The sequence below is a fragment of the Bacillus cereus group sp. BfR-BA-01522 genome (assembly GCF_022662635.1).
GTDB classification, from domain to species: Bacteria; Bacillota; Bacilli; order Bacillales; family Bacillaceae_G; genus Bacillus_A; species Bacillus_A cytotoxicus.
Window position 1 is genome coordinate 57,672 of the sequence record NZ_JAKUDY010000004.1, and the last position, 57,671, is coordinate 115,342.

Here is a 57,671-nt window from a genome sequence, read left to right on the forward strand (position 1 = left end):
TACCTTTTCTAACTCTTTCATTAAGTTGACTTTATTTTGCAAACGTCCTGCTGTATCGCATAATAATACATCTACTTTACGCGCTTTCGCTGCTTGTACAGCATCATACATAACAGCCGCTGGATCTGAACCTGATCCTTGTTTAATGACTTCCACACCAACGCGATTGCCCCATACTTCTAACTGCTCAATCGCTCCAGCACGGAATGTATCCCCCGCCGCTAATAAAACAGACTTTCCTTCTGACTTAAACTTATGGGCCATCTTTCCAATTGTTGTTGTTTTCCCTACTCCATTCACACCTACAAATAAAATAACTGTTAATTGATCTTGCTGCATATTGATTTCATTACTAAATCCTTCTTCACCTTTATAAATATCGATCAATTTTTCAGAAATAACAGCTTGTACTTCTTTCGGATCTTGAATGTTACGACGTTTCACTTCATCTTTCAGCTGATCAATCAATTCCATTACTGTTGTAACTCCAACATCAGCGCTGATTAAAATCTCTTCTAACTCTTCAAAGAAGTCCTCATCCACTTTACGATAGCGGTACACTAAATCATTTACTTTGTCAGCAAATGAATTCCTTGTTTTTTCTAATCCCTGTTTAAACTTCTCTGTCACAGTATCTGTTTGTTTTGAAATCTTCTCTTTTAACTTTTTAAAAAAACTCATTCTTCCCATCCTTTCTATTTACTTGCTGCAAGTTTTTCTCCATCATCTAAACGAACAGAAACAAGCTTCGATACACCTGATTCTTGCATCGTTACACCATATAAAACATCTGACTCTTCCATTGTACCTTTTCGGTGCGTAATGACAATAAACTGCGTTTCATCGCTAAATTTTTTCAAATACTGTGCGAAACGAGCCACATTTGCTTCATCAAGAGCCGCTTCCACCTCATCTAATACGCAGAAAGGAACTGGACGTACCTTTAAAATACCAAAAAGCAAGGCAATAGCAGTTAGCGCACGTTCTCCGCCCGATAACAGCCCTAAATTTTGCAATTTCTTACCTGGAGGCTGCGCAACAATGTCAATCCCTGTATTTAATAAATCTTGTGGATTGGTCATCACTAAATCTGCTCTTCCTCCACCAAACAATTCACGGAATACAGCTTGAAATTCCGTGCGAATAGATTGGAATGTAGTAGAAAAACGTTTTTTCATCTCTTCATCCATCTCTGTAATCACTTGGTGTAATGTCTCTTTCGCTTCTTCTAGGTCATCTCGCTGTTCTAATAAGAATGTATGACGCTCTGCTACACGCTCATATTCATCAATGGCACCTAAGTTTACAGTTCCAAGCTCTTCTATTGATAACTTAATTAATTTGACTTTTTTACGAGCTTCTTCCGCAGGCATTGTCATTGTATATTTTAATTTTGCTGCCTCAAATGAAATCGTATATGTTTCACGCAAATGCTGCAATCTATTCTCTAATTCTACATCGAGTCGGTTAATCTTAACTTCTTGCTCTCTTATCATTTCCAAAATATATTTATGTTTGCCCTGCGCATCTTTCACATCGCGTTCCAATCGCTCTACTCGCGTTTGAAATTCCACTCTTTGTTCACGTCGCGAACGTATTAATTCTGTTGTCTGGTTTCGATCGTATGTTTTCTTTTCAATCATACTTGCAATTTGTTCTTCACCGCTCGAATTTGATGTCATTTCTTGCTTTAAGAACGATAAATCTTCTTTCGTTTTAACAAGGGTACGCTCCGCTTCATCTTTCTCTTTTGTTAAGCGTTCCACTTTTTCCTTTTGGTTAGATAGGCGCTGTTGTTTTTCAGCAGCTTGTACTTTTAACTCAGTGATTTCTCCCTGCACCTTTTCTTTCGAAGAGTGCTGTTCACTTTTCTGTTTTGTTAAAGTTATAATTTCTGTATCTAGTGTGTGAATCTCTTTCTGAAGGTTCGCTAAAATCTCTTCTAGCTCCTCCTTGCGTCCTTGCATTTTCACTTGATCTTGCATAAAGCCTTCAATCTCTAAATCATAGATTGATAAGCGGTCATTAATTCGATGCTCTTCTAACGCAAGTTGATTCGCTTCTTCTTTTAATTTCTGTTCGATGACACGTTCAGCTTCTATGGTTTGACGCAATTCTTTCACTTTTTCTTCTTTCTCTTGAATTTCTTGCTTCAATGCTTTCACAAAGTTTTCTAATTTAATTGTTTTTTCTTCCATGTCAGCAAGTTTCTCATTCCACTCTTCTAATTCACGCTGACGTCCTAATAAAGAGGATTTCGCTTGCTTCACGGCGCCACCAGTCATTGAACCGCCCGGGTTCACAACATCGCCTTCAATCGTTACAATACGGTAGCGGTATTGCAATTGTTTCGCCAATTCGTTTGCTCCCCGTAAGTCTTTTGCAACAACAACTGTACCTAATAAATTTGAAACGATATTTTCGTATTTATGATCGTACTGCACAAGCTCTGCTGCAACACCAACAAAAGCAGGATGTTGATTGATTATACGCAACTGATCAACTGATAAAGCTCTTCTCTTAATGACTGCTTGAGGTAAAAATGTCGCACGCCCGTGTCTATTTTGTTTTAAAAAGGTAATTGCCTTACGAGCATGCTCTTCTGTTTGAACAACAATATGCTGCATTGCGGCACCAAGTGCAATCTCCAGTGCCACTTCATACTCCTTCGGTACTGTAAGAAGCTCTGCTACCGCACCTTCAATCCCTTGAAGTGTATTGTCACGAGCTTTTAATACTTCACGCACACCTTGATAGAAACCAGAATAACCCTCTTGCATTTCTTCTAGCATTTCTTTTCTTGAACGTGCTTGCTGAACAAATTGATAGGCTTGATATAACTTTGATTCATTTTCACTATATTGCAATTTACATTTCCCTAGTGCAGCTTCTGTCTTATGTATATCCTGAACAATTTGAGCGACTTTCGCTTTTACTTGCTCATAATTTTCTACAATTTTCGCCTTTTTTGCTGTAATTTGCATACGCATTTGAACATATTTTTCATTTTCTTCATCAAGGCGCTGATTTTTAGAGATTTGTTGCTTAAATTGCTCTTCGATCATAGCAAGCTCATTACGATAACTTGCTTGCTTATTTAAAAGTTCAATGTAATCACCTTTTAAATTCTCAATCTGTTCCTCTAAATTCTCCTCATATGTTGAAAGAAGTTTTTCGTTTTCTTGTAACTTCTGTTCCAATTCTTTCACTTGTTTGGCAAAATTCATTAATTCTTCAGTACTTGCTTCAATTTCACCTTCATAACCATGCACTTTTTCATTTAATTCAATGATTAACTGTTCTAATTGCACGCAATGTGTTGTTGCATTTTGTTTTCTTTCCTTCAGCAATTCCCGTTGTCCCTCTAGCTTTTCTAATTCTTTACTAGAAAGGAGAAGAACTTCTTGCAAGGAATTGATAGATTCATCAATAGCTTGTAATTGTCCGCGTAACTCTTTAAGTTCCGTCTCATTTTTTTGCAAGTGACTTGCTACCTTCACTTCTTCAGCTTTATTATGTCCAAATTGTTGACGAAGTGCTTCCCATTTTTTATATAATTCTTCAATTTCATACACAATAAGAGCTACTTCAACTTTTTCTAACTCTTCCTTTTTCTCTAAATAATCTTTTGCAACGGAAGCTTGTCTTTCAAGTGGCTCTATTTGATTGCTTAATTCATGAATGATATCTTGAACTCGATTTAAATTATCTTGCGTTTCCGCTAATTTTCCTTCTGCTTTCTTTTTACGTAACTTATACTTTAGTACACCTGCTGCTTCTTCAAAAACACCGCGACGTTCTTCTGATTTACTACTTAAAATTTCTTCTACTTTCCCTTGGCTAATGATTGAAAATGCCTCTCGGCCCATACCAGAGTCCATAAACAAATCAATAATATCTTTCAACCTACAAGGCTGTTTATTAATGAAAAAATCGCTGTCGCCTGAACGGGAAACACGGCGTGTTACACATACTTCATTATACTCAATCGGTAAGCGCTGATCTTCATTATTTAAAGTTAATGTTACTTCTGCTACATTCACTGCTCTTCTCGTATCACTACCAGCAAAAATAATATCCTCCATTTTTGCACCGCGCAATGATTTGGCAGATTGCTCACCAAGTACCCAGCGAATTGCATCCGTAATATTACTTTTTCCGCTTCCATTCGGACCAACAACCGATGTTACACCCGGAACGAAATCTACAGCAACACGTTCCGCGAAGGATTTAAATCCAGCTATTTCTAATCTTTTTAAAAACACGAAAGGCCTTCCTCCTGTTCTCTGTTGTTACACAATATTTAATCAAATAAACTTATTTTATGCACAAACTTTCCTATTCACTTAACATAAAAAAGAAAGTTTCACTCTATGCATAAGGAATCCCCCTTTACATGAGGGGGATTCCTTATGATTGTTCTTTTAATTTTCTCAACGCTTCTGCAGCAGCTTGTTGTTCTGCTTCTTTTTTCGATTTGCCACTTCCAAGACCAAGGGCTACACTATTTAATGTAACGCGAGACACGAACTCTCGATTATGAGCAGGTCCTTTTTCTTGTAAGATTTGGTACTCTATATTGCCGCTACCATCACGTTGAATCAATTCCTGCAATTGACTCTTATAATCCATCACATGAGAAAAAGCACCTTCGTTAATTTTCGGATATACAATTTCTTTTAAAAATCCCCAAACTGTATCTAATCCTTGATCAAGATAAAGGGCACCAATAAACGCTTCAAAGACATCCGCTAATAAAGCTGGTCGTTCACGTCCGCCTGTCATTTCTTCTCCTTTTCCTAATAAGACGAGGCTACCGAATGATAGTTCATTGGCAAAACGCACAAGAGATGGCTCACAAACAATAGCTGCACGCAGCTTTGTTAACTCCCCTTCACTCATTGTCGGATATTTTTGAAACAGATACTGTGATACAGTTAACTCTAATACAGCATCGCCAAGAAACTCAAGGCGTTCATTATCTTCATGTGGCTTTTTTCGATGCTCATTCACATACGATGAATGCGTAAATGCTTGAATTAATAATTTTTCATTTGTAAATGTAATACCTAATTTTTGTTGAAACGCTCTAAAAGCTTCACGATATTTTGCTTCATATTTTTTTTCTCTATATTTACGGTACGGCATAGGTCCCTCCAGATATAAGCCGAGAAAGCCCCGCCAAAAAACGGGACTTCACTCAAACATTATAGATGACTCTCTATGTAAGTCACAGCATCGCCAACAGTAGCAATCTTTTCAGCATCTTCATCAGAAATTTCCATTTCAAACTCATCTTCTAATTGCATTACAAGTTCTACTACATCTAGGGAGTCTGCGCCTAAATCTTCTTTAAAGCTCGCAGCTGGTACTACCTCAGTTTCTTCTACACCTAAACGATCAACGATGATTTTTGTTACACGCTCTAAAACATCTGCCATTCCATTCACCTCCCCTCAAGTATTATATTAAATATTATCAAAAAAAACTAGGTAAAATCGATTCTTTCCTTATTTCTTTTCTTACATTACCATACCGCCATCAACATGTAGGGTTTGTCCTGTAATGTATTTGCTTTGATCAGTGGCGAAAAATGTTACAGCATTCGCAATATCTTGCGCTTCACCAAACTGAGCAGCAGGAATTAATCTTAACATTTCTTCTTTTACCTTTTCATCTAATACATCTGTCATATCAGTCGTAATAAATCCAGGAGCAATTGCATTTACTGTAATATTTCGGCTTGCTAACTCCTTAGCTGATGTCTTCGTCAGACCGATTACTCCAGCCTTTGCAGCTACATAGTTTGCTTGTCCTGGGTTTCCAGTCACGCCTACAACAGATGCAATATTAATAATGCGTCCATAACGTTGGCGCATCATGTAGCGAGATACAGCTTTTGTACATAGGAATACACCTTTTAGGTTTGTATTAATAACTGTATCCCATTCTTCTTCTTTCATACGCATTAACAAATTATCTCTTGTTACTCCAGCATTATTCACAAGAATATCGATTTGTCCAAACGTATCTACTGCCTGTTTTACCATATTTGTAACATCATCTGCAATCGCAACATCTGCTTTTACCGCAATTGCAAATGATCCTATTTTCTTGATTTCATCTACAACTTCATTCGCTTTTTGCTCATTTCCGGCATAGTTTACAATTACCTTCGCCCCTTGTTTTGCTAAATCGATTGCAATTGCACGACCGATTCCACGCGATGCACCTGTAACAAGTGCTACTTTCTCTTTTAACATCCGTTTTCTCCTCTCAAACTTGAAATGGTATCTTTTAATGTTTCTTCATCATAGACTGTATATACTTTCACAGATGAATCAATTGCTTTCATAAGACCAGCAAGTACTTTTCCAGGTCCAATCTCAATAAATGTATCTACACCTTGCTCAATCATGTATTCCATGGATGGGTACCATAACACAGGTGAATAAAGTTGTTCAATCAGCTTTTCTTGAATCTCTTCCCTGTTTGTCATACAGTCTGCTGTAACATTTGCAATAACGGGGATCTTTGTATCTTGAATTGCAATTTCATTTAACACACTTTTAAATTTTTCAGCTGCCGGCTTCATAAGAGAAGAATGAAACGGCCCGCTTACTCGAAGGGGGATCGCTCGCTTCGCTCCTTTTTCTTTTGCCTTTTGAGAAGCAAGCTCTACCCCTTGTTTTGTCCCAGAAATTACAATTTGCTTTACACTGTTCATATTGGCAATTTGCACCGCATGCCCCTCGTTTGTCACTTCTTCTGTAACTTGTTTCAGCATATTCGGATCAGCACCTAATATGGCTGCCATCGCGCCTTCTCCACCCGGAACAGCTTCTTCCATATATTCGCCACGTTTTCTCACAGCATAAACAGCATCTTCAAATGTTAATGCTTCAACTGCAACAAGCGCACTATATTCACCTAAACTATGTCCTGCTACATAATCAGGGGTAATATCGTATTCATTTAAGGCTGTTAAAATTGCAAAACTCGTTGTGAGTAATGCCGGCTGTGCATTTGTCGTTAATGTTAGTTTCTCCTGAGGCCCTTCAAAAATCACTTGTGAAAGAGGCTCATTTAAAACTTGATCCGCTTTTTGAAATACTTCTGCTACTTTTTTGTTATTTTCAGCTAACTGTTTTCCCATTCCTACTGCCTGTGAACCTTGGCCTGGAAAAAGAAATGCTAGTTTTCCCATTTCAAATCCTCCTCTTATCGGAGTGGCTCTTTCTCCATTACACTTGAAATTGTAGGAATAACTTCTTTCGCTACCATCTCTCTCGTTTGACGAATCGCACTAAATATAGATTGGTCATTAGAAGAACCGTGAGCCTTGATGACAGGCGCTTTTAATCCAAATAGCGCTGCTCCACCATACTCCGAATAATCCATTTTATCTTTTAACGTCATCAATTTCGGTTTCAATACTGCTGCTGCTAATTTACTTGTAAATGAACTCATCAATTGCTCTTTTAACATAGAGAATAATGCAAGTGCGGTTCCCTCTAATGACTTTAGTGCCACATTTCCTGTGAAACCGTCACATACAACAACATCCGCTACACCTTGCAATAAATCTCTTGATTCAACGTTCCCAACAAAGTGAATTGGAGCATCTTTTAACATCGAAAATACTTGTTTCGAAAGATCATTCCCTTTCCCATCTTCTGTACCAACATTTAATAGTCCAACACGTGGATTTTTAATTCCTCTTACTTTTTCTGCATATACAGAACCCATTAATGCATATTGATATAAATGAATCGGCTTTGCATCAACATTTGCTCCAACATCTAACATAACAAAGCCTTCTCCACCAACAGTTGGCATAGTAGGTGACAAAGCAGGTCGTTCAATCCCTTCCATTCGGCCGACAACAAACAAGCCAGCTGCCATTAAAGCTCCTGTACTACCAGCTGATATACAAGCATCTGCTTTTCCTTCTTTTACTTGCTGCGCTGCTAGCACCATTGAAGCTTGCTTTTTGCGACGAACTGCTCTTACCGGTTCATCTGTCGCTTCAATTTTTTCATCTGTATGAAGGATAGTAATTCGCTCTTCGTTCGTTAAATATTGACGAATTTCCTCTTCTTTTCCGACTAATGTAATATGTAAATCTGAATATTCTTTAATAGCTTTCATTGCTCCTAATACTACAGCCTTTGGAGCATGATCGCCGCCCATTGCATCTATTGCGATTTTCATAAACTGTTACCTTCCTCACTATAATTACTAGATCGATACATTTCAAAAGTGCCTGTAAAAACTAATTCTTCTCCAACAAAGCTCCGCACTTTGACAATCGTCCGTCCTTTATCATTCTCAACATCCTCAACGCGCGCTTTCGCAACAACACGCTCTCCTAATTTTACAGGACGAATATATCGAATGGTAGACTTTGCAGTTAAAGCGAGATCTTCATCAATAACCGCAACAGCTAGTGAGTTTGCTTGAGCAAACAAATGGTGCCCGCGGGCAATTTGATTTCTTTGAAAAACATGTTCTAGTTTCACTTCAAAAATAGAAATTGCATGTCTATCTAATTCTATATCAATAATTTCTCCAACAATTTCCTCAAGCGGTAATGATTTCACATTCTCTTCATGATTTTTTGTAGCTACATGCTTAATTCTTTCTCTTAACTCTGGAATGGATAACTCCATACGATCAAGACGAACAGTCTGTATACTAACTTGAAATCGTTCCGCTAAATCTTCGTCCGTTATAAACGGATTGGTTTCTATTGTTTGTTGTAATAACGCTTGTCTTTCTTTTTTACTTCTTCTTTTTTTCATACCGCACCATCCATTTTTTATGACTAGGTACTAACAGTAGTATATAATCATTAAAAGTAGAATGCAACAAAAACTTTCACATTCTCTCTTAATCGAGCTTTTCACCTTGAAAAACACCTGTTTCTTCTAAATACATGCGTAATGCTACATACTGCTCGTTATGCCAAAACGCTTCCGATTCTACAAGGAGCGCAGCATCCTGCCTTGCTGTTTCTAACGCCCGATAATCATGTACTATGTCAGCCACCTTAAACTCTGGTAGACCACTTTGCTTACTTCCAAAAAAATCTCCAGGCCCACGTAATTCTAAGTCCTTTTCTGACAATACAAATCCATCATTTGTTTCAGTCATAATGCGCATCCGTTCTTGTCCTGTTTCTGATTTCGGATCTGCAATTAGCAAACAGTAAGATTGTTCACTTCCGCGTCCAACGCGCCCTCGTAACTGATGAAGCTGCGATAACCCGAAACGCTCGGCATCATAAATGACCATAACTGTTGCATTCGGTACGTTCACACCAACTTCAACTACTGTCGTTGAAACAAGGATTTGTACTTTATTTTCACTAAATTGTTCCATCACTTCTTCTTTTTCTTGAGCAGATAAACGTCCATGCATTAACCCAACCTGAAATTCCCCTTGATAATGATGCGTTAACATACTATGCAAATCAATTGCATTTTGCACATCAAGTTTCTCAGACTCTTCAATTAGCGGACAAATCACATATGCTTGTCTTCCTTTTTTTACTTCTTTCGCAACAAAATTTAAGACGCGATCTAACATATCATGCTTTGTCCAATATGTTTCAATCACTTTACGACCAGCTGGCATTTCATCAATAATCGAAACGTCCATCTCTCCAAAAGCAGTTATCGCTAATGTTCGAGGAATAGGAGTCGCCGTCATAAACAAAACATCCGGACTTTCTCCTTTTTCGCGCAATACGCGACGCTGCGCTACTCCAAACCGATGTTGTTCATCCGTAATAACCAATCCGAGTTTATGGAAAATAACCTCATCTTGAATTAAAGCATGTGTCCCAACAAGAATATCAATTTCACCTTGTTCTAATTTTGCTAAAATTTCTCGGCGACGCGCCCCTTTCACTGAACTTGTTAATAATTCCACATTCAAATGAAAATGCGAGAAAATTTCTGTCAATGACTGAAAATGTTGTTCAGCTAAGATTTCAGTAGGAACCATTAAAGCGCCTTGATAATGAGCAAGTTTAGCAGCATATAAAGCAATCGCAGCAACAACTGTCTTCCCTGACCCAACGTCACCTTGTAATAAGCGATTCATACGATACGGAGATCGCATGTCTTTTAAAATTTCAGCAATAACACGCTGCTGCGCCCCTGTAAGAGGAAATGGAAGCGCATCAATAAATTCTTTTAATTCTTCCACTGAAACATCTTTCTTCGTTCCTTGTGAATTTTCTCTTTCTATTTTGCGAAGAGCTTGCATTTTCAACTGAAACAAGAAAAATTCCTCATATACAAACCGCCGACGAGCTTGTTTTAAATCTTCTTGATTAACCGGAAAATGAAGCGCTCGAAGTGCTTCATAACGCGGTAATAACTTATATCGGCCAAGTAAGCCATTTGGTAACAACTCAACTATAGCATTTCCATATTCTTTCAAAGCTTGTGCGATAAAGCGTCTCATTTGCTTCACCGTTAATTTTCCTTTTACCGAATATACCGGCTCTATTTCTTGCTTCCGTACAAATGGCCCGAAGTGTAATTCGGACACAGAAATCGTTTGACGATGCTGATCCCATTTACCAGTAATGGTAACTACTTCATCAAGCTTTAGTTTTTGCTTATAATAAGGCCTATTAAAACATACAGCAGTAATTAAATAACGACCAACGAGCACGCGAACAGTCAGTCGAGATTTTTTCTTCCCATAGTATTGTAGGATAGGAGCACTATGAATTTTCCCTTCAACGGTCACACGTTCTTCATGCTTTACATCCGCTAAATCTTTCATTGCATAATCTTCATAGCGGTATGGAAAATGCTCTAATAGATGCGCGACTGTATAAATTCCCATCTCATGTAATAGCTCAGATGTTTCTGTCCCGATTCCTTTTACATCCGTAACAGGAACTTGCACAACTTCATTCAAAATCTCCACACTCCGTCACATCATTTTCTTCGTTCATTCTGCTTACCCTTGTCAATTTTTCGCATTAAGATTGCAAGTATCCAAATTTATTTTACGTTGCAATCGCTCGCTTCCACACTTTCTATTGTATCATAGGCATTCCAAAAGAAACCACTCTTACAGAATCGAACGAAAAAGAGCCCTACTATACCAGCAAGGCTCTTCTTCATTCATCATATACTAGCCTTTTGAATAAGAACGATAGATACTTTACATATCATTCATTCTTGTTCATTAGCAAATCTTACTCTACAGAAACTATGAAAGAATATACAGGTTGATTTCCTTGATGTACCTCAACCTCTACATCTTCAAATTTCTCTTCTACAAATGCAACGACTTCTGCAACTTCTTCTGCTGTTGTATCTTCACCTTGCAAGATTGTTACGATTTCAGAGTCTTCATCAATCATACTTTCTAACAATTGCTTCGCTGCCCCTACTTTTTGAGGATTAGTAGATACAATTTTCCCATCTGCAATACACATGAAGTCATCTTTTTGAATCGCTACACCGTCAATTTCTGTATCGCGAACTGCATACGTAATTTGACCTGTTTTCACATGAGATAATGCTTCCTTCATGTTCTCTTCATTTTCCTCTAAAGTACAAGCTGGATTAAATGCTAGCATTGCAGCCATTCCTTGAGGAACTGTTTTTGAGCGAACAACAAGAACTTCTTGATCCACAACAGAAGCCGCTTGTTCTGCTGCCATCACAATATTACCATTGTTCGGTAAAATAATGATTTTCTCAGCATTTGCTTCTTCAATTGCCTTTACGATATCCTCTGTGCTAGGATTCATCGTTTGGCCACCTTCGATTACTTGAGTTGCACCAATGCTTTCAAATAATGTTTTAATACCTGATCCCATCGCTACAGTTACAATACCATATGGTTGTTTTTCCTTTGTTGCGCTCACTTTTTCATGTGTCGGTGCCGGTTCATCTAATAACGCAGTATGCTGTTCACGCATATTTTCTACTTTAATATTAATTAAACTACCGTAGCGTTGTCCATAGTTCATTGCATCACCAGGATGTTCTACATGAATATGTACTTTTACGATTTCATCATCTGATACAACTAATAACGAATCTCCATATACACTAATATCTTCACGGAATTTTTGTTCAGAGAAATTATGTTCCTTAGCCTTCTCTGCATCTAATTTCACCATAAACTCCGTACAATAACCATACTTAATATCTTCTGTATTCAATTGGCTTTGTACACTACGGTGATGTTCTGCACGTACCATTTCATTCATAGGTGGCTGCGTTGGCTCATCAGAAGCAATTGTTTCTCCTTTTAATTCTGCCAAAAAGCCTTCATATACAACAACAAGACCTTTACCACCGCTATCTACAACGCCAACTTGTTTTAATACAGGTAATAAATCTGGCGTACGATTTAACGATGCATTCGCTTCTTTTACAACGTCCTCCATAAACAAAACAAAGTCACGCTGTTTTTTCGCAACTGTGACTGCATATTTAGCCGTTTCTCTTGCAACTGTTAAAATCGTTCCTTCAATCGGTTTCATAACTGCTTTATATGCTGTTTCTACACCAGTTTCTAAAGCTGCCGCAAAATCAACTGTTGTTAATGTTTCTTTTTGCTCAATGGATTTAGAAAAACCACGGAATAATTGAGATAAAATAACACCTGAATTACCGCGCGCTCCCATTAATAATCCTTTTGCTAAACTTACACCGACTTTACCTGCATGCTGTGAAGGATTTGCCTTAACTTCACGAGCCCCTGAAGTCATTGATAAATTCATATTTGTACCAGTATCGCCATCTGGAACTGGAAAAACGTTCAATGCGTCAACAAGCTTAACATTGTTAGTTAAATTATTCGCTCCTTGAATAATCATTTGAGATAAACGTTTTCCATCAATTATTTGAATTGACACAGATTTTCCTCCTTAATGCACATTACAAGTTTATTACTTTAACTCCTTGTACGTAGATGTTTACAGAATCTACGGCTAGTCCTACTGTTTGATCTAATGTATATTTTACTTTCGTTTGGACGTTATGTGCTACTTCTGAAATTTTTGTACCATAGCTCACAATAATATACATATCAATATGTACTTCATCATCTTCTTTACGAACAATAACGCCTCGAGTAAAGTTTTCTTTTCGTAAAATATCTGTTAATCCATCTTTCAATTGATTTTTTGAAGCCATACCTACGATGCCGTAGCAATCTACCGCGGCACCCCCAGCAATTGTTGCAATTACATCTGTACTAATATCAATTTGACCGTACTTCGTTTTAATTTCAATTGACATCTCTTTTCCCCCTTCATAAATGGTGAAAGTGAGCTAGACTACTTTAATTACTATCATATAATCTTTTCAAAGAAAATTCCATCGTTCTTTCTGTTCACTCTCATAATTTCAGCATATCGTGCTTTTCTATGATGAGCAAAATAGTCCATTGTTATTATACAACATGTACTACTATAATATGTCAAGAGATTTTTCTTGTTCCCTTCTTTTTCCTACTGGTATTTAGTGTCAAGTAATTTTTCTTGATTTCTTTGTTATACACGGTTGCATTCTGTTTTTAGTTGTGTTAAATTATAGTAGTGTTTTTAGCATCGCATAAAAGACTAACATTGAAAAATTACGTATGGTAAGGTAGTTAAGGAGGGAAATATACATGGCTCGTGTTTGTGCTATCACTGGAAGAAAAGCTCGTTCTGGTAACTCTCGTTCTCACGCAATGAACGCTACAAAACGTAAATGGGGCGCTAACCTTCAAAAAGTTCGCGTACGCATCAACGGTAAAGTTCAACGTGTTTACGTTTCTGCTAGAGCATTAAAATCTGGCAAAATCGAACGTGTTTAATAATAAAAAAAGAGCCACTTGGCTCTTTTTTTTATTATTACCATGAAAAAAGCACCGGTAAAAGGTGCTTTTTTAGTCCTTTTTAAAGGTATTTAACACCGCGCGAACAATTCCACCAAGAAATTTAGGTAACTTAATTGTATAAAATCTCATGGTTTCCCTCCTAATCCCCATTACTCCACTTGTTTACTATATGATGCTAGGAGCAAATTTGTTTCTTTAATCAGTGCTTCTTATCATCATTAATATGCCAGAAGTAAATGAAAAAGTACCTTTTTCATTGGCAAGTTCATTACTAATGCAAAGCGTCGATCCCCATTCAATGGTTCTATTTGTTAAAGGATATTTAAAACCGCGAAGTGTAATCCCTTTTACAATCTTTGTAACTGGTACAAAAGAAACATATGGAAACTGCTTATTTTCTTCAATATCATATGCTCCTACACTCTTTACACATATTTCATTTTTTCGATCCACAATATACATATCTATTTCTTTTTCTAAACCTTTCAAAAGCATTTGTATATTAGCTAAACCATGATCAAGTCTCCCGCCAGTAGCACCAAAAATGCGAATGAACTTCGGATTTTGATTTAAAGCCCACCGAATAGCAATTTCTAAATCCGTTTGATCTTTTTCCTTCGGAACAATATGTAAATCATCTGTCTGTTTTTGCATCCAAGCCAACTCATCATCGGTCACCGAATCATAATCACCAAACGCAACAGCCGGAACAATTCCTCGTTTTAATAAGCGATACACCCCACGGTCAACTGCTGCCCACACTACCTCGTCATTTTCATATAAAGAAAAATCCGCACAATGTTCTTCAGGTCCTCCTGCTAAAATATGAATAATCATTTTTTCGTCCCCTTCTATCAAAAAAAAGCAATCTGCCAGTCGGTAGATTGCTTTTTTGTGTGATCCCGTTCTAACAGGTCTTTATACATTTCTAATACGCATTTCTTATCCGCGAATCACTCGAATTGCTTCGCCGCGGTCTTTTTGATTATATACTGCTGAACCAGCTACAAGCACATTTGCACCCGCTTCGATACAAAGTCTTGCGGTTTCTGCATTTACACCACCATCAACTTCAATTTCTACTTGTAAATTACGCTCCTTTATCATTTCTGATACTTGTTTAATTTTTGGTAAAACAGAATGGATAAACTTCTGTCCACCAAAACCTGGATTTACTGTCATAAGCAATACCATATCAATATCTTCCAATACATGTTCAATGATAGAAACTGGTGTATGTGGATTTAAAACAACCCCAGCTTTAATACCATGCGATTTAATTAACTGAATCGTGCGATGTAGATGTGGACATGCTTCTACGTGAACAGTAATAATATCTGCTCCCGCTTTTGCAAAAGTAGGAATATAATGATCTGGGTTTTCAATCATTAAGTGTACATCTAGCGGTAAAGATGTAATCGGACGAATTGCCTCTACAATTAGCGGACCAATCGTAATATTTGGAACAAAATGTCCATCCATTACATCAACATGAATATAATCCGCTCCCCCTTTTTCTACATCTTTAATTTCTTCCCCTAATTTTGAAAAATCTGCTGATAAAATCGATGGTGCAATTTTAATCATGACTAATACCTCGGCTTTCTTTCTCTAATTTCTTCTACAAATTGTTTATAATGTTCATAACGGTAATCAGCAATCCTTCCTTCCTCAACCGCAGCTTTCACCGCGCATTTCGGTTCTGAAAGATGTGTACACCCTCTAAATTTACAATATTGACTCTCTTCTTTCAACTCTGGAAAACAAAATGTCAAGTCTTCCACTTCAATATCGATAAAATCAAGAGAACTAAATCCCGGTGTATCTGCTACCAGTCCACTTCCAATCGAAATTAATTCTACATGCCTCGTCGTATGTTTCCCCCGACCTAAATGCGAAGAAATATCATTTGTTTTCAGCTCCAAATCTGGTCTCAATACATTTAACATAGATGATTTCCCAACGCCAGATTGTCCCGCAACAACTGAAACACATTCTTCAAGAAATGGTTTTAAGATTTCAATACTCTCTGCTGCATGAACAGAAGTAAATAATACAGCATATCCCATTTCGCGGTAATCATTTGCATAAGATTCAACCATTTTTCTCATTGGCTCATCTACTAAATCCATTTTACTAATACAAATGATCGGCTTAATGTTATGATATTCAATCAATACTAGAAAACGATCAAGCAGACCTGGATTGAAATCTGGTTCAACCGCAGAAAACACAAGAATCGCTTGATCAACATTCGCGATAGGAGGTCTAACAAGTTCATTTTTCCGTTCAAATACTTCCAGAACGTAACCTTCGTTTTGATTCTCTGCTTGAAAAACTACTTGATCTCCTACAAGCGGTGTGATTTTATTCTTTCTGAATACACCACGACCACGGCATTGTGTAATGCCTTCTTCATGTTGCACATAATAAAAACCGCTTAAAGCCTTAATAATTTTTCCCTCTGGCATACAATTCTCCTTTATTTATATAGCATCAAGCTTTTATCACTACTGTCTAGTTCACCATAATGACCCTCTTTTATCATAGTCGATATGTAATGTATATACGAATAACCACTACTCAATTTACTCTCATTTTATTATTTTCCATCTTAAAGGGTAACACCTTTCTCGTTATACTGTCTACCATATAAACAGGCTTAACAGGAAAGTGTAACGAATTCCATCTCCTTCTATACTAGGAGATGGAATTCACAAAAAGAAATTTCGTGTTATTCAGTTGGATACGGCACTTCTTTATCTATAATTGTTGTGCCATCTCGAACAATCTTATAACGTCCTTTCGTTCCTTCTTGAATGACAAATTCTAAAGAAATAGTGGCCGATTCTGTGATCGTTCGCGTTTCAATCGGCTTGTCCATTTTATGTTGCATATCTTCTTTATAAATTTCGATTGTTTGTGGCTTTTTCTCACCTATTACAGGAGCTTCATATGGCAGTGAAATATTATCTACTTTTACAGTCTTCGTTACTTTTGGTTTCGGACCATCTGAAATCGTCACAAATACTTTATCTCCAGCTTTTAACGGTGTTCCTGGTTTTGGTGATTGAGAAATTACGAGACCTTTCTCCACTGTATCCGAATATTCTCTTTTTATATGCGATACAAGTTTATTTTCATTTAAATAACTATTCACATAGTTTTCCGTCCAACCAGAAAAATCCCCAAGCCTAATTTGATAAGGTCCTTTACTCACCCAAACTTTCACTTCTTGTTCCGATTCCACAATCATTTGATTTGGAGCTGGACTTTGGTCGATAATCTGTCCTTTTGGTTTCTCGCTTTCCATATAAGATGGAATAATTATTTTATATTTCCCTTCCCATTCATCCTTCAAACTTTCATAATCTTTTCCAACTAAATTATCCATTTTGCTTTTTTTCTTTCCACCGGATTGATAGATCGTAATCTTAGTGTTTTCCTTTACAACTCTTCCCGCTGCTGGATTTGTTTTAATGACTCTTCCTTCTTCAACATCATCTGTATAAACAATATTCGGTTCAGCCACTTCAAATCCTTTCTCAACAAGAGCCGTAACAGCAGACTCATACTTCATACCAGCCACATCGGGAATTTTCACATCTTTCGGTATAAAAAATCCCGGAATTACCGTAAGTGCTAACGTGATACCAATTGCTAAGAATAAAAACGTTGTAATTAATACCTTTAACCATTTGTTACTTCGTTTTTTTTCTAACTTTGGTTGCACTTCTTCTTTTGTGTGCTCTTCTCCTTTATTTCCATGTAATACAATAGTTTCCTCGCCTGCATTTCCAAATAGTTGTTCTTGTTGAATAATTGGAATTGCTTTTGTTGCTTCTATATCTTCTGGAATATAAAACGGTTGCTCGTTAATGCGTTCTGGATATAAAGCTGTTTCAATGTCTCTTTTCATTGCATTTGCAGACTGATATCGATGAAAAGGATCTTTTGCAGTTGCTTTTAAAATAATATTTTCTACACTTTGCGGAATCTCTGGATTCCAACGTTTTGGAGACGGTGTTTCATTTTGCAAATGTTTTAAAGCTATAGCAACAGCAGATTCTCCTGAAAATGGTTGTCGGCCCGTTAGCAATTCAAACATAACAATCCCAAGTGAATAAATATCCGATTGTTTATTAGCTATTCCTCCGCGTGCCTGTTCTGGAGACAAATAATGTACAGATCCAAGTACAGAGTTCGTATGCGTTATCGTGGTTGCACTTGTAGCTGTCGCAATTCCAAAATCTGTAACTTTCACAATTCCATCATTTCGAATAAGAATATTATGTGGTTTAATATCTCGATGAACAATTTCAAAATGATGCGCATGTGCCATTGCAGCTGTTAATTGCTCCATAATATCAAGTGCTTCAGCTATCGATAACATTCCACGCTGATTTATGTATTGCTTTAATGTTTGTCCAGGTACATATTCCATAACAAGATAATAAATCCCATCTTCTTCCCCAACATCATACATATTCACAATATTTGGATGCGACAACGTTGTAACAGATTGCGCTTCTCTATGGAAACGTTTAATAAACTCTTCATTATTCGCATAATCGAGTCTTAAGATTTTTACCGCTACATCCCGACCTAGTATATCATCATGAGCTAAATATACATTGGCCATTCCTCCGCCACCAATCATTTCCAGTAGCTTATAACGGTCGTTTAGGCGTTTTCCAATCAGCACGTTGTAATTCACCTACTTTCGTTTGCCGAATCCGCATAATCAACAATGACAAGGGTAATGTTATCTTCTCCGCCACGATCATTCGCCAATTGAATCAGATGTTCTCCCTTTGTCTCAAGTTGTTCATTTAATTGCAAAATCCTTTGCATGTCATTTATGGCAACTTTATTTGATAATCCATCAGAGCAAAGAAGCAATTGATCGTTCTCTTCCAGCACCAATGTTTTAACGTCTAATCCGACCTTTTCTTCTGTTCCAAGCGCACGCAAAAGCACATTTTTTTTCGGATGATATTCCGCATCTTCTTTTGAAATTTCACCATGTCTAACCAGTTCATTTACAAGGGAATGATCCTCTGTCACAAGCGACATTTCTCCATCAGATATCATATAACAACGACTATCTCCAATATGTCCAATCGTAACGAAACCTTTTGTACATATCGCTGCAATAATCGTTGTTCCCATACCGCTGCACTCTACATGTTGCTTCGAGTATTCATAAATGCGTTCGTTAATCATTTCAACGTTGTTATGTAACCATTCTTCTATTTTTTTCGGCTCATTCATATTATATGTTTGTTTCCAATAATCGTGGAATAGCTGAATAGCCATCGAGCTAGCGACATCCCCAGCTCGATGACCTCCCATTCCATCAGCTACTACAGCTAAAATATCTCCATCTAAATTGTGAAAAACCCCCGCACTATCTTCATTGTGTTGACGCACCTTCCCTTTATCCGATAGAAACACGGCTTTCATTTTGTCACCTCGTCTCTTCTTTGCGCTCCTTTGCACGCAACTGACCGCAGGCAGCATCAATATCATGACCTTGTTCACGGCGAATCGTTACATTCACACCACGATTTTTTAACGTTTTTTCAAATAAGAAAATTTGTTCTCGTGGTGTTCTGACGTAGTCTCGCTCTGGTACATAGTTTACTGGAATTAAATTCACATGACATTTTACACCTTTTAAAAGTTGTGCCAGCTCTTCAGCGTGCTCCACTTGATCGTTCTCTCCACCAAACAAACCGTACTCGAACGTAACACGGCGCCCTGTTCTATTGATATAGTACTTAATAGCTTCCATTAAATCCGGTAATTTATAAGCGCGGTTAATCGGCATTAATTTTGAACGCAATTCTGTGTTAGGAGCGTGCAATGAAATCGCAAAGTTAATTTGCAAATCTTCTTCGGCAAACTTATAAATTTTCGGGATAATTCCACTCGTTGAAACAGTCATATGACGTGCTCCAATATTGATTCCCTTTTCATGGTTAACAATGCGCAAGAATGACATTAAGTGGTCATAGTTGTCAAACGGTTCACCAATTCCCATTACGACAAGGGAGCTTACGCGTTCATTTGTTTCATCAAGCGCACGCTGTACTTCTACTACTTGTGCAACGATTTCCCCAGCCTCTAGGTTTCGTTTTAGGCCTCCTAATGTTGACGCACAGAACGTACAACCAATGCGGCAACCTACCTGAGTTGTTACACAAATAGAATTTCCATACTCATGTCGCATCAATACTGTTTCAATAGAATATCCATCGTATAATTGGAACAAAAATTTAATCGTACCATCAGAAGAGGTTTGTTTTACTAATGTATTTAAGGTAGTAATATCAAAGGAATTCGACAATTTTTCACGCAATCCTTTAGAAAGATTTGTCATATCCTCATAATTTTTTACACGTTTTTTGTAAAGCCAATCAAAAATTTGTCCAGCGCGAAACTTTGGCTCTCCTTGTTCCTTTAACCACTCTTGCATTTCATGAAGTTGTAAAGAGTAAATAGATGGTTTCTTTGTTTCTAAAGCTTTCTTTTGTTTTCTTGTAGTTGTTTCCATGATGCTACACCTTCTTTCTTAAACAAGCAATATAAAAGCCATCCGTCGCAAAATAATGCGGTAAAATTTGCACTTGTCCTTTATTGATATATGGACGTAATTTTTCTGGCATACGTTCTTGCATCGTAGTATCCCACTCAAATTCTGGATGCTTTTGTAAAAAATTTGCTACCACTTGTTCATTCTCTATTTTTTCAATTGTACATGTACTATAGACAAGGCGGCCGCCTGTCTTTAACAGAGGAGCAACTTTATCTAATATCGTTTGTTGAATTGTCGACAGTCTTTCACTATCTCCTTTTTCTTTCCCTAATTTAATATCCGGTTTACGTCGAATGACACCAAATCCAGAGCATGGTGCATCAACTAATATTTTATCGAAACTTTCATTTTGAAAGTGCTCTTGCACCTTTCTAGCATCCAATGCCTTTGTTTCCACATTCTCCAGACCAAGTCGATTCGCTTGTTGTTTAATTAAGCGCACTTTATGATCATGTAAATCAAGAGACATAACCTTACCAGTTCCTCGTAATCGTTCTGCCATATGCGTTGTTTTTCCGCCAGGAGCAGCACAGCTATCAAGAATCATATCTCCTTTACTTGGTTCTACAGCTCGTGCGACAAGCATGGAACTTTCATCTTGAATAGAAAGAAACCCCTTTTGGAACGCTTCTGTATGAGCTACATTTCCTTTTTCAATTTGAATTGCATCATCAGATAAATCGCCGCGTTTGGCTTCAACACCTTCTTGATTTAATAAATCAATCGCTTCTTCTACTGTTATTTTATCAACATTTACTCGCGCTGTTGGGACGGGTGGTAACATATTTACTTCACACATCTTTTCTGCTGTCTCTAAACCATATGCAGCTACCCATTCTTGTACAAGCCATGTCGGATGACTCATCGCAATTGCAAGACGCTCCACAGGATCTTTCAACTCATCTAAAGAAGGTACACCTTCTCGTTGAATGGAGCGCAATACCCCATTCACCATTCCGGCAATTCCTTTATGTCCGCGACGTTTTGCGATTTCAACTGCTTCATGAATAGCAGCTCGTTCTGGAACTCGGTCTAAATAAAGCATTTGATATAAAGATAAGCGAAGTAATACCCTTACCCATGCATCCACTTTCTTTCTTAAAAACGGCTGTAAATAATAGTCTAATGTGTCACGACGTTGAATCGTTCCATACACAATCTCCGTTAATAAACCGATATCTTTTTTATGAATTGTACTTTTTTCAATCAAATGATTTAATAGCAAGTTACTGTAAGCACCGCTTTTTTCTACTTGCATTAATCCATCAAGAGCTAACTCACGAACGTTTTGTCTCATGCATCTTCTCCTAACTTCATACCAATCTCCAGTTTTGCCCCGCGTAAAAATTGTGAAGAACTCATACGTTTTTTACCAGCTGGCTGTAACTCGGTAATCTTAATACCTGTTTCATTTCCAGTAACTACAATAAAACCATCCTCTTGAATCTCTACAATTGTTCCCGGCTGGGCATCATTCGCTGTAGGAACTTTTTCTCCCCACCATACTTTTACTACTTGTCCAGCTAAAGTTGTATATGCAACCGGCCATGGATTTAATCCACGAATGTGATTGTATACCTCTTCACCTGTTTTCGCCCAATTAATTTTTTCTTGTTCCCGCTTAATATTATAGGCAAATGTAACTTTTTCCTCGTCCTGTTTAATTGGTTCTAATTTACCTTGAACTAAAAGCGGCACTGTTTTAGATAATAAGTGTGCTCCAGCTTCACTCAATTTATCGAACAATGACCCTGTTGTTTCACGTTCTTCAATTTCCACTTCTACTTGCGTTAAAATATCACCAGCATCTAATTTTTCAACCATGTACATAATCGTAATACCTGTTTTTTCTTTTCCCTGCATAATGGCATAATGAATTGGTGCACCACCGCGAAGCTCTGGAAGTAATGATGCATGTACATTAATACAGCCATATTTCGGTGCTTCTAAAATTTCCTTTGGTATAATTTGCCCGAACGCAGCTGTTACGATTAAATCAGGCTCTAGCGCCAATACTTTCTCATATTCATCTTGTTCGCGAATTTTTAAAGGTTGTAACACTGGGATACCGTGCTTTTCCGCTTCAACCTTAACAGGCGTTGGCGTCATTACTTTTTTTCTGCCCACTGGACGATCTGGCTGTGTTACAACACCAACTACATCATATCCATCCTCAATAAGACGACGAAGCACCGGTACAGAAAAGTCCGGTGTCCCCATAAATACTACTTTTATCATGCAAAGACCGCTCCTTTTATTTCTCTTCTAATTCATTTTCCTCATAATATCTCGTTACTTTTGATGTAAATAATACACCATGTAAATGATCGATTTCATGTTGAATTGCACGCGCTAAGAAGCCATTTGCTTCTAATAGAAATATCTTCCCGCGACGATTTTGCGCTCGAACTTTAATATATTCCGCTCGTTCTACTTCACCATAAAGTCCCGGAAAGCTTAGGCAGCCCTCGGGACCTACTTGTTCACCACGTTTTTCTAAAATAACTGGATTGATGAGTTCAATTTTCCCAGTATCATCTCCAATATCAATAACAGCTACTTGCAAGCTTACACCGACTTGTGGAGCAGCTAAGCCGACGCCATCTGCCGCCACCATTGTCTCATACATATCTTTCAATAAAATCACTAACTTTTTATCAAAGTTTATTACCCGTTCACATGGGGTCTCTAGCACCTCATTTGGATGCTTTACAATTTCTAAAACTGCCATAATTCCCTCCGTTACATTAACACCGTTGGATTAAAATCAATTGAGATTTGTAAGTCCTTTTGCATTTCTGCTTGATAATGTTCATTTACCATTTTGAGTACGTACTTTAAGTTTGGTTCCCGTTTGTATTTTATCATGCATTGATAACGATATCTATCTTTTATCCTTGGAATCGGCGACGCAACTGGACCTAAGACCATCGTTTGCCGCGAACAGTTTGCCCGTAAATAGCCGACAATTTTTTCTGTCACCTGCACTGCCTTTAATAACTCCGGATGCGATACAGTGACAAGTGCGACATAATAGTATGGTGGATATTGCCTCATTCTTCTCATTTGCATTTCCTGTTCAAAAAATAAATCATAGTTTTGGCCTTTTGCCAGCTCTATACTATAATGTTCCGGTGTATATGTTTGAATCACCACTTCTCCTGGCAAGTCGTGACGTCCGGCTCTGCCGCTAACTTGTGTTAATAGTTGATACGTTTTTTCGCTCGCCCTAAAATCCGGCAAATGAAGCATTGTATCAGCTGTTAGAACACCAACAAGCGTCACTTTCGGAAAATCTAATCCTTTTGCGATCATTTGTGTACCAAGTAAGATATCGGCTTTTTCTTCTCCAAATGCTTTTAATAGTTTTTCATGCATTCCCTTACGACTTGTTGTATCCACATCCATTCGAATCACTCGTGCCTCTGGGAATAATTTTGTTAATTCTTCTTCCACCTTTTGTGTTCCTGTACCAAAAAAACGAATATGCGAACTATTACATGCCGGACAAGCTGTTGGCATCTGTTCCTCATAACTACAATAGTGGCACTTTAAACGATAATTCATTTTATGATACGTAAGTGATATATCACAGTGAGGACATTGTACTACATAACCACAATCTCGGCACATCACAAATGTAGAATGTCCGCGGCGATTTAAGAAAAGCACCATTTGTTCCTTTTTCTTTAACCGATCAGCAATTTTTTCATGTAATGTTCTAGAGAACATAGAACGATTGCCATCGCGAAGTTCTTCACGCATATCTATAATATTTACCGTAGGCAATGCTTGCTCATTCATTCGCTTCTCCATCGTTAACAGCTCGTAAACACCTTTCTTCGCCCTAGCAAACGATTCAAGTGTCGGTGTGGCACTACCAAGCACGATTGGACAACAATGATATCGTCCTCTCCAAATTGCAACATCTCTAGCATGATATCTCGGATTATCCTCTTGCTTATAACTTGCTTCATGCTCTTCATCAATAATAATAATCCCTAAGTTTTCAAATGGAGCAAAAATCGCAGAACGTGCACCAACTACAACTTTTACTTCTTTTCTTAAAATTTTCCGCCACTCATCATATTTTTCTCCAACAGAAAGTGCGCTATGAAGAACCGCAACTTGCGAACCGAATCGCCCTTTGAAACGCTCTACCATTTGCGGTGTTAGGGCAATTTCCGGAACAAGTACAATCGCTTCTTTTCCTTTTTCTAATACCGCAGCGATTGACTGTAAATACACTTCTGTTTTTCCGCTTCCTGTGACTCCATATAGTAAAAATGATTTGTAAGTTTCATTTGTAATAGCTGACAAAATGGGTGTAATCACTTGCTTTTGTTCATCTGTTAATGGAAATGGTTTGGTCTTCTCAAAATCATCTTCATCATAAGGATTACGATATACCTCTATATATTTTTCAGACAATAAACCTTTTTTTACGAGCGATTTAATGGGAGCATCTGTTATTTGCAATTCTTCTTTCAATACTTTTAATGGTACAGTGTGGTAATTTTCCATAAAATAATATAGTATATCTTGTTGTTTTTTACTTTTCAATTCAAACGCCGCCGCTTCTAGTCCTTCCTCTTGTAATTCAGGCTGAACAACTCTTTGTTTTTTCTTTTGCACTTTATCCTTTACTTTATAAATTACTTCAACTGTACCGTTTGTAATTTCTTTTTGCACCATGCGATATAGCTGTGGCTGCGAAGCAACTTCTTCCCAATCTATTCTATCTTTCCCTTGAAATAAGTGATCTATTTCGGCGGAAACTTCATTCGGATTATGAAGCTGTAACAATTTCTTGTAAGTAGCTTTAATTGCAGTTGGAAGCATCACTTGAAAAGCAGAAATTGTATAGCATAACGTCTCTTCCGTAAGCCAAAAGCCAAGCTTTAGTAGCTCTTCATTTAGAACTGGTGTGACGTCTAATATTTCATGTAATGATTTTAATTTTTTAATTTCTACATCTACAGAGTCTTTTATGTCGATAATAAATCCTTGTAACTTTCGCGGTCCAAACGGAACAACGACTCGCATACCAGTTTGCACAATATCTTCCCACTTGTTAGGAATGATATAGTCAAACGGCCTATCTGTTTGACGGGCCGGCACATCAACAATTACACTCGCAAATTTCATATACAATCATCTTCTAACATCGATTCAATTTGCTTCAATATTTCATAAGCGACTTCCTTTTTCGATAAAAGTGGCAACTCAATCACATTCCCATCTTTTCTATACATGGTTACGATATTTGTATCTGTACCAAATCCTGCCCCTTGTGCTTTTACATCATTTGCAACAATCAGATCAGCATTCTTTTCACGTAATTTTCTCGTTGCATACTCTTCAATATTTTTCGTTTCAGCAGCAAAGCCAACAAGCAATTGATGCTCTTTTCTCTCCCCCAATGTTTTTAAAATATCAGTTGTTCTTTCTAATTCAATGACAGCATCACCATCTTGTTTTTTCATCTTGTGATTATGCACAAATTTAGGGCGATAATCGGCAACAGCAGCTGTTTTTATGACAACATCCATTCCTGAATAATGTTGCAATACGGCCTCCAACATATCTTGTGCCGATTCCACTTGTATCGTTGTAACGTTTATAGGCGGTGTTAATGCTGTTGGTCCCGAAACAAGTATGACATCCGCTCCAAGATTTGCAGCAGCTTCAGCTATAGCATAGCCCATCTTCCCTGAAGAAAAATTTGTCATAAAACGAACTGGGTCTATCTTTTCACGAGTAGGACCAGCTGTTATTAATATTCTTTTTCCACGCAATGTTTTTCCGGCTGAAAACTGTTCTTCCAATCGTGCCATAATGACTTCAGGTTCTTCTAATCGCCCTTTCGCCACATAGCCGCATGCTAAAAAGCCTTCTCCAGGCTCAATAAATGTATATCCTAAATTTCGCAGTGTCCTCATGTTTTTTTGGACAATTGGATTTTCATACATGTGTACATTCATAGCTGGCGCAATCCAAACTGGTGCTGTAGTAGCTAATAATGTAGTAGTAATCATATCGTCTGCAATCCCATTTGCTAATTTTCCGATACAATTCGCTGTAGCTGGCGCAACTAATATCACATCTGCCCAATCAGCTAAATCAATATGAGCGATGACCGCACAATCCTTTTCGTCAAATGTATCTGTATATACATCATGGCGAGAAAGTGCTTGAAATGTAAGAGGTGTAACAAATTTCATCGCCGATTCACTCATTATAACCTTTACAAGCGCTCCTGCTTGTGTCAACTTACTCGTTAATGCTGCCGCTTTAAAAACGGCAATCCCCCCAGTTACACATAGAAGTATTTTTTTCCCTTTTAGCATATAACTCGTCCTCTTTCTTGTTCAAACTTATTCTACTGAAATACAACCATTTCAGTTCATCAAATGATATCATTTCATATTTCTTTCATTTCCTTATAAATTCCTATCGTAAAAAAATAACAACCTACTTGTAAATAGGTTGTTACCGTTACATAGAAAATTATAAAGTCTATGTTTTCATTTGTCGAAAAGAAAGTCTTACTCAGATACTTTCTCTTCGCTTGGCACGTAGTTTAATAATTCCGCATCAATTTCTTCTAATGCTTTCCCTACAAATTTATGAGAAACTGGTTTTTCAACAGCACAATCGTCCGCTAGTTGCATTTCACGAGCGCGCTTCGCTGCTACTGTTACTAATGTATACTTAGAGTCGATTTTTTTTAGTAATGAGTCAATTGATGGATTTAACATATTATATACCCTCCGTCATTTCCTTATAATATTGTGCTACTCTTTCGCGGCGACAATGTTCGCCAACCACAATTGCTTTAATTCGTTCACAAGCTAATTCAACTTTATCGTTTTCTACAACATAATCATAAGCGTCCATCATTTCAATTTCTTCTTTTGCTACAGTTAAACGATTTGCAATTACTTCTTCCGTCTCCGTACCACGCCCTACGATTCTATTTTTCAATTCCGATAGGCTCGGAGGTGCTAAGAAGATAAACACTCCTTCTGGGAATGCTTTCTTTACTTGCATTGCTCCTTGTACTTCAATTTCTAGAAATACATCTTTTCCTTCTGATAAAGTCTTTTCAACATAGTCAATCGGCGTTCCATAGTAATTTCCAACGAACTCTGCCCATTCAAGTAACTGGTCGTTACGAATCATTTCTTCAAATTCTTCTCTTTCTTTAAAGAAATAATCTATACCATCTATTTCACCCTCACGTGGTTTACGAGTCGTTACTGAAATAGAGTAATGAAATTGTGTATCTTTATGACTGAACAATTCTTTACGAACTGTTCCTTTTCCAACGCCCGAAGGTCCTGAAAGAACAATGAGCAACCCTCTTCTACTTCTCATAAATATGTAAAACCTACCCTTCCTCACTTAAATCTTCTTTATTATTTAAACGATGTGCAATCGTTTCTGGTTGAATTGGACTTAGTACAACATGTCCATCATCCATAACAATAACCGCCCTTGTTTTCCTCCCATACGTAGCATCAAGTAGTGCATTATGCTCACGCGCTTCCTGTACCGTTCGTTTAATAGGAGCTGATTCCGGACTTACAATAGCAATAATTCGATGAGCAGATACGATATTTCCATATCCAATATTTAAAAATCGCATGGCCATAATTTGTGCCTCCTCGTAAGTCTATCCGATTTCTCTACCACGTATAACTTTATATCTTTTTTGACAGCTATTCAATATTTTGTACCTGTTCACGAATTTTTTCAAGGTTATTTTTCATTTCCACGACATATTTTGAAATCGTTAAGTCGTTTGCCTTAGAACCAATTGTATTAATTTCCCGGTGCATTTCCTGTACAATGAAGTCCATTTTTCTGCCAACAGGCTCCTGTAGTTCGAGTGCCTCGCGAAATTGGTCTAAGTGACTTTGCAATCTGACTAATTCTTCATGAATATCCGAGCGCTCTGCAAACATTGCCACTTCTGTAAGCACTCGTTGTTCCTCTAAATCTTGGCTATGTATTTCTTTTAAGCGATTTTCTAATCGTTCACGATATCTTTGAACAACAATTGGTGCGTGCGGAATAATTGCATTCACACAATTGTGAATCTCTTGTAAACGATGTGCTATATCTTTATGTAATCGTTCTCCTTCGCCGTCTCTCATTGTTTTTAACATATGCGTAGCTTGGCGAACAGCCTCATATAAACTATGCTCAAATTGTTCATTTACATTTTCCACTTCTTCAATCGCCGTTACTTCTGGCATTGTCATTAATTGTTGTAGGGTAATAGAATCCTGTAATTGAAATTTCATTTTTACATCTTCCATAATGGATTTATATTGATCGAGAAGCGACCAATTCACACTTAATTTTCTTTCTACAAGTCCTTCCCCAGTAATACTAATAGACACTTCAATACGTCCGCGTCGAACTTTCTCCGCAATAATTTTACGAATTTTATCTTCGAAAACCATCATTTGTTTCGGAAGTCGAATGTTCATCTCTAAAAAGCGATGGTTCACTGACTTCATTTCTACTGTAATTTGAAAGGCATCCTTTTCTACTTTCGCCCTTCCAAAACCTGTCATACTAGAAATCATCTTTATCACATCCAAGCCATGAAATAACTCAATGAAAAAGGTAATAGAGATATCACTCTACTACCTTTTGTAAATTATATCACATTTTCATTTCATTGACTATTTCAAGTTTAACCCTTTCTTATATAACAATGACTTTTTCTTTTTCTCGTTATTTCCTGTCAATAACGAGCCTACTAATAAAAATGTTGGAATAGAGGATAACCCTACAATTAATAGCCAATCTCTTGCTTGAATTGGCAATGTACTAAAGATTGGTTGCAATGGCGGATAATAAATGACCACAAGCATCAATAGGATGGAAACAATGACCGCACCAACTAAATATATATTTCCAAACGGATTTCGGTGGAACACAGAGTGTTCACTACGACAGTCAAATACATGAATAAGCTGCGCTAACACAAGCGTCGCAAATGCTACTGTTTGTGCATATTTTAATTCATTCGGATGTTGATTATAAGCAATAATAAATGCTAATAAAGTAACTGCTCCAATTAAAAATCCTCGACTGACAATTTTCCATGCAAGTCCTCTTGCAAATACTCCTTCTTTCGGATGTCTTGGATTTCGTTTCATCACATCCCCTTCAGGAGCATCCAACCCTAATGCCATCGCTGGTAACCCATCCGTTACTAAATTCACCCATAAAATTTGAATCGGAACCATCGGAAGAGGTAGCGCAAGCAACATCGCAAATAACATCACTAAAATTTCTCCAACATTTGATGCTAATAAATATCGAATAAATTTCCGAATGTTTTCGTATATATTTCTTCCCTCTTTAATAGCTGCTTTAATAGTAGCAAAGTTATCATCTAACAATACAAGAGAAGAGGCTTCTTTTGCCACATCCGTTCCCGTCATTCCCATTGAAATTCCAATATCCGCAGCTTTAATAGCTGGTGCATCATTTACTCCATCTCCTGTCATCGCTACAATATGTCCTTTATTTTGAAGTGCTTTCACAATTTTTAATTTATGCTCTGGAGAAACACGGGCAAACACATACGTATCTTCCACAATATCCTCCAGTTCGTCTACTGTCATATTCGCAAGTTCTACCCCTTCTATCACGCGACCGTTCCGTGGTAAAATCCCTAGTTCTTCAGCAATAGCCATTGCTGTTACTTTATGATCCCCTGTAATCATTACGGTTTTAATGCCTGCTTCTTTACATTCCTGTACAGCCTGCTTAACTTCAGGTCTTGGTGGATCGATCATTCCTTGAATTCCAACAAGCATAAAATCTTTCTCTATTTCTTGTTCATCATGAATTGGATCTGTTACTTTTAATGGTTTAAAAGCAACAGCAATGGTTCTAAGTGCTTGACTTCCAAGGCTATGAATTGCTGCTTGCACTTCCTTACGATACAACTCACTGAAAGGCTGTTGTTTATTCCCCCATAAAATCGTTTGACTCTTTTGTAAAAGCACGTCTGGAGCACCTTTTGTCACGACAAACTTCTTGCCATCACGATCGCGAACAATGATACTCATCATCTTACGAGTGGAATCAAAAGGAAACTCGTGAATAATTTCAAAATTCCCTTTTAATGCTTCTCGAGAGATTCCAGCCTTCATAGCTACTGCAACAAGAGCTCCTTCTGTTGGATCTCCATCTAACACATATTCTTTCTTCTTTTTCACAATTCGGGCATGATTGCATAGACAGCCAAATGTTAATAATTGATACAAAGATTTTGTATTTTCTGGATCAATCTTCTCTTCACCTTTCATAAAAGATCCTGTTGGCTCATATCCTTTCCCAGTAACCTTCCATAATTCACCACCTGACCACATATGCGTTACCATCATTTTATTTTGCGTCATCGTCCCTGTTTTGTCGGAACAAATCACCGAAGCACACCCTAGCGTTTCCACCGCTGGCAATTTGCGTACAATAGCCTTTTTCTTAATCATGCGCTGTACGCCAAGCGATAAAGCAACTGTAACAATAGCTGGTAACCCTTCCGGAATTGCTGCAACGGCAAGCGACACTCCCGCTAAAAACATATGATAGACTTCATTTCCTTGATATACACCAGCCAATACAACAAGCGCTGTTAAAATAAGCGCAACAACAATTAAAATCTTTCCAAGTTGTTCTAATCTTCTTTGTAAAGGTGTTTCCATCGGTTCTGCATTTTGCAACATATTTGCAATCTGCCCCATAGCTGTATTCATACCCGTTGCGACTACAACTCCTATTCCAGACCCTCTCGTAATCATCGTTCCCATAAACGCTATATTTTTTTGATCACCAATTGCGACATCTTGCCCACTTAATGCTTCTACTTTCTTTTGAACAGGCACAGATTCCCCTGTTAATGCAGATTCTTCAATATATAAACTCGATGTTTCAACAAGGCGAACGTCTGCACCAATACGATCGCCGCTAGAAAACCTAATAATATCTCCAAGAACAAGTGCCTTAGACGGTGCTTTTATCCATTTTCCATTTCGTAAAACTGTCGCTTGCGGGGCGGCTAACTCTTTTAATGCCTCCAATGATTTTTCAGCTTTTCTCTCTTGAAAAAAGCCGAGAATTCCATTGAGAATAACGATTGCGACAATTGCGATTGAATCGATATATTCTCCCAAAAAGGCAGAAATGATTGTCGCTCCAAACAATACAAGAACCATAAAATCTTTAAACTGAGCTAGAAATACAAGAAATGCAGAAGGCCGCTTTGCTTCCTGTAACTCATTTGGCCCAAACTTCTTTAGACGTCCTTCTGCTTCTTGTTCTGAAAGGCCTGTCTTCACATTCGTATTCGTTCTCTCCTCCACTTCATGCGCACGCATTTCATACCAATTCATTTCGCTATCGACCTCCTGATTGCAGACATGCTCTAATGAAAGCTTATTCAGCCTCGTCCAAAAAAATGCTATAATTAATATTTAGTTAGAAAGGAGTGTTCATCATGGCATTCGATGGATTATTTACAAGAGCGATTACGCATGAGATTTCAAATTCTCTGCAAACGGGGAGAATTTCAAAAATATATCAACCTTCAAAATATGAAATTTTATTACATATTCGCGCGCATGGAAAAAATCAAAAATTAATTCTGTCTGCTCATCCGACATATGCTCGTATGCATATAACAACACAAAATTATGATTCACCAGCATTACCACCCATGTTTTGCATGTTACTTCGCAAACATTTGGAGGGAGGATTTATTGAAAAAATCGAGCAAATCGATTTAGAACGAATTATTCAAATTACTGTCCGTAGCCGTAATGAAATTGGCGATGAATCACTAAAAACATTAATCATTGAAATAATGGGGCGCCATAGTAACATCATTTTGGTAGACGAAAAAACAAATATGATTTTAGATAGTTTGAAACACGTTTCTTTAGCAGTAAATCGTCATCGCACTGTATATGCTGGAGCTGAATACGTTGCACCACCAGCACAACATAAAATCAATCCACTATACATTGAAACAGAAGAAGAATTGATTCGGCCGCTGGACTTCCTATCTGGAAATATGGATCAACAACTTGTCGGAGCTTTCATGGGAATTTCTCCACTATTTGCAAAAGAAGTGGTCAAAAAAGCTGGTATGGTAAATGAAAAAGCAGTATCCGAAGCTTTCTTCAGCTTACAAAAGCCATTAAAAGAACATCAATATATACCAACAATGATTACTGCGAACGGAAAAGAGTTCTTTTATCTATTTCCACTTTCTCATTTGCAAGGAACTGAAAAGACTTTCTTATCCATTAGTGAATTATTAGATCGATTCTTCTTTGGTAAAGCAGAACGAGATCGCGTCAAACAACAAGCTCATGATTTAGAGCGATTTATGCATAATGAGAAGGCGAAAAATGAAAAGAAATTAATCAAGCTAAAAAGAACATTACAAGATGCTGGAAAAGCGGATAAATATCAATTGTTTGGAGAGCTTTTAACAGCGAATATATACGCGATCAAAAAAGGTGACAAAGAAGTGGAAGTTATAAACTATTACGATGAAAATGGCGGAACAGTAACGATTACATTAGATCCATTTAAAACACCTTCAGAAAATGCACAGCGCTATTTCCAAAAGTATCAAAAAGCAAAAAATTCTGTGGCAATTGTCAAAGAACAAATTGAAAAAACAAAGGAAGAGATTCTCTATTTTGACAGCTTACTTCAACAAATGGACGCCGCCTCTTCAAAAGATATCGAAGAAATTCGTGAAGAACTAGCTGAAGAAGGATACCTTCGTAACCGCAAAGCGAAACATGTAAAGAAAAAGCCAACAAAACCATTATTAGATAAATATATTGCAAGTGATGGAACCGAAATTTTAGTTGGCAAAAACAATAAACAAAATGACTATTTGACGACAAAATTTGCGCGTCGTGATGAAATCTGGTTACACACGAAAGATATACCAGGTTCTCACGTGGTCATTCGCTCTGTAGAACCGTCGGAAGAAACATTACTAGAAGCTGCGAAAATTGCAGCGTATTACAGTAAAGCGAAAAATTCTAGTTCAGTTCCTGTAGATTTCACGAAAATTCGCCACGTCAAAAAACCAAGTGGTGCAAAGCTTGGGTTTGTTACATATGATCATCAACAAACACTATATGTAACGCCTGATGCTGACACTGTAATGAAATTAAAAGCTTAAATATACAAAAATGCGCTGCTTATAAGCAACGCATTTTTGTATTCCTTTCCATTACCTCCTCTCCCCATTAACTAATTCATAATATCTTTCGTTTCTCACTTTATATATCGGCAAAAAGATTGACAGTATGTATATACAGTGCAATTCAAGTCAATGTTTTTCATCCTTCACTGATTAAAGTTTCACCTTATCTCAAACTGTTCCTTTAAATCAATACGTATCAGCTGGGACATTAAGTATCGTTGGCGTTATTACTGGTTTAGACGGATCCGGTTTTTCAGGCATTTCTCTTGCTGGATCGATTGCAAACCTTTTCGGCACAGCACTTGGTCATGGAACAACTACATTAACAGCACTTGGACCAATCGCTACAATATGGACTTGGGGGCAGTGCTTTAATTCCTTGGGCGCTTATTCCTGCCGCTGCGATTTGTAAAGTCGATCCGTTTGAACTTACATGCCGAAACTTTTTACCAGTTGCAATTGGCTTAATTGTCAACACGATCGTTGCGATGTTTATTCTATAACGTAAGCAAGCATTCTCTTGCCTACGTTTTTTTATTATAAAATTCATCATAAATTACTGACTTGCAAAAGGGATTATTTATATGTTAGCGAAATTATATTAAGAGAGTATTTATTTTAAAGCGTTTACGAAAAACAGATTACTTCAATTCGAAAAGGAGACGTAATTATGAATGAATTGATTTTCGTCTTATTAATTTGTCCATTCCTTATCTTTATCGTTTCTGTTATGGGAACACGTAGAACGAAAACATATTACGTAATGCCCATTGTAACGTTTGCTAGCTTTTTAATAATAGGTGTTATCTCCTTTACTCCAAAATTTTTCTTTTGGGTTGGCATGTACAGCATCTTCTCATTTATTATTTCTTACATGACCCTCTTGTTTGTAAGAGGATATGAAATTGCGGAAAGTGCTAAGTAGTTATTAATCAGGAATTGGTAAAGATAATGAGAAACAACAAATTGAAAAATTTAACACTTCGAAATGAAAGATTGCTATTATTGGCAATCGATTAGAGACTGATGCAATGAGTAGTACAGCAGTTAGAAGGCAAGAAATATAGTTAAATCGGGATAACTCGCAACTCAAGTGCGATGCTCCTACTATATCTTCTTTACATGAAGTTTTAACGATGATAAAAAACGACCGCGTTCCCCGCAGTCGTTCTTTTCGTGTTACGCTGTAATCCAAGCCTCGTCAGCTGGATTTTTGCGCCATTCTTGCAGTTTTTTCATTTCAGCTTGTCCAATCATACCTTTTTCTTCCGCCACTTGAGTTAATGTGCTATAGTCGCTTAAAGAATATGACGCTACATTAGCTGCCGCTAGTTTTTCTTTTCCTGCTTCAAGCTCATATGTGAAGATTGATACGATTCCTAATACTTCACAACCTGCCTCACGAAGCGCTTCTACGCAAGTAATCGCACTACCACCAGTTGAAATAAGATCTTCTACTACAACTACTTTTTGACCTTTTTCCGCTTTTCCTTCAATTTGGTTTCCTTTACCGTGACCTTTTGCTTTACTACGTACGTAGCACATTGGTAAATTCATACGATCGCTTACCCATGCAGCATGGGCAATACCAGCAGTTGCTGTTCCTGCAATAACTTCTACAGTTGGGAAGTGTTCTTTAATTAATTCCTCTAATCCCGCCGCAATTGCTTGACGTACTTTTGGGTACGATAAAGTTAGGCGATTATCACAATAAATTGGCGATTTCATACCAGAAGACCAAGTGAATGGATCATTTGGTTGTAAAAATACTGCTCCAATTTCTAATAAATGCGATGCGATTTCTTTTTTCATACTGTTACACCTTCCCACTGTTGTTTTACTGTTTGATATGCTTCAAGCGGATTTTCTGCTTTTGTAATACTACGTCCAACCACAATGTAACTTGAACCAAGTTCTCTTGCACGTTTAGGTGTTGCTACGCGCACTTGGTCATTCACATCATCGCTTGCAAGACGAATCCCCGGTGTTACTGTTACAAATTCGTCTCCGCATACTTCACGTAACTTTGGTACTTCCAACGTTGAACATACAACGCCATCAAGTCCACTTTCTTTCGTTAATTTTGCGTAATGAGCAACCGCTTCTTCTAACGTTTTCTCAATGCCAATCTCTTTTTTCATCATAACTTCCGAAGTACTTGTTAATTGTGTAACTGCAATACAAATCGGTCTCTCTTTTCCTTCTTGCTTACCTTCCTCTAATCCCTCAAGCGCTGCTTTCATCATACTGCTCCCCCCAGCAGCATGAACATTTACCATGTCAACATCTAGACTAGCTAGGCTGCGCATAGCGCTTTTTACTGTATTTGGAATATCATGAAGTTTTAAATCTAGAAATATTTTATGTCCTTTTTCTTTTAAGTACGTAATAATTGCTGGGCCTTCTTTATAAAACAATTCCATACCCACTTTGACAAATAACTCTTCCCCTTCAAAGTGTTGTAAAAATTGTTCTACCTCTTTTTTCCCTGGAAAATCTAGTGCAACAATTAGCGACTTTGACATACTTGTTTCCAGCTCCTTCCTTGACATTCCGAAATGTGTCCAAATCCTAATTCATCTAATAACGATGGTAATTCCTCAATAATGGTTGGGCATACGAGCGGATCAACAAAGTTTGCTGTACCAACCGCAACTGCACTTGCACCAGCATAGAAGAATTCAATAACATCTTCTGCTGACTCAATACCACCCATTCCAATAATTGGAATATCAACCACTTGGCTTACTTCATGTACCATGCGAATTGCTACCGGTTTAATTGCAGGACCTGATAGTCCGCCTGTACGGTTTGCTAAAATTGGTTTTGCTGTTTTTAAATCTAGACGCATACCAAGCAATGTATTAATCATCGTTAACCCGTCCGCACCTGCATTTTCAATTGCCTTCGCAATCTCGACAATGTTTGTCACGTTCGGTGACAATTTCACATATACCGGCACTTCAGAAACCTCTTTTACTCGCTTCGTTAAATCAGCAGCAATTTCAGGATTTGTACCAAAAGCGATACCTCCCGTTTTTACATTGGGACAAGAAATATTTAATTCTAGTGCATGAACATTCGGTGCTTTTGAAATTTTCTTTGCTACTGCTACATAGTCTTCAACTTGTGAACCTGCAACATTCGCTATAATTGGAAGATCAAATTGTTCTAACCATGGTAATTCAGAGCCCATTACCTTTTCTAGCCCTGGATTTTGAAGCCCGATTGCATTTAACATACCACCTGGTGTTTCCGCCACACGTGGCGTCGGATTTCCATATCGTGGTTGTTCCGTCGTTGCTTTAATCATGATTGAGCCCAGTACATTTAAATCATAAAACTGAGCATATTCACGACCAAATCCGAAGCAACCAGATGCTGGGATGATTGGATTTTTTAATGATAATCCTGGTAATTCAACTTGTAATCTGTTCATAGTACAACCTCCCCGATTGGAAACACAGGTCCATCGCTGCACACTTTTTTATAAGAATGTCCGCTTGGATCTTCTTGTAAGTGACATACGCACGCGAAACATGCTCCAATCCCGCATCCCATACGTTCTTCTAGTGAAATGTAGGCTTTTTTCTCTTTATAACGCCCTTCTAATGCACGCAGCATTGCTAAAGGTCCACATGAGTATAAAATATCAAAGTCAATTCCATAGTTATCTATTACATCTGTTACAAACCCTTTTGTACCATGTGTACCATCAACGGTTGCAACATACGTATCACCAAGTTCTGCAAACTTTTCTTCATAGAAAACAACATCTTTCGTTTGAAATCCTAAGATGTGAATAACACGTACCCCTTTTGCAACAAGGCGTTGCGATAGCTCATAAAGTGGTGGCACACCAATTCCGCCTCCTACTAATAGAGCTGTTTGTCCAGCTTCTGCTTCTTCTACCGGAAATCCATGTCCGAGTGGTCCTAATACATCTACTAATTCACCTTGTTTTCTTTTTGCTAATGTTTTTGTTCCTTGTCCTTCCGCACGATATAGCATTGTAAATTCGTTTTTTTCTTGATCGACATTACAAATGCTAATTGGGCGGCGCAGAAGGGGGGTAATCCCCTCTGCTATCTTAATGTGTACGAACTGCCCTGGTTCGTTCATTTGCTGTACAAGATCACCTTGAAGCACTAATTCATAAATGTTTTTTGCGATTTCTGTTTGGTTAACGACGATCATATTTTGCTTTTGCATCATGCATGTACCACCTCGTGACGCGTTGTTGGCGCGATTTCTTTCATTGTGTGAGCTGAGAACGTCATAGATTCTAGTACTCGTAAAATTGCTCTTGTTGTATCAAGTGATGTTAAGCAAGCTACACCATTTTCCACAGATTCTCGACGAATGCGGAACCCATCACGCGCTGGTTGTTTTCCTTTTGTTAATGTGTTAATAACAAACTGTGCTTTTCCTTGACGAATAATATCAAGTAAGTTGTAATCTTCAGAGTCAATTTTATTTACAACTTGCACCGGAATGTTTTGCTCTGTTAACGATTTTGCTGTTCCTGCTGTTGCCAATAAGTTATAGCCAATTTCATGGAAGCGTCTTGCGATTTCAATCGCTTCTTCTTTATCTTTATCCGCAACTGTAATAATGACAGATCCATGTGTTGGAATGCTAATTCCCGCAGCAACTAATCCTTTATATAATGCTTTTTCAAGCGTTAAATCTTTCCCCATTACTTCCCCTGTCGATTTCATTTCAGGTCCTAATGTTGTATCAACAGAGCGCAGTTTTGCAAACGAGAATACTGGCGCTTTTACATATACTTCGTTATCTTCTGGGTGGTAACCAGTTTCATAACCTTGTTCTACAAGATTTTTACCTAAAATGACTTTCGTTGCGATGTTTGCCATTGGAACACCTGTAATCTTGCTTAAGAACGGTACTGTACGGCTCGCACGTGGGTTTACTTCAATGACATACACTTCATCTTTGAAGACTACAAATTGGATATTTAGTAATCCAACAATCTTTAATCCTCTTCCAAGTGCAATTGTATTTTCAATAATTTGTTCCTTCACTTTCGCTGATAGGCTTTGTGGAGGATATACTCCGATTGAATCACCAGAGTGAACACCAGCGCGTTCAATATGTTCCATAATACCGGGAATGTATACATTTTCACCGTCAGAAATTGCATCCACTTCAATTTCTTTCCCAACCATGTAGCGGTCAATTAATACCGGGTGATCTGCATGTACTTTTACTGCATTTTTCATATAGTGAAGCAGTTCTTCTTGACGATACACAATTTCCATTGCACGTCCACCAAGTACGTAAGATGGTCTTACGAGTACTGGATAGCCAATTTCTTCAGCAATTGCTACCGCTTGCTCTACTGTTGTTGCTGTTTTACCAACCGGTTGTGGAATACCAAGCTCTGTTAATGCTGCTTCGAACTTATCGCGGTCTTCAGCACGATCTAAATCTTCAAGAGATGTTCCTAAAATTTTCACACCGCGCTCTGCTAATTTTGCCGCTAAGTTAATCGCTGTCTGTCCACCGAATTGTACAATAACACCTTCTGGCTTCTCTAAATCAATGATGTGCATAACATCTTCAATTGTTAATGGTTCAAAGTACAATTTATCAGAAATACTGAAGTCTGTTGAAACTGTCTCTGGGTTATTATTCACAATAATTGCTTCGTAGCCAGCTTCTTTAATTGCCCATACAGAGTGAACTGTTGCATAGTCAAATTCAACCCCTTGACCGATGCGGATTGGTCCAGAACCTAGTACCATTACACTTTTACGCTCTGTAACGATTGATTCGTTCTCGTCACCATATGTGCTGTAGTAGTAAGGCGTTGCAGATTCGAATTCTGCTGCACAAGTATCTACCATTTTAAATACTGGCATGATGCCATTTTCTTTACGTGTAGCGTAAATTTCACATTCTGTTTTATTCCAAGCAGACGCAATGTAATGATCACTAAAGCCCATTTCTTTTGCTTCTCGTAATACTTCCATGTCACCAACATTCGCTTTTACTTTTCGTTCCATATTTACGATGTTTTCGATTTTTTGTAAGAAGAAGAAGTCCATTTCGCACCATTCGTGAATCTCTTCTTTCGTTACACCTTGGCGAATTGCTTCTGCCACAATAAACAGACGCTCATCATCCGCTTTTATAATACGTTTTTTCATTGTTTCTTTATCAAGTTCTTTTAAGTGATTTAGCTCTAGATGATAAATACCAAGTTCTAGAGAGCGAACGGCTTTTAATAATGATTCTTCTAAGTTACGTCCGATTGACATAACTTCACCCGTTGCTTTCATTTGTGTTCCAAGCGTTCTATTTGCTGATTCAAACTTGTCGAAAGGCCAGCGTGGAATTTTCGAAACAACATAGTCTAATGCTGGCTCAAAGCACGCATATGTTTTTTGTGTTACTGGGTTTACAATTTCATCTAATGTTAAACCGACTGCAATTTTTGCTGCTAATTTCGCAATTGGATATCCCGTCGCTTTTGATGCTAAGGCAGATGAACGACTTACACGTGGATTTACTTCAATTACATAGTATTGGAAGCTATACGGATCTAGTGCAAGCTGAACGTTACATCCCCCTTCAATTCCTAGTGCACGAATAATTCTTAATGACGTATTACGCAGCATCTGATATTCTCGATCGCTTAATGTTTGACTCGGTGCTACAACAATAGAATCCCCTGTGTGCACACCAACTGGGTCGATGTTTTCCATGTTACATACTACAATGGCATTGTCATTTGCATCACGCATTACTTCATATTCAATTTCTTTAAAGCCAGCGATGCTTTTTTCTAATAAACATTGTGTTACTGGGCTATGTTTCAAACCACTTGTTACAATTTCAATTAACTCTTCTTCGTTGTGGCAAATTCCACCGCCTGTTCCGCCTAACGTAAATGCTGGACGAACAATGACTGGATACCCAATCTCTTTAACAAATTCATATGCTTCATCAAGTGTATGGACAATTTCACTTGGTGGTGTTGGTTCGTTCAATTCTTGCATTAATGTACGGAATAAATCGCGATCTTCCGCTTGCTCAATTGCTGATAATTTCGTTCCTAAAATTTCAACTCCACACTCTTCAAGCACACCCGATTTGGCAAGTTCAACAGCCATATTTAATCCTGTTTGTCCGCCAAGTGTCGGCAAAATTGCATCTGGACGCTCTTTACGAATAATGCGACTTACAAATTCTAGTGTTAATGGCTCAATATATACTTTATCTGCTGTTGCAGTGTCCGTCATAATTGTTGCTGGGTTCGAGTTAACAAGGATTACTTTATAGCCTTCCTCTTTTAAAGATTGACAAGCTTGCGTTCCAGAGTAATCAAACTCCGCTGCTTGCCCAATTACAATTGGTCCTGATCCGATTACTAAAATTGTGTTAATGTCTAGGCGTTTTGGCATAACTCTTCCCCTTCTTTCTTAAAGTTTGCAATCATTGTTAAGAAATCTTCAAATAAGTCATTTGCATCTTCTGGTCCTGCTGATGCTTCTGGATGATATTGTACTGTAAATGCTGGAAACTTCTTATGACGAAGTCCTTCTACTGTTCCATCATTTAAAGCAACGTGTGTAATCTCAAGGTCTGTTCCTTTTACAGATTCCTCTTCTACTGCATACCCATGGTTTTGAGAAGTGATAGCTACTTTTCCAGTTTCAAGATGTTTTACTGGATGGTTTAATCCGCGGTGACCAAATTTTAATTTCACTGTATTTGCACCTGATGCCAAGGCAAATAGTTGATGCCCAAGGCAAATACCGAATAAAGGTACTTTTCCAATGATTCCTTTTAACATTTCAATCGCTTCTGGTACATCTTTTGGATCCCCAGGTCCGTTACTTAACATAATTCCATCTGGGCTTAAGCGTAAAATTTCTTCTGCCGATGTATTGTAAGGAACAACAATGACATCGCAATCACGCTTATTTAATTCGCGTAAAATACCGTGCTTCATTCCGAAATCAACAAGGACAACGCGGTAACCACGACCTGGGCTTGGATATGGATCTTTTGTTGATACACGCTTTACATGATCTGTAAATACTGTAGCTCTTAATTGACTGACAATATAATCTACATCGACATCCATATTACAAAGACGTCCGCGCATTGTTCCATATTGACGAATTTTTCTCGTTAATTTTCTCGTATCAATTCCTGATAATCCTGGAATATTTCGTTCTTTTAAATACTCATCTAACGAATTTTCATTACGGAAGTTCGATGGATGATCGCAAATTTCATTTACAATTAAACCGTGTACAGATGGTTGAATCGATTCAAAATCATCACGGTTAATACCATAGTTTCCGATCAATGGATACGTAAATGTTACGATTTGACCGCAGTATGATGGATCAGATAATGTTTCTTGGTATCCGGTCATACCAGTTGTAAATACAACTTCACCTGATTTTTCAATCTCTCCGCCGAATCCTTTTCCAATTAATACTGTTCCATCTTCTAAGATAAGCTGTCTTTTCATACTAATGCACTCTCCTTTTGCCATACGATCTTCCCGCCCACTAATGTCATAACTGGCCATCCTTGACACTTCCAGCCTGCAAATGGCGTATTTTTTCCTTTTGATAAGAATGTTGTTGGGTCAATTTTTTCTTCTTGTTCTAAATCAAGAATGGTAATATCAGCTGCTCTTCCTTCTTTTAGACGTCCTGTTTCTAAACCAAATGTATCTGCTGGCTTTTCTGTTAAGAATTGGATAAGCTGTTCTAATGTGATAATTCCTTTTTTCACAAGGTTTGTATATAGTAATGGGAACGCTGTTTCAAAACCAGTAATTCCAAATGGTGCTCTTTCAATGCCTTGTGCTTTTTCTTCTGCTGTATGCGGTGCATGATCCGTTGCAATGATGTCGATTGTTCCATCTAATAAACCTTCAATGAGTGCTTCTTGGTCTTCTCTTCCTCGAAGTGGTGGGTTCATTTTAAAGTTGGGATCAACAGATGGGATATCATCTTCACATAGCACTAAGTGGTGTGGTGTTACTTCTGCTGTTACTTTAATACCTGCACGTTTTGCATCACGAATTACTCGCACTGACCCTTTTGTACTTACGTGACAAACATGATAGTGACAATCTGCCGCTTCCGCTAGTAAAATGTCCCTGGCAATATGTACAGATTCACATACTGATGGGATACCGTTTAATCCATGTTTCTCAGAAAATTTCCCTTCATGTACACAACCTTTATTAATAAGCGTATTTTCTTCGCAATGGGCAACAACTGCCATATTTAATTTAGCTGCACGCTTCATAGCCGCTAACATCATACTTGCATCTTGTACGCCTACTCCATCATCAGTAAATGCGAATGCTCCAAGTTCTTTTAACGTTTCAAAGTCCGTCATTTCAGAACCTGCTTGACGCACTGTAATTGCACCATATGGCAGTACATTTACATGTGCTTTTTCCTGAATTCGTTTTTGTAAATCTTCCATATGCTCTTTACTATCTGGCACTGGGCGTGTATTTGGCATCGCACAAATTGTTGTAAAGCCCCCTTTTGCTGCTGCAAGTGTACCAGTTTCAATCGTTTCTTTATGTTCACCACCTGGTTCGCGAAGATGAACGTGTACATCTACTAATCCAGGTGCGATTAATTTTCCATTTACATCGATTACTTCAGCATTTTCAGCCGAAATATTTTTCGCTATTTTCGCAATTTTACCATCTTGTACAAGAAGATCTGTTGCCACGATTGTTCCTTCTTCATTTAAGTAACGTCCATTTTTAAACAAATAATTCATGTTTCATTCCTCCTAATACATTTGGTAATGCGCGTTTTAAAACAGCCATTCTTACGTAAACTCCATTTTCCATCTGTTTGAATATGCGAGAACGTTTACACTCAACAAGTTCACTTGCAATTTCTACATCACGATTTACTGGAGCCGGATGCATAATAATGCTTCCTTCTTTCATGCGTTCTTCTCGTTCCATTGTTAACCCATGGTTTTCATGATACTCTTTCATGATGTCTGTTTCATAATGATCATGACGCTCATGCTGTACACGAAGTAACATCATCACATCAACTTCTGGAATAAGTTCATCTAAGCTTCTATATGTTCCGAATGTATTTGTTTCATCTTTCCACTCTTCAGGACTAGCAAAGTAAATTGTTGCACCTAATTTCGTTAATGCTTCTGCATTCGAGCGTGCCACTCGGCTGTGACGAATGTCTCCTACAATCGCAATCTTTAATCCTTCAAATCTCCCAAACTCTTGTTTAATTGTTAGAAGATCTAACAAACATTGCGTCGGGTGATTTCCACATCCATCACCTGCATTTAAAATAGGGATATTTACTTTGTCTTTTAGCTCATCAAAGTAGCGATCTTGCTGATGGCGGATGACTACTGCTTTGGCTCCAATCGATTCTAGTGTTCTTATCGTATCGTATAACGTTTCTCCTTTTTGTACGCTAGAAGAATCTGCTGAGAAGTTTAATACTTCTAATCCCAATCTCTTCTCAGCAACCTCGAAGCTAAATCTTGTTCTCGTACTATTCTCAAAAAACAAGTTTGCTACAAATGTTTGCTCTGTCGCTTTTCTTTCTTTTCCATTCGCGAAATCTTCTGCATCTTTTAGGATTTCTGAAATTTCTTCCTTCGATAATTCACTCATCGTTAACAATTGGCTCATTGTCATCCCTCATCTTTCTGATTTTTATGATAACACCTTTTGCATTTATATACTAACAATCGCATAAAAACACCCTAGTCATGCGAGACTAGGGTGCAAGAAAGAAGCCACCCTTTTCTGTCTCGCAGGACTGATTTAAAAGGTTCGTTTTTATGAAGCAATCTGCTTAGATTGTTGTTTTTCTTTTATTTCTGGTAGTAGTAAATTTAACAATACACCTACAATTGCTGCAAGCGCCATTCCTTCTACTTGGAATGATTCTCCGATATGAAGCACTGCACCGCCTATACCAATAACAAGAATAACAGATGCAATCATTAAGTTACGTTTGTCACTTAAGTCTGTTTTTTCGTCCACCATCATACGTAAACCACTTGATGCGATGACACCAAAGAGCAGGATGGAGACACCGCCCATGACTGGTGTTGGAATCGAATGAATCAGCGCTGAAATCTTACCGATAAATCCAAACACGATTGCGAAGATTGCTGATCCAGCGAATAAATATACACTATACGCTCTTGTAATTGCTAGCACCCCGATATTTTCACCATATGTTGTATTCGGCGGCCCACCAATTACAGATGCTATTAATGTCGCTACACCATCACCAAAGATTGAACGATGTAAGCCTGGTTTTGCAATTAAATCTCGATTAATAACATTTCCAAGTACAATTTGGTGCCCAATATGTTCTGAAATCGTTACTAGTGCTACCGGAACCATCAGAAGCATAATTTTCCAAGAAAATTCCGGTGTATATGTTACAAACGGTACAACAAAGTCTGGTACATTGAACCAGCTTGCCTCAGCTACCGGCTTAAAATCGACTAACCCTTGAAAGTATGCAAAAATATATCCGCCAATAATTCCAAGCAATACCGGTATAATACTGAAGAATCCTCTTCCAAATATGGAGCAAATAATCGTAATTACTAATGTGACTAATGCTACTGAAAAGTGTGTAAAGCTATATTTTCCATCGCCATCATTCATTGCCATATTCACAGCCGTATGCGCTAAAGCTAAACCAATAACCATTACAACTGGACCAACTACAATTGGAGGGAGTAACTTCATAATCCAAGCTGATCCTGACTTTTTAATTCCTAGCGAAACTAGGAGATAAACAAGTCCTGCTAGCATACCACCGAGCATTGCTGCTCCCGGCCCCCCCGCTGTTTTTGCCGTTATAATTGGAGCAATAAATGCGAACGATGATCCTAAATAGGCAGGTACTTGCCCTTTTGTTATAAGAAGAAACGCTAATGTTCCTAATCCACTGGAAATTAAAGCTACTGATGGATTTAATCCTGTTAAAAACGGAACCAGCACTGTTGATCCGAACATTGCAAACAAATGCTGTATGCTTAAAAATAACCATCTTCCCGGTTTCGGTATTTCATGAATGTCTAACACTGGCTTTTGCTCCATTGTTATATCCTCCTTCAATTTAAAATTTTGCAATAAAAAAACTCTTTGTGTCCGTGCACAAAGAGTCCTATACTTTCATATGGCAAATTTAACATATGAAAGCCAAGACCCTTTGGCAGCCTCACAGGACTACATTTAAAAGGGCTTTACTTTTCGTATATGCTTACTCGATCTTTTTGATCTGTCTCTTGCAAATCAACTTCAATACGTTCTTCACTTGATGTTGGAATATTTTTCCCTACATAATCAGCGCGAATTGGCAACTCACGATGACCTCTATCTACAAGAACAGCTAACTGAATTTGTGATGGTCTTCCTAAGTCCATTAGTGCATCCATCGCAGCGCGAACTGTTCTCCCTGTATACAATACATCATCTACAAGAATAACTTTTTTCTTTGTAATATCTACAGGAATATCAGAGCCTTTTACAAGCGGTTCTTTATCTTTAGATTGTAGCGTTAAATCATCACGATATAGCGTAATGTCTAACTCTCCAACTTCAATCTCTTTTCCTTCAATCTGACCAATTTTTTCTGCTAAACGTTTTGCTAGAAAAATCCCACGTGTTTTAATTCCGACTAAAACACATTGGTCGACACCTTTATTATGCTCTACAATTTCGTGACTAATACGTGTTAAAGCGCGACGAATCATTTGATCATCTAAAACAACTGCCTTTTCTTTCATGCTTTACACCTCCAAGCTTTTTTTGCACGTGAGAGGAATCGTATAAAAAAAGTCCTCCCAGCGTGTGCGAGAGGACTTTTGAAAAAAGGGTACAAGTATACCCTAAATATTTCAAACCGTTACCTTCTCAACCTCACGGGGCTGTGTTAAAGGATCATTATTTAACTGTTGTTAGTATCGCAGTTTTTATTCATTTTGTCAATACTATTTCCGTAAAATATTTAATGTTTCCTCGAATATAGCTGGTGCAGGTGCTTCAAATTGTAAATATTCACCTGTACGCGGATGATTAAATCCTAAAATTCCTGCATGAAGCGCTTGTCCATTCAAATTTAATGTCTTTTTCGGACCATATTTCGGATCCCCAGCAAGAGGGTATCCAATATATTTCATATGAACACGAATTTGATGTGTTCGTCCCGTTTCTAAACGACATTCGACAAGTGTAAAGTCCTTAAATCGTTCTAACACTTGAAAATGCGTAACTGCATGCTTACCATTTTCATCAACAGCCATACTTTGACGATCTTTCTTATCTCGAGCAATTGGCGCATCAATTGTTCCTTTATCGTGCGGGATTACCCCATGCACAATTGCCTGATAGCGTCTCGTCACTGTTTTTTCTACTAGCTGATTTACTAAAGATTCATGCGCCATATCATTTTTCGCAACCATTAATAAGCCTGATGTGTCTTTGTCAATGCGGTGTACAATACCTGGACGCATGACGCCATTAATGCCTGATAAATCTGTACAATGATACATTAAACCATTAACAAGTGTACCACTCGTATGCCCCGGTGCTGGATGTACAACCATACCGCGTGGTTTATTAACAACTAGTACATCCGCATCTTCGTAATAAATCTCTAAATTCATATCTTCGGCACGAATATCCAATTCTTCTGGTTCTGGAACTGTTACTGTAATTTCATCATTTTCTTTTACTTTATAATTTCCTTTAACCGTCTTTCCATTTACTGTTATGACGCCGTCTTTAATCCATTGTTGCACTTGTGTGCGTGACCACTCATGATTTACACTTGCAACAAATTTATCAATCCGTTCGTTTTTCCGTTCTTCTACAACTGTTACTTGTACTACTTCACTCATTCAATTACTCCTTCATTTTCTTTCCTTCTAATAATGTTTGAATAATAATTAATACAACACCAATACATAAAGCCGAATCAGCTATATTAAATACCGGATAATTGTATGAAAAAATATACACGTGAATAAAATCCACTACTTCTTGTCTAAATACACGATCAATAAAATTACCAATCGCTCCACCTAAAATAAGACCGAGAGAAATCCCTAACAGTTTATCTGTTTTTGCATACTTCTTCATATAAAAGACAATAAATCCTACAAAAACAACTGTAATGATATAGAAGAACCACATTTTGTTTTCTAAAATACCCCAAGCAGCTCCTCTGTTTCGATGTGATGTTATGTATAATACATTATCGATAATTGGGATACTTGCACCTAATTCCATGTTCTTGACAATGAACCATTTCGATAGTTGATCGATAGCAATAACAAATAACGCTATTAAATAATATATCATTTTATTTCCCCCACAAAGACAGTGTACCTCAAAATTTTAGCATAGCTGCTATCTTTTCACAACGAACCTTTATAGAAGAATAAAATAAAATGAAAAAAGGTACTATAATATTGTTGTGCGAATTACACATTTACTTTTTTATATAAAAATTCATAAATGGTACGAGCTGTTGGCAACATCTTCATACGTTTTAAAGAAATCATTTCTCCTGTTTCTTCACAAACGCCATACATATCAATCTCCATTTTAAATAATGCTCGTTCAACATCTTTTAAGTCTTCTCTTATATCATGTAAAAGCAATTTCTTCTTTGCATCCAGTTGTATTTCATATCCCAGTTCTTGTCCAAATTCCATCTCATATGTGCGACTTACTTCCTTTGCCAATCGCTCCTGTAATTCTTTTCTCATCACTTGTAATTCTCGTTTTATATCCATATAGATTTCATTCACGTGTACATTCCTCCTAGCTGCAATGTACCGTTAGTGTATCCGAATTCCACTTACTTACCGCACACACATTTTTCCTTCATAGGAAGTTCTTCTATGCTGTTTCATTCATTTTTCATAAGTAACCTTATACTTGTTATAACATAAACGATATAAAAAAACTGACCGCTATATAAGCGATCAGTTTTTTGTATTATTATTTTACATAATTCTCTTTTACAACAGTCGCGCAACGCTCACATAATGTTTTATACTCGTTATCGTTGCCAACTGTTTCCGAAACAACCCAGCAACGTTCACAAGTTTCACCGTTTGCTTGTGTAACAAGAACTGCCGTATGTTCATATTTTTGTGCATCCGCTGGCGCTTCCTCTATCGTTCCACCAAGTTTATATTCAGAAACGATAAATAGTTGTTTTAAATCTTCTTGAATAGATTCTAACATTTCTTTCATTTCTGCTGTTGGGAATAATGTAATGCTAGCCGTCAATGATTTACCAATCACTTTCTCATTACGCGCCACTTCTAGTGCTTTTAATACGTCACTACGAAGCGTCATAAATGCATCCCATTTTGTTTTTAACGCTTCCCCATCTTGTAATTCGATAGCTTCTGGCATATCTGTCAATTGTACGCTCTCTTCTGTAACACCTGGAATATATGGCCACACTTCATCAGCTGTATGAGGTAAAATCGGTGTTACAAGTTTCGTTAACGCAACAAGAACATCATATAACACCGTTTGAATTGCACGACGATCATGATGATTTGCCGCTTCAATGTATAAAATATCTTTTGCAAAATCTAAATAGAATGAACTTAAATCGATTGTACAGAAGTTATGAATTGCATGATATACTGCCGCAAAGTCATAAGTTTCATACGCTTCTTTCACTTTCGTAATTAAGTCATTTAATTTCACTAACATATAGCGATCCACTTCGCGAAGTTCCGCTTTTGCTACTGCATCTTGAGCTGGATTAAAGTCAGCTAAATTTCCTAATAAGAAACGGAATGTGTTACGGATTTTGCGATATACTTCTGCAACTTGTTTTAAAATATCATCTGAAATACGTACATCAGACTGATAATCAACAGAAGATACCCAAAGGCGTAAAATATCTCCACCTAGTTGGTCCATAATCTTCTTCGGTACAACAATGTTTCCGATTGATTTACTCATTTTGCGACCTTCACCATCAAGTACGAAGCCATGGCTTAGCACACCTTTATATGGTGCTTTACCTGTTACAGCAACAGCTGTTGATAATGAAGAGTTAAACCAACCACGATATTGGTCAGATCCTTCTAAATATAAATCAGCTGGACGTTGCAAGTCGTCACGTTCTTCTAATACAGCTTGGTGAGAAGAACCAGAATCAAACCATACATCCATAATATCTGTTTCTTTACGGAATTCACCATTTGGACTAGATGGATGTGTGAATCCTTCTGGTAGTAAATCTTTCGCTTCGCGTTCAAACCATACGTTAGAACCATGTTCACGGAATAAGTTTGCTACATGATTAATTGTTTCATCTGTAATAATTGGATCATTATTTTCTGCATAGAACACAGGAATTGGTACACCCCATGCACGTTGACGAGAAATACACCAGTCACCGCGGTCACGAACCATATTATGAAGACGAGTTTCTCCCCACGCTGGTACCCATTTTGTTTCTTTCACAGCTTGTAATAATTCACTACGGAATGCCTCAATAGATGCAAACCATTGTGCTGTTGCACGGAAAATAATTGGTTTTTTCGTTCTCCAGTCATGTGGATATGAATGCGTAATAAATGTTAATTTCAGCAACGCGCCAACTTCTTCTAATTTTTCCGTAATTGGTTTGTTTGCTTTATCATAGAATAAACCTTCAAATCCAGGTGCTTCACTTGTTAATACGCCTTTATCATCAACTGGACAAAGAACTTCTAGGCCATACTTTTGCCCTACAATGAAATCATCTTCCCCGTGTCCAGGTGCTGTATGTACACAACCTGTACCAGCATCTGTTGTTACATGCTCACCAAGCATAACTAAAGAATCGCGGTCATAGAATGGATGTTTTGCAACTGTATATTCAAGTTCACTACCTTTTACTGTTCTAACAACTTCAGGGTTTTCCCATTCTAATGTTTTTGCTACTGTATCAAACAGGTCAGAAGCAATGATATATTTTTCATCATTTACTTTAACGATGCTATATTCAAGTTTTGGATGAACAGAAATACCTAAGTTAGCTGGCAATGTCCAAGGCGTCGTTGTCCAAATAATAAATTTCTCGTCACCTTCTAATACGTCTTTTCCATCTTTCACTTCAAATGCAACGTAAATAGATGCTGATTTTTTATCTTTGTACTCAATTTCAGCCTCAGCTAAAGCAGATTCACTCGTTGGAGACCAGTAAACAGGTTTTTGTCCCTTATAGATATAGCCTTTTTTCGCCATTTCTCCAAATACTTTAATTTGTTGTGCTTCATATGCTGGTTCCAAAGTAATATATGGATGATCCCAATCCGCACGTACACCAAGGCGTTTAAATTGTTCACGCTGACGATTTACTTGTTCGTATGCATATTCCGCACATAATTTACGGAATTCTGCGACCGGCATTTCTTTACGCTTTACTCCCTTATTCGTTAAAGCCTGCTCAATTGGTAAACCATGCGTATCCCAACCTGGAACATAAGGAGCACAATAACCAGTCATTGATTTATAGCGTACAATAAAGTCTTTTAATACTTTATTTAGTGCGTGTCCCATATGAATATCACCATTTGCATATGGAGGACCATCGTGTAATACGAATAAAGGGCGTCCTTTTGTACGTTCTTGTACTTTTTCATAAATGTTCATTTCAGCCCATTTTTCTTGTATTGCAGGCTCACGTTTTGGTAAATTCCCACGCATTGGGAACTCTGTTTTTGGCATTAGTAATGTATTTTTGTACTCCATGCTCAATTCCTCCTTACATGTATCATAAAAAGACTTAAAAACGAAATAAAAAAGAGACTTTCACATCCCAAAAGGGACGAGAAAGTCTCCCGCGGTACCACCCTATTAAATCATATACGTATGCACATGATTCACTTTATATCCTTAACGCGAATATACGCCTACGCTTACTCATTTTTTCAGCGCGGAACTCCAGGGTGATTTCCCATTTATCTCCTTATCCTGAGCTCACACCATCCTCAGTTCGCTTTATAAGGGGTGAAAAAGGTACTTATCCCTATCTTCGTTTTTCTTAATCAATATGTTGTTTAAAATTATATGTAATAATGAGAAAAACGTCAAGTTTACACTGTTTCTTCTTTTTTCAACAGTTCGTCCACTTCGTCTTCTAATTCGATGAGCTTGTCCCAATCGTCGTTGTTTAACATTTCAAGCTGTGTTTCTAGCAACATGCGGAAACGAGTACGAAACACTTTTGCTTGTTTCTTTAGCTCTTCAATATCAAAAGCAACTTTTCTTGATTTCACTAACGCTTCATTAATGATTCGATCCGCATTTTTTTCTGCTTCACGAACGATTAGTTTTGCTTCTTTTTGTGCATTGCGTTTTACTTCTTCCGCCGCTTCTTGTGCTACAACAATAGACTTATTTAGCGTGTCTTCAATATTAGAAAAATGATCTAGCTTTCCTTCTAATTGAGCAACCTTCTCTTCTAAAGCTTTCTTTTCACGAATGACTAATTCATAATCTTTAATGACTTGATCAAGAAATTCATTCACTTGATCTTCATCATAGCCACGAAATCCGCGACTAAATTCTTTATTATGAATATCTAATGGTGTTAACGGCACAAAAGCCACCTCCAAGTAGTTATCTAAATTTTCCTCTTTTAATTATATCTTTTCTTCGACAAAATAAGAGTTTTTTCCTTCTAAAAAATCAATCATTTTAGTATACCATACAAAACTCGCCATTTGTCTTTTTTCGTTCTTCCGTCGACCGAAAACAATTTACTTCTTCCATGTCCTCTGACCGACAGAATATCTCCTGGAAGACATTCATATGAAGTTTGATCTACAACTTTCCAATTCACTTTTACAAGCCCATTCTTTATAAGGGGTTGTACTTTTTGACGTGATAGATGCAAGATTTCAGCTAACACGACGTCTAAGCGTAGTGATGAAACAGTTCCAAATTGCTCTCTCCATTCATCCTGCAATTGCAAAACATTCTCTGCTGATACACTGAAGAGAGAAACCTTTGTTTTTCCAATTGATTGTAAGTTCATTTCAATATAAGAAACAACTTCTTTTGCGACTACGATTTGGACACGATTTTCTTGAATAAAAATATCACCGTACTTTTCTCTCTTTAAACCAAGGGACATAAGTGCACCTAGTATTTGTCTATGTTCAAGCGTATAAAATTTGGAAGGATAATCAATTTCTAATACTTCTACTTGAAATTCTTCTTCATTTAAAGCAAGATAATCTGGATAAATAAGTGCCCTTTTTCTCTCCGCTTTTGGCGCTGCACCATTAAATTGTAAAGAAACATCTCCTTGCTGTCCAACTATTGTAGTTACAATTTGTTGCTGACGCGGATCAAGGAAATCTGTTAATTTTACTTGATGGTACTCTTCTACTGCTCGTTTCCATTCCAACACTTTATCAACAAAACTGGCCTCTTCAGGCCTAAAATGTTCGTAAATGCTCATGCATGCAACCTATCTTATAAAAAGTAGCCAAATAAAGTGACTAAGCCGCTGCTAGCAAGCTTTAATGCAATAATTGCAACGATCGGAGAAATATCAATTACACCAAGCGGTGGAATCACTCTCCGAAATGGCTCTAAATACGGTTCGCAAATGCGTGCTAAAAAGTCACCGACTGCTGATTCTCTAGCGCCTGGAAACCAAGTTAGAAGAATGTAGACAATAAGCGCCCAGGAGTAAATTTGAATGACTAAGAGCAAAGCTTTTAAAATTATAAACATGGCGTATTACCACCTCTTTATATTTGTCTCTTCCTCTTCACCGAATAACTCGGAAATTGCTCCAACAATATCCACATTCTCAGGTGTACACATAAATGTTTTTGGTCCTAACTTTTGAATATCCCCGCCTATAGCGTATACAGTACCACTTAAAAAGTCAACGATGCGTACTGCTTGATCGGTAGACATTCTTTGCAAATTAATGACTACAGCACGCTTTCCTTTTAGATGGTCTGCAATCCCTTGTGCTTCTGAATACGTACGCGGTTCTAACAAAACAACTTTAGAAGATTGCTTTGCTGTTTCAATGCTTACGACATTTTGTTTTGGTTGTACTTTTGTAAATGGTACGTCTTGTTGTTCTGGAGGTTCTTGCTGTTTTTTCATTTCTATTTGCTCCTTTTCGTAAGCATATTGAGCTGCTTCTTTTTCCTCTGGCGTGTCAAAAAAGAAATACTTCACTTTTGACCAACTCATAATACATTCTCCTTCCTTTTATGCTTTTCCTACTAAAATCGTTCCCAAACGAATATATGTAGCACCTTCTTCAATCGCAATTGTATAATCATTCGACATTCCCATTGATAGCTCTTTGCATGGAGCATACGAAAGTCTTAATTCCTGTACTTGCTGTTGCAACATGCGAAGCGTTTTAAAGCAGCCGCGTATTTCTGCTTCATCTTCCGTAAATGGTGCCATTGTCATCAAACCAACAACTTCAATTTTATCAAATTCCTTCAAAGCATGAACAAACTCAATAAGTTCCTCAACTTGTAACCCTTGTTTTGATTCTTCACGCGATGTTTTCACTTGTATAAAACATTTAACAGGCTTTGTAGCACGCTTTTGAATCTCTCTTGCAAGAGAAAGACGATCTAACGAATGCAAATAGTCAATATGACTAATAATTTCTTTTACTTTTCTCGTTTGTAAGGAACCGATAAAATGCCAATTGACTTGTGAGCCAAAATGCTCATATTTTTGTAAAAATCCTTCATTTCTATTCTCCCCTAAATCAGCAATTCCGGCCTCTACTACCTCATTCGTTTTTTCAATTCCAACCGTTTTTGTTACTGCAACAAGTTTCACATCATGGATGGAGCGTCCAGCTCGCTCACATGCTTGTTTCATTTCTTCCTGTATCACTGCTAAATTCTCTTGTACTGTCACTGTTTTTCAATCCTCCTTAAAACCTATGAAACTCAACATTCTTCCTGTCTTTCCTTGGTCGCGGCGATGCGAGAAAAATAATTGTTCTTCACAGCTTGTACAAAGAGATGACATCACAATATGTTCTTCTTTTATGCCAGCTTGTAAGCATACTATACGATTTATCTCTTTTAAATCAATCGCGTATTGTCCAGCTGAAATGACTTTATAAGGAACAGATCCATTTATAATTTGTTTTGCTGCTGATAAAACACGATCGTCTACAACATAGCAACATGCTCCAATCGCAGGTCCAATTGCAACATGAATGTCAGTAGTAGAAACGCCCTCAGCTTTCCACTTTTGAATCATTTCATTCGCAATTTCTTTCACAGTGCCTTTCCATCCGGCATGCGCAAGACCTATTAAACCATGTGAAGGTGCATAGAAAAAGAGAGGCACACAATCAGCATAACAAGATATTAAACATACATCTTTATCAGCTGTATAGATACCATCCGTCTTTGGAATTCCATCTTCATATACATAAACTCCGCGCCCTTTTTCTTCATGTCCCACTTTTTCTACATGATGATTATGAACCTGTTCTGAACAAATCCAATTTTCTAATGGCTGATGTAACTTATTTGCTAAAATACGTCTATTTTCATGAACATTCTCAATGATATCATTCACATGTAATCCTAAATTCATCGCATGAAAGGAGCCTGTACTTACTCCACCATCTTTTGTTGTAAAGCCAGCAGTAATGTTCCCAAGATCTTCCCATGCTTGTAAATACAATATACCGTCCACATATTTAAATGGTTCTCTCATAAAGCGGCTCCTTCTTCATTAAAATAGCTTAAAAATCATGGTACTTCCTGTCTATTTTACCATACTTTTATTTTTCCATAATGACAATATAAAAAAAAGAGGAATTTGTAATATTCTTTAAGAAATTGTCGGTGTTTGTATTGATTCTGTTACAGAATTGACATGATCTGCTCTTACAAGTATGACATCTTCACCGATTTTCACAATTTTATTCCAATTAATAACAATCTCTTCTTCTCTACCAAATAACCCTAGCATACGTGCTTGCTTTGAAATAATAACAGCTTGAATTTTCCCCGTATGCATATCTATATCAATGTCACCAATATTTCCAAGTTTTTTACCATCCGAAACATTTACGACATCTTTCATCTGAAATTCTGAAATTCTGATCATTATGATTCACTCCTTTTCCCTCATGAACAGGAAGTAGCCTTCACTGATAGAAAATCCATTTTATTCTCATTATATGAACACTACATTCTCTCTATGAGCGGAATATAAAGCGAAACTTTCAACCGTGAAGGATTCTTTCATCCGCTACTAACGAAAAGCCTATTCCCATCTATCTTTCTTGTTTCTCTCCAACTCTTACTACCTTAAAATAGCGGATAAACAAATTTATATGTAAAAAAGGTCTCCCCATAAACGGGGAAACCTTAGCCTTGAATTGTCTTATTCATTTGTTTAATCGCTGACTTCTCTAACCTTGATACTTGTGCTTGGGAAATTCCAATTTCTTCTGCAACTTCCATTTGTGTTTTTCCTTGAAAAAAACGCTTTCGAATAATCATCTTTTCTCGATCATTGAGTCGTTTCATTCCTTCTTTTAGTGCCAGTTCTTCAACCCACTGCTCGTCCTTTTGTTTTTCATCGCTCAGCTGATCCATTACAAAAATAGGGTCTCCCCCATCGTTATAAATTGGCTCAAATAATGAAACTGGATCTTGAATTGCATCAAGCGCGAATACAATTTCCTCATGCGTAACATCAAGAACTTGCGCAATATCCATTGCTGTTGGCTCTTTGGAGTTTTCAGCAATTAATTTCTCTCTTACTTGCAATGCTTTATAGGCAATATCCCGTAATGAACGAGACACGCGGATTGGATTATTATCGCGCAAATATCTTCGTATTTCCCCAATAATCATCGGCACAGCATATGTTGAAAATTTAACATTTTGACTTAAATCAAAATTATCAATGGATTTCATGAGTCCAATGCAGCCAACTTGAAATAAATCATCCACAAATTCTCCTCTATTGTTAAATCGTTGAATGACACTTAATACAAGTCGTAAATTTCCATTCACTAATTTCTCTCTTGCACTTGTCTCTCCACTTTGCATTTCTCGAAATAATTTACGCATCTCATCATTTTTGAGTACTGGAAGTTTAGCTGTATCAACACCGCAAATTTCTACTTTATTTCTTGTCAAAGTGTTCCCTCCTATCGGGAGTTGCTGTACAGTGTAAAGTATCTCCTTTGGAGGGAATTTTATGCATACAGTTTTTCTTCTCTTTCTCATAAGCATGTCATGATTTTGTTATGCAGAAACAACAAAAACCAACCGGGCTTCCGATTGGTCTTCGTATTCTCTATAATATGACGTTCTTTTTCATATTTCCTTTATACCATCTTATTAAATTCTTTTCGCAACCTTTTTATAATTCTTTTTTCCAAACGGGAAATATAAGACTGCGAAATCCCTAACATATCGGCTACATCTTTTTGTGTTTTCTCTTCACCGCCTGCAAGCCCAAAACGCAGCTCCATAATTTGTTTCTCTCGATCATTTAATTGGTGTAAAGCTTTCATGAGAAGATATCGATCTACATTGGCTTCCAAATCCTTTGTAATAATGTCGTCATCCGTACCAAGCACATCTGAGAGCAACAACTCATTCCCATCCCAATCAATATTTAACGGTTCATCAAACGATACTTCAGAACGATTTTTATTATTTCTACGTAAATGCATAAGAATTTCATTTTCAATACACCGAGATGCGTATGTCGCTAATTTAATTTTCTTTTCAGGGTTGAAGGTATTTACCGCTTTAATCAAGCCAATTGTGCCAATACTGATTAAGTCCTCTATATTAATCCCTGTATTTTCAAATTTACGAGCTATATATACGACGAGCCGTAAA

Annotated in this window: 54 protein-coding genes, 2 pseudogenes and 1 other annotated feature (2 of these 57 cut by a window edge); of the genes and pseudogenes, 5 read left to right on the top strand and 51 right to left on the bottom strand. The window is 37.5% G+C overall.

Features of this window, described 5'->3' with window-relative positions; all coding sequences use genetic code 11:
- From ftsY to MR059_RS07380, 11 genes are all read right to left on the bottom strand, one after another.
- Positions 1–681, bottom strand: the 5' portion of a protein-coding gene (ftsY, locus tag MR059_RS07330; RefSeq protein ID WP_012094942.1) for a signal recognition particle-docking protein FtsY. The gene continues 309 nt to the left of window position 1, outside the view; the window shows 681 of its 990 coding nt (coding positions 1–681); the start codon lies at positions 679–681; its stop codon lies beyond the left edge, outside the window.
- 14 nt (positions 682–695) lie between these two features.
- Complete coding sequence (gene smc, locus MR059_RS07335) at positions 696–4,265, bottom strand: chromosome segregation protein SMC (RefSeq protein WP_242161691.1); 3,570 nt, start codon at positions 4,263–4,265, stop codon at positions 696–698.
- A 145-nt stretch (positions 4,266–4,410) separates the two neighbouring features.
- Positions 4,411–5,148: a ribonuclease III gene (rncS, locus tag MR059_RS07340; protein WP_012094944.1), complete on the bottom strand. Its 738-nt coding sequence runs from the start codon at positions 5,146–5,148 to the stop codon at positions 4,411–4,413.
- 59 nt (positions 5,149–5,207) lie between these two features.
- The gene (acpP, locus tag MR059_RS07345) at positions 5,208–5,441 is read right to left on the bottom strand and encodes an acyl carrier protein (RefSeq protein WP_000786062.1); all 234 of its coding nucleotides are present in this window, start codon (positions 5,439–5,441) and stop codon (positions 5,208–5,210) included.
- 81 nt (positions 5,442–5,522) lie between these two features.
- On the bottom strand, positions 5,523–6,263 hold the full coding sequence (gene fabG / locus MR059_RS07350; protein ID WP_048721978.1) for a 3-oxoacyl-[acyl-carrier-protein] reductase: 741 nt from the start codon (positions 6,261–6,263) through the stop codon (positions 5,523–5,525).
- Positions 6,257–7,207 (bottom strand): ACP S-malonyltransferase, encoded by a 951-nt coding sequence (fabD, locus tag MR059_RS07355; protein ID WP_048721972.1) that lies wholly within the window; start codon positions 7,205–7,207, stop codon positions 6,257–6,259. The genes fabG and fabD overlap by 7 nt, the downstream gene beginning before the upstream one ends.
- A 14-nt stretch (positions 7,208–7,221) precedes the next feature.
- Positions 7,222–8,214, bottom strand: a complete 993-nt coding sequence (gene plsX, locus MR059_RS07360; RefSeq protein WP_012094947.1) for a phosphate acyltransferase PlsX — start codon at positions 8,212–8,214, stop codon at positions 7,222–7,224.
- Complete coding sequence (fapR, locus tag MR059_RS07365) at positions 8,211–8,804, bottom strand: transcription factor FapR (RefSeq protein WP_012094948.1); 594 nt, start codon at positions 8,802–8,804, stop codon at positions 8,211–8,213. The genes plsX and fapR overlap by 4 nt, the downstream gene beginning before the upstream one ends.
- Before the next feature lie 88 nt (positions 8,805–8,892).
- Positions 8,893–10,941 (bottom strand): ATP-dependent DNA helicase RecG, encoded by a 2,049-nt coding sequence (gene recG, locus MR059_RS07370; RefSeq protein WP_048721968.1) that lies wholly within the window; start codon positions 10,939–10,941, stop codon positions 8,893–8,895.
- 283 nt (positions 10,942–11,224) lie between these two features.
- Complete coding sequence (locus MR059_RS07375; protein ID WP_012094950.1) at positions 11,225–12,901, bottom strand: DAK2 domain-containing protein; 1,677 nt, start codon at positions 12,899–12,901, stop codon at positions 11,225–11,227.
- 22 nt (positions 12,902–12,923) lie between these two features.
- Complete coding sequence (locus tag MR059_RS07380; protein ID WP_012094951.1) at positions 12,924–13,286, bottom strand: Asp23/Gls24 family envelope stress response protein; 363 nt, start codon at positions 13,284–13,286, stop codon at positions 12,924–12,926.
- Between the two features lie 373 nt (positions 13,287–13,659).
- Here MR059_RS07380 and rpmB point away from each other — a divergent pair, with 373 nt between their 5' ends.
- Complete coding sequence (gene rpmB / locus MR059_RS07385; RefSeq protein ID WP_012094952.1) at positions 13,660–13,848, top strand: 50S ribosomal protein L28; 189 nt, start codon at positions 13,660–13,662, stop codon at positions 13,846–13,848.
- A gap of 72 nt (positions 13,849–13,920) precedes the next feature.
- Here rpmB and spoVM read toward each other — a convergent pair whose 3' ends face one another.
- The 17 genes from spoVM to MR059_RS07470 all read right to left on the bottom strand — a co-directional run bounded on the left by spoVM (position 13,921) and on the right by MR059_RS07470 (position 31,896).
- Positions 13,921–14,001, bottom strand: a complete 81-nt coding sequence (gene spoVM, locus MR059_RS07390; RefSeq protein ID WP_001213600.1) for a stage V sporulation protein SpoVM — start codon at positions 13,999–14,001, stop codon at positions 13,921–13,923.
- A 66-nt stretch (positions 14,002–14,067) separates the two neighbouring features.
- Positions 14,068–14,709, bottom strand: a complete 642-nt coding sequence (locus tag MR059_RS07395; RefSeq protein WP_012094953.1) for a thiamine diphosphokinase — start codon at positions 14,707–14,709, stop codon at positions 14,068–14,070.
- Between the two features lie 105 nt (positions 14,710–14,814).
- Positions 14,815–15,459, bottom strand: coding sequence for a ribulose-phosphate 3-epimerase (gene rpe / locus MR059_RS07400; protein WP_012094954.1), 645 nt, complete (start codon positions 15,457–15,459; stop codon positions 14,815–14,817).
- Between the two features lie 2 nt (positions 15,460–15,461).
- Positions 15,462–16,343, bottom strand: coding sequence for a ribosome small subunit-dependent GTPase A (gene rsgA / locus MR059_RS07405; RefSeq protein WP_012094955.1), 882 nt, complete (start codon positions 16,341–16,343; stop codon positions 15,462–15,464).
- A 263-nt stretch (positions 16,344–16,606) separates the two neighbouring features.
- Positions 16,607–18,577 carry a Stk1 family PASTA domain-containing Ser/Thr kinase gene (pknB, locus tag MR059_RS07410; RefSeq protein ID WP_012094956.1) on the bottom strand — a complete coding sequence of 657 codons (1,971 nt, stop codon included), beginning with the start codon at positions 18,575–18,577 and terminating at the stop codon, positions 16,607–16,609.
- A gap of 8 nt (positions 18,578–18,585) precedes the next feature.
- On the bottom strand, positions 18,586–19,338 hold the full coding sequence (locus MR059_RS07415; protein WP_012094958.1) for a Stp1/IreP family PP2C-type Ser/Thr phosphatase: 753 nt from the start codon (positions 19,336–19,338) through the stop codon (positions 18,586–18,588).
- A gap of 4 nt (positions 19,339–19,342) precedes the next feature.
- Positions 19,343–20,431, bottom strand: coding sequence for a dual-specificity RNA methyltransferase RlmN (gene rlmN, locus MR059_RS07420; RefSeq protein WP_012094959.1), 1,089 nt, complete (start codon positions 20,429–20,431; stop codon positions 19,343–19,345).
- A gap of 4 nt (positions 20,432–20,435) precedes the next feature.
- Positions 20,436–21,770 carry a 16S rRNA (cytosine(967)-C(5))-methyltransferase RsmB gene (gene rsmB / locus MR059_RS07425; protein WP_012094960.1) on the bottom strand — a complete coding sequence of 445 codons (1,335 nt, stop codon included), beginning with the start codon at positions 21,768–21,770 and terminating at the stop codon, positions 20,436–20,438.
- Entirely contained in the window at positions 21,767–22,711 is a 945-nt protein-coding gene (gene fmt / locus MR059_RS07430) for a methionyl-tRNA formyltransferase (RefSeq protein WP_012094961.1), read from the bottom strand. The genes rsmB and fmt overlap by 4 nt, the downstream gene beginning before the upstream one ends.
- 16 nt (positions 22,712–22,727) lie before the next feature.
- Positions 22,728–23,204, bottom strand: a complete 477-nt coding sequence (gene def / locus MR059_RS07435; protein ID WP_012094962.1) for a peptide deformylase — start codon at positions 23,202–23,204, stop codon at positions 22,728–22,730.
- An 11-nt stretch (positions 23,205–23,215) separates the two neighbouring features.
- The gene (gene priA, locus MR059_RS07440; protein WP_012094963.1) at positions 23,216–25,621 is read right to left on the bottom strand and encodes a primosomal protein N'; all 2,406 of its coding nucleotides are present in this window, start codon (positions 25,619–25,621) and stop codon (positions 23,216–23,218) included.
- On the bottom strand, positions 25,618–26,823 hold the full coding sequence (gene coaBC / locus MR059_RS07445) for a bifunctional phosphopantothenoylcysteine decarboxylase/phosphopantothenate--cysteine ligase CoaBC (protein ID WP_012094965.1): 1,206 nt from the start codon (positions 26,821–26,823) through the stop codon (positions 25,618–25,620). The genes priA and coaBC overlap by 4 nt, the downstream gene beginning before the upstream one ends.
- Before the next feature lie 198 nt (positions 26,824–27,021).
- Positions 27,022–27,234 (bottom strand): DNA-directed RNA polymerase subunit omega, encoded by a 213-nt coding sequence (gene rpoZ / locus MR059_RS07450; RefSeq protein ID WP_012094966.1) that lies wholly within the window; start codon positions 27,232–27,234, stop codon positions 27,022–27,024.
- A 1-nt stretch (position 27,235) separates the two neighbouring features.
- Positions 27,236–27,853, bottom strand: a complete 618-nt coding sequence (gene gmk / locus MR059_RS07455) for a guanylate kinase (protein WP_012094967.1) — start codon at positions 27,851–27,853, stop codon at positions 27,236–27,238.
- Between the two features lie 13 nt (positions 27,854–27,866).
- Entirely contained in the window at positions 27,867–28,130 is a 264-nt protein-coding gene (gene remA, locus MR059_RS07460) for an extracellular matrix/biofilm regulator RemA (protein ID WP_001251456.1), read from the bottom strand.
- Between the two features lie 67 nt (positions 28,131–28,197).
- On the bottom strand, positions 28,198–29,073 hold the full coding sequence (locus MR059_RS07465; protein WP_012094968.1) for a YicC/YloC family endoribonuclease: 876 nt from the start codon (positions 29,071–29,073) through the stop codon (positions 28,198–28,200).
- Between the two features lie 99 nt (positions 29,074–29,172).
- Positions 29,173–31,896, bottom strand: a complete 2,724-nt coding sequence (locus MR059_RS07470; RefSeq protein WP_012094969.1) for a calcium-translocating P-type ATPase, SERCA-type — start codon at positions 31,894–31,896, stop codon at positions 29,173–29,175.
- Positions 31,897–32,000: 104 nt separating this feature from the next.
- Between MR059_RS07470 and MR059_RS07475 the strand changes: the two genes are divergently transcribed.
- The 4 genes and pseudogenes from MR059_RS07475 to MR059_RS07490 all read left to right on the top strand — a co-directional run.
- The gene (locus MR059_RS07475) at positions 32,001–33,710 is read left to right on the top strand and encodes an Rqc2 family fibronectin-binding protein (RefSeq protein WP_012094970.1); all 1,710 of its coding nucleotides are present in this window, start codon (positions 32,001–32,003) and stop codon (positions 33,708–33,710) included.
- A gap of 187 nt (positions 33,711–33,897) precedes the next feature.
- Positions 33,898–34,237: pseudogene (locus MR059_RS07480) on the top strand (MFS transporter); the annotation flags it as partial.
- A 167-nt stretch (positions 34,238–34,404) separates the two neighbouring features.
- Positions 34,405–34,659: a YbeF family protein gene (locus tag MR059_RS07485; RefSeq protein WP_012094971.1), complete on the top strand. Its 255-nt coding sequence runs from the start codon at positions 34,405–34,407 to the stop codon at positions 34,657–34,659.
- A 54-nt stretch (positions 34,660–34,713) separates the two neighbouring features.
- Positions 34,714–34,924, top strand: a pseudogene (locus tag MR059_RS07490) (hypothetical protein); the annotation flags it as partial.
- Here the strand turns inward: MR059_RS07490 and pyrE are convergent.
- The 23 genes from pyrE to sigE all read right to left on the bottom strand — a co-directional run.
- Positions 34,914–35,546, bottom strand: coding sequence for an orotate phosphoribosyltransferase (gene pyrE, locus MR059_RS07495; protein ID WP_012094972.1), 633 nt, complete (start codon positions 35,544–35,546; stop codon positions 34,914–34,916). The pseudogene MR059_RS07490 and the gene pyrE sit on opposite strands and share 11 nt — an antisense overlap.
- Positions 35,543–36,259, bottom strand: coding sequence for an orotidine-5'-phosphate decarboxylase (pyrF, locus tag MR059_RS07500; protein WP_012094973.1), 717 nt, complete (start codon positions 36,257–36,259; stop codon positions 35,543–35,545). Before pyrF ends, pyrE begins: the two co-directional genes overlap by 4 nt.
- The gene (pyrD, locus tag MR059_RS07505) at positions 36,244–37,173 is read right to left on the bottom strand and encodes a dihydroorotate oxidase B catalytic subunit (protein WP_012094974.1); all 930 of its coding nucleotides are present in this window, start codon (positions 37,171–37,173) and stop codon (positions 36,244–36,246) included. Before pyrD ends, pyrF begins: the two co-directional genes overlap by 16 nt.
- Positions 37,170–37,949, bottom strand: coding sequence for a dihydroorotate oxidase B electron transfer subunit (gene pyrK / locus MR059_RS07510; protein WP_242161692.1), 780 nt, complete (start codon positions 37,947–37,949; stop codon positions 37,170–37,172). The genes pyrD and pyrK overlap by 4 nt, the downstream gene beginning before the upstream one ends.
- Positions 37,946–41,164 (bottom strand): carbamoyl-phosphate synthase large subunit, encoded by a 3,219-nt coding sequence (gene carB / locus MR059_RS07515; RefSeq protein ID WP_012094976.1) that lies wholly within the window; start codon positions 41,162–41,164, stop codon positions 37,946–37,948. Before carB ends, pyrK begins: the two co-directional genes overlap by 4 nt.
- Positions 41,149–42,246, bottom strand: a complete 1,098-nt coding sequence (locus MR059_RS07520; RefSeq protein ID WP_041809918.1) for a carbamoyl phosphate synthase small subunit — start codon at positions 42,244–42,246, stop codon at positions 41,149–41,151. Before MR059_RS07520 ends, carB begins: the two co-directional genes overlap by 16 nt.
- A complete protein-coding gene (pyrC, locus tag MR059_RS07525) occupies positions 42,243–43,529 on the bottom strand; it encodes a dihydroorotase (RefSeq protein WP_012094978.1) in 1,287 nt (428 codons plus the stop codon). The genes MR059_RS07520 and pyrC overlap by 4 nt, the downstream gene beginning before the upstream one ends.
- A complete protein-coding gene (locus MR059_RS07530) occupies positions 43,513–44,427 on the bottom strand; it encodes an aspartate carbamoyltransferase catalytic subunit (protein ID WP_012094979.1) in 915 nt (304 codons plus the stop codon). The genes pyrC and MR059_RS07530 overlap by 17 nt, the downstream gene beginning before the upstream one ends.
- A 150-nt stretch (positions 44,428–44,577) precedes the next feature.
- Entirely contained in the window at positions 44,578–45,861 is a 1,284-nt protein-coding gene (locus MR059_RS07535; protein WP_048721944.1) for a solute carrier family 23 protein, read from the bottom strand.
- A 146-nt stretch (positions 45,862–46,007) separates the two neighbouring features.
- Positions 46,008–46,550, bottom strand: a complete 543-nt coding sequence (gene pyrR / locus MR059_RS07540; protein WP_012094981.1) for a bifunctional pyrimidine operon transcriptional regulator/uracil phosphoribosyltransferase — start codon at positions 46,548–46,550, stop codon at positions 46,008–46,010.
- Between the two features lie 204 nt (positions 46,551–46,754).
- The gene (locus MR059_RS07545) at positions 46,755–47,663 is read right to left on the bottom strand and encodes an RluA family pseudouridine synthase (protein WP_012094982.1); all 909 of its coding nucleotides are present in this window, start codon (positions 47,661–47,663) and stop codon (positions 46,755–46,757) included.
- Between the two features lie 4 nt (positions 47,664–47,667).
- Positions 47,668–48,126 (bottom strand): lipoprotein signal peptidase LspA, encoded by a 459-nt coding sequence (gene lspA, locus MR059_RS07550; RefSeq protein ID WP_012094983.1) that lies wholly within the window; start codon positions 48,124–48,126, stop codon positions 47,668–47,670.
- 122 nt (positions 48,127–48,248) lie between these two features.
- Positions 48,249–48,578, bottom strand: a complete 330-nt coding sequence (locus MR059_RS07555) for a TraR/DksA C4-type zinc finger protein (RefSeq protein ID WP_012094984.1) — start codon at positions 48,576–48,578, stop codon at positions 48,249–48,251.
- 193 nt (positions 48,579–48,771) lie between these two features.
- The gene (ileS, locus tag MR059_RS07560) at positions 48,772–51,537 is read right to left on the bottom strand and encodes an isoleucine--tRNA ligase (protein ID WP_012094985.1); all 2,766 of its coding nucleotides are present in this window, start codon (positions 51,535–51,537) and stop codon (positions 48,772–48,774) included.
- Between the two features lie 69 nt (positions 51,538–51,606).
- Positions 51,607–51,830: a binding site (T-box leader), on the bottom strand.
- Positions 51,831–51,881: 51 nt separating this feature from the next.
- Positions 51,882–52,388 (bottom strand): septum site-determining protein DivIVA, encoded by a 507-nt coding sequence (gene divIVA, locus MR059_RS07565; RefSeq protein WP_012094986.1) that lies wholly within the window; start codon positions 52,386–52,388, stop codon positions 51,882–51,884.
- A 92-nt stretch (positions 52,389–52,480) separates the two neighbouring features.
- Positions 52,481–53,254, bottom strand: a complete 774-nt coding sequence (locus MR059_RS07570; RefSeq protein ID WP_087095244.1) for a YlmH family RNA-binding protein — start codon at positions 53,252–53,254, stop codon at positions 52,481–52,483.
- Positions 53,255–53,268: 14 nt separating this feature from the next.
- A complete protein-coding gene (locus MR059_RS07575; protein WP_012094988.1) occupies positions 53,269–53,532 on the bottom strand; it encodes a YggT family protein in 264 nt (87 codons plus the stop codon).
- A gap of 6 nt (positions 53,533–53,538) precedes the next feature.
- Complete coding sequence (locus MR059_RS07580) at positions 53,539–54,009, bottom strand: cell division protein SepF (protein WP_012094989.1); 471 nt, start codon at positions 54,007–54,009, stop codon at positions 53,539–53,541.
- A gap of 18 nt (positions 54,010–54,027) precedes the next feature.
- A complete protein-coding gene (locus tag MR059_RS07585) occupies positions 54,028–54,702 on the bottom strand; it encodes a YggS family pyridoxal phosphate-dependent enzyme (RefSeq protein ID WP_012094990.1) in 675 nt (224 codons plus the stop codon).
- 6 nt (positions 54,703–54,708) lie between these two features.
- On the bottom strand, positions 54,709–55,518 hold the full coding sequence (gene pgeF / locus MR059_RS07590; RefSeq protein WP_048721938.1) for a peptidoglycan editing factor PgeF: 810 nt from the start codon (positions 55,516–55,518) through the stop codon (positions 54,709–54,711).
- Positions 55,519–55,635: 117 nt separating this feature from the next.
- Positions 55,636–55,914: a YlmC/YmxH family sporulation protein gene (locus MR059_RS07595; RefSeq protein ID WP_012094992.1), complete on the bottom strand. Its 279-nt coding sequence runs from the start codon at positions 55,912–55,914 to the stop codon at positions 55,636–55,638.
- A gap of 263 nt (positions 55,915–56,177) precedes the next feature.
- The gene (gene sigG, locus MR059_RS07600; RefSeq protein ID WP_012094993.1) at positions 56,178–56,957 is read right to left on the bottom strand and encodes an RNA polymerase sporulation sigma factor SigG; all 780 of its coding nucleotides are present in this window, start codon (positions 56,955–56,957) and stop codon (positions 56,178–56,180) included.
- Between the two features lie 191 nt (positions 56,958–57,148).
- On the bottom strand, positions 57,149–57,671 hold the 3' portion of the coding sequence (gene sigE, locus MR059_RS07605; protein ID WP_012094994.1) for an RNA polymerase sporulation sigma factor SigE. 197 nt of this gene lie beyond the right edge of the window; the window shows 523 of its 720 coding nt (coding positions 198–720); its start codon lies beyond the right edge, outside the window; its stop codon occupies positions 57,149–57,151.

Coding starts and splice junctions, on each gene's coding strand:
- rncS (WP_012094944.1), bottom strand. CDS start 5,148: ATGCCGTACCGTAAATATAGAGAAAAAAAATATGAAGCAAAATATCGT.
- acpP (WP_000786062.1), bottom strand. CDS start 5,441: ATGGCAGATGTTTTAGAGCGTGTAACAAAAATCATCGTTGATCGTTTA.
- fabG (WP_048721978.1), bottom strand. CDS start 6,263: ATGTTAAAAGAGAAAGTAGCACTTGTTACAGGTGCATCGCGTGGAATC.
- fabD (WP_048721972.1), bottom strand. CDS start 7,207: ATGGGAAAACTAGCATTTCTTTTTCCAGGCCAAGGTTCACAGGCAGTA.
- plsX (WP_012094947.1), bottom strand. CDS start 8,214: ATGAAAATCGCAATAGATGCAATGGGCGGCGATCATGCTCCAAAGGCT.
- fapR (WP_012094948.1), bottom strand. CDS start 8,804: ATGAAAAAAAGAAGAAGTAAAAAAGAAAGACAAGCGTTATTACAACAA.
- MR059_RS07380 (WP_012094951.1), bottom strand. CDS start 13,286: ATGTCAATTGAAATTAAAACGAAGTACGGTCAAATTGATATTAGTACA.
- rpmB (WP_012094952.1), top strand. CDS start 13,660: ATGGCTCGTGTTTGTGCTATCACTGGAAGAAAAGCTCGTTCTGGTAAC.
- spoVM (WP_001213600.1), bottom strand. CDS start 14,001: ATGAGATTTTATACAATTAAGTTACCTAAATTTCTTGGTGGAATTGTT.
- MR059_RS07395 (WP_012094953.1), bottom strand. CDS start 14,709: ATGATTATTCATATTTTAGCAGGAGGACCTGAAGAACATTGTGCGGAT.
- rpe (WP_012094954.1), bottom strand. CDS start 15,459: ATGATTAAAATTGCACCATCGATTTTATCAGCAGATTTTTCAAAATTA.
- rsgA (WP_012094955.1), bottom strand. CDS start 16,343: ATGCCAGAGGGAAAAATTATTAAGGCTTTAAGCGGTTTTTATTATGTG.
- MR059_RS07415 (WP_012094958.1), bottom strand. CDS start 19,338: ATGAAAGCCGTGTTTCTATCGGATAAAGGGAAGGTGCGTCAACACAAT.
- rlmN (WP_012094959.1), bottom strand. CDS start 20,431: ATGGAAACAACTACAAGAAAACAAAAGAAAGCTTTAGAAACAAAGAAA.
- rsmB (WP_012094960.1), bottom strand. CDS start 21,770: ATGAGACAAAACGTTCGTGAGTTAGCTCTTGATGGATTAATGCAAGTA.
- fmt (WP_012094961.1), bottom strand. CDS start 22,711: ATGATAAAAGTAGTATTTATGGGGACACCGGACTTTTCTGTACCGGTG.
- def (WP_012094962.1), bottom strand. CDS start 23,204: ATGGCAGTTTTAGAAATTGTAAAGCATCCAAATGAGGTGCTAGAGACC.
- priA (WP_012094963.1), bottom strand. CDS start 25,621: ATGAAATTTGCGAGTGTAATTGTTGATGTGCCGGCCCGTCAAACAGAT.
- coaBC (WP_012094965.1), bottom strand. CDS start 26,823: ATGCTAAAAGGGAAAAAAATACTTCTATGTGTAACTGGGGGGATTGCC.
- rpoZ (WP_012094966.1), bottom strand. CDS start 27,234: ATGTTAAATCCATCAATTGACTCATTACTAAAAAAAATCGACTCTAAG.
- gmk (WP_012094967.1), bottom strand. CDS start 27,853: ATGAGAAGTAGAAGAGGGTTGCTCATTGTTCTTTCAGGACCTTCGGGC.
- remA (WP_001251456.1), bottom strand. CDS start 28,130: ATGGCCATGCGATTTTTAAATATTGGATATGGAAATATCGTATCTGCT.
- MR059_RS07465 (WP_012094968.1), bottom strand. CDS start 29,073: ATGATTTCTAGTATGACAGGTTTTGGAAGGGCGAAAGTAGAAAAGGAT.
- MR059_RS07470 (WP_012094969.1), bottom strand. CDS start 31,896: ATGAATTGGTATGAAATGCGTGCGCATGAAGTGGAGGAGAGAACGAAT.
- MR059_RS07475 (WP_012094970.1), top strand. CDS start 32,001: ATGGCATTCGATGGATTATTTACAAGAGCGATTACGCATGAGATTTCA.
- MR059_RS07485 (WP_012094971.1), top strand. CDS start 34,405: ATGAATGAATTGATTTTCGTCTTATTAATTTGTCCATTCCTTATCTTT.
- pyrE (WP_012094972.1), bottom strand. CDS start 35,546: ATGAAAAAAGAAATCGCATCGCATTTATTAGAAATTGGAGCAGTATTT.
- pyrF (WP_012094973.1), bottom strand. CDS start 36,259: ATGTCAAAGTCGCTAATTGTTGCACTAGATTTTCCAGGGAAAAAAGAG.
- pyrD (WP_012094974.1), bottom strand. CDS start 37,173: ATGAACAGATTACAAGTTGAATTACCAGGATTATCATTAAAAAATCCA.
- pyrK (WP_242161692.1), bottom strand. CDS start 37,949: ATGATGCAAAAGCAAAATATGATCGTCGTTAACCAAACAGAAATCGCA.
- carB (WP_012094976.1), bottom strand. CDS start 41,164: ATGCCAAAACGCCTAGACATTAACACAATTTTAGTAATCGGATCAGGA.
- MR059_RS07520 (WP_041809918.1), bottom strand. CDS start 42,246: ATGAAAAGACAGCTTATCTTAGAAGATGGAACAGTATTAATTGGAAAA.
- pyrC (WP_012094978.1), bottom strand. CDS start 43,529: ATGAATTATTTGTTTAAAAATGGACGTTACTTAAATGAAGAAGGAACA.
- MR059_RS07530 (WP_012094979.1), bottom strand. CDS start 44,427: ATGAGCCAATTGTTAACGATGAGTGAATTATCGAAGGAAGAAATTTCA.
- MR059_RS07535 (WP_048721944.1), bottom strand. CDS start 45,861: ATGGAGCAAAAGCCAGTGTTAGACATTCATGAAATACCGAAACCGGGA.
- pyrR (WP_012094981.1), bottom strand. CDS start 46,550: ATGAAAGAAAAGGCAGTTGTTTTAGATGATCAAATGATTCGTCGCGCT.
- MR059_RS07545 (WP_012094982.1), bottom strand. CDS start 47,663: ATGAGTGAAGTAGTACAAGTAACAGTTGTAGAAGAACGGAAAAACGAA.
- lspA (WP_012094983.1), bottom strand. CDS start 48,126: ATGATATATTATTTAATAGCGTTATTTGTTATTGCTATCGATCAACTA.
- ileS (WP_012094985.1), bottom strand. CDS start 51,537: ATGGAGTACAAAAATACATTACTAATGCCAAAAACAGAGTTCCCAATG.
- MR059_RS07570 (WP_087095244.1), bottom strand. CDS start 53,254: ATGAGCATTTACGAACATTTTAGGCCTGAAGAGGCCAGTTTTGTTGAT.
- MR059_RS07575 (WP_012094988.1), bottom strand. CDS start 53,532: ATGTTTATAATTTTAAAAGCTTTGCTCTTAGTCATTCAAATTTACTCC.
- MR059_RS07580 (WP_012094989.1), bottom strand. CDS start 54,009: ATGAGTTGGTCAAAAGTGAAGTATTTCTTTTTTGACACGCCAGAGGAA.
- pgeF (WP_048721938.1), bottom strand. CDS start 55,518: ATGAGAGAACCATTTAAATATGTGGACGGTATATTGTATTTACAAGCA.
- MR059_RS07595 (WP_012094992.1), bottom strand. CDS start 55,914: ATGATCAGAATTTCAGAATTTCAGATGAAAGATGTCGTAAATGTTTCG.